Below are 49,521 nucleotides of genomic sequence, written 5' to 3' on the forward strand. Positions count from 1 at the left end.
GGCAGTTTGACCTCGGGAATGAGTCGAGAGACCAGGCCCATCATTGAGCGCAGCGAGTCGCGCACCCAGTGCTCGTACTGCGCTCGCGCCGTGTAGTTCTGGTACAGGTAGGCGTTGCCCTGCCCGTCCAGCTTCTCCGCCTCCACCATGCCGCTGGGCTTGGGGAGGTTGCGCTGATTGCTCTTGATGGCGCCCTCGCCCTCAAGCGCGTCGTCCATCATCCGCCACTCATCAATGTGAGCGTCGTAGTCTGGGTTGGTGGATTGAACAGGCATTACGCCAAACCTCCGATGCGGCGAGTGCCGGCCGACTGGCTCTTGATTGGGTACCGCTTGGCGATGAAGTAGCCGGCGGCGTCGTTCATGTGGTCGTGGCCCTTCTTGGGGTCTTTGTCCGGCTCGCCCTTGTCGGTGTACGTCTGCCGTTCGAGGCACTGCGTGAGCTGCGGGCACTGGTCAATGTTGACCTTGAGGCGCCGCTCGCCGTAAGTGTTCAGGAACATGGCGTTGACCGCGTTGACGCGATCCTTGACGCCCGGGTTCTGCGAGTCGACCACGACGGTGAAGCCCGCCTTCTTCAGCAAGGACAGATCCGACTCGCTGGCATTCTTGCTACTGGTGTTCTGGCCGCTGGCGTCCGGGTAGACCGAGATGCTGTGCCCCTGGAAACGCACTTTGATCTTCTCGATCATCTCCGGCGTGTCCCGTACCGCGTGGAACTCATCCAGCGCCAGCGGCAAGCCGTCACGCACGACGTACACCACTGCGCTCATCTTCATGACGTTGAAGTCCATGCCGATGTGCAGTGCCTCGCCGGGCTGAATTCGCTCAGTAGTTCGGCACTCGGTTCGGTCGAAGGTGTAGTAGACGACCCCAGCGTAGTTCTCGAACCCCGCCTCGTATTCCTGGCGGAACGTGCGCGGGTCCATCTTGCGCCGGGCCGCATCCAGCTCTTCCGCCGGGACGTTGCCACCCTGCAGTGAGGTGTATTGCCAGCTCTTGTGGTCAGGCTCACCGCCCGCCTGGCCATCGCGGTAGGTGTCATAGCAATGGTTGAACCCCTTCGGCGTGCCGATCCTCAGGGCGTGGCCACCTTTTCGGCTTTCACCAGTGCTCGCGATGGTGTACTGGCAGGTCGAGAGCATCGGCCTCAATACTTCTTCCCACGCCGCCCACGGGCAGTCGGCCCACTCATCCACTAGGACGAAGAACAGGCCAGAGCCGCGCAGGTTGTCATAGTTGTCCAGACCGACCACACGCATGATGTGGCCGGACTTCAGCGTGATCGAGCACTCGGTCTCGTTTGGCCGGGCCGCGCGCCATGCTTCGGGGATCGCCTGCTTCAGCCGACGCCAGAACACTCGCTTGGCCTGCTTGAAGGTTGGCGCGCCGTACCAGATCTCGTCCTCAACGCTCACGCCCCACTCAGCAGCCAGGCGGGCCGCACGGCGCATCTCAGCCTTGCCGAGGAAGGTCTTGCCAAAGCGTCGGCCGCACACCGCATCACGGAAGCGCGCCTCAGGCTGAAACCCCCAGCAGTAGATATTCGCCTGCTTCGGCGTCAGCTTTACCGGCGCGTCATAGGTGCGGGGTAGTCGGGACATTCTCGTCTGGCTCCAGCGTGTACTCAGCAACGGCGTGCTGCTGGTCCGCCTGGGAGCCCAGGGGCTTGTCGGGTTCAAGCTTGCGATTGACATACATGTCGCCGCATTCCTTGGCGGCCTGCTCATACAGCTGGGCGGTCAGCGCCAGGTTGCGCATGGTCTCGGCCTTTTCGGCCATCCGCCCAAGCCCGCGCAGCCGGAACGCTCGGTTGGCGATCGGGATATCCGCCGTCTCTTCACGAAAGCGCCTGCGGCTTTCATGAAACAGGTCCGCCCATTTCTGAGCCAGACCACGCCCAGCGTATTTTGTAGGGTCATGGCCCTCGCACACCTGGCGACTGACATCTACCCCAAATTCTTTCTTGACGGCCTCCACCACCTGGGACGGTGTATCGAAGCAGGCCAGAGCCTGAACAATGAAGGCTTTGACCTCGCTTCGTAGTGCTGCCATGTGAATGTCATCCGTCATGACCTGTCAGGATTCAGGCCGACTTGAGCAGGCAGGTTCCGCAGGCCCTCGAAATGTTGATCTTGGCCACCTCAGGCGGCCGGCTTGCAGCATCAATCAGCTGCTGTACGTCATGACTGGCGCCGTAGCGACGCACCACGCCGACAAACTCCTCGACGTCATGCCCACGCATCTCAAGTTTGGGCAGGCCGTCTTGGGTGAATGCCGGGGCGCCGTACTTATCGAGCTTGTGCGCTATGTGGTAGAGCTCGTGCTCGACCAGGGCGCAGAACTCAGCCTCGGTGCACTGGGCGCAGTAGTCAGCGGCAAGGGTGATCAGGAACTCAGGCTCTTCGCCGAACCAGTCACGCATCTGCTGCTCTTGTCGGGCCTTCTGCCAACCGCCCGCCCGGATCATCAGCTGCTCGGCCTGGCCCAGCACCGTCCTACCCTTCTTCGCGAACGCAGACGACGCCCACAGCACGCCGACATTCGCGTCGATGAGGTGAGCGTGCTCTTCGTTGTGGATGCTGCCTGTGTTGGCGAGGATCTCGGCCTGTATCCATTCCCAGACCTCAGGGGCGGGACGGAGCGTGAGCCATAGCGAATCGAGCAGATCGGCGGGTGGCATAGGTCTGATCACGATGCCCTCCCCGCTATCGGATTTTCAATCTCCTGCTTACAGGCAGGTGAAGAAAGCCAGCTTGCAGCGCGTGCCGCTGACCTGATGAAGCTTCGCGAGACCCATGGATACATGCGCCTGCACGCGAGGTGCGAAATCTTTGGTGCCTGGCGTCATGGCGTAGATGCCGTTACCAGCGCCATATTGCTCAAGGGCCTTTGCCGCCTTCATGCCGCCTTTGATGTCGCCGCTATCTGCGAGCGTGTAGGCCAGCATGCCGACACCCCACCCTCGGGCAGGTAATGCCATAACCTTGGCGGACAGTTTGGCATGGTCAGGAAATTCCTTGATGACATCCCCGTCGAAGAACCTGCCCAGGTAATTCACCTCGCGGCTCACGTCCAGGCTCTTGTCCACGTACTTCGAATAGTCCAGGTAGCCCTGCACCGTGAATGCTGCGTGAACACTGTCGTTCGGCCGCGTGATCGCGGAAGTGTAGGTCCAGTAGACATCATCACCAACGGTACGCCGGGAAGCATCGAGCTGCGACTTGGCCATCTCTGCCACCTCCAAGAATCGATTGTCCTGGGTGTAGTGGTACGCCCGGGCATATTGCCCCATGAGGACGCTGGAGATGTTGTAGACCTCTTTCTGGTCAGCCGGCTGGTCGGAATACCCGAAATACCCACCATCTTCCGTTTCGTGGAAATTCGGCAGGTAATCGTTCAGAGCCTGGACTGCGGCGTCCCGATAGGACTCTTCGCCTGTTTGGTCGTAGACGTCGAACAGACCTCTTACGGCCATTGCCACCGTGACACCGTAGACGGTGGTGATCGGGTTCACCGACTTGTCACCGAAGGCGTCCCAGGCAAATGGCAGGCCCCAGCCCATTTTTTCCTCGCTGGACGGGTTCTGGATCAGCCAGTCCGCCGCTTGGCGCGCCTCCTTGTCCATCCCAAGAAGTGCTGCGGAGGACGCATACAGGCCGTAAACGACGGCGTGCTCCACTACCTTTTTGGCATACAGATCAAGGCCGCGCCCAGGCGCCTCCGCATCAAATGGCGTCATCGCAAGGGAGGCAGACGGGTATGAATTTGCGACGGCGATACCGCCAGCCGTCATGACCGCGATCACTGCGCCGACAACCAGAACTGCTGAAGCGATCTTCCCTGTTTTCCCGAGCATCTGCCTGACTGACCTTCGAAAGTGATTAAGCCCCATCCAAGGGGAAGGCGGTGTCGAATCTTATCACTCTGGCGATGCAGTTGAGCGCCACGAAACGTCGCTTAGCTATTTTGTGGCGCGAATTACTCAGCAGGCTTGCAGCGCTCGCAATCCAGATGGCGGCAGATCCAGCGCTTCACCCGCGGCCAGTACGTCAGAACGAACATGTGCCGGAACCCTGCCAGCGCCAGCGCAACATGCATCGTCACGCCAGCAGTGTTCGGGGTGAAGAACATCCGATCAGACCGCGCCAGGATTGCGTAGCCGCTCATGGCGATGACCGCATACAGGATCTTTCCGATCACACCGTCCCGGACTTTCCCGCTCAGGATTGACCAGGTTGCCCAGAAGGCGATTCCGCCAGCGGCGAAAGCATTCACGTATTCGAGGATCATGGGTTAGGCCCTCCGAACTTGGACCTGATGACAGACCAGAGATCGGCGGCCTTGATCGCCCGGTTGATGGCGGCAATGAGTGAGCCGCCGAATGTGCCGAGAAGAAAGCCCACGCCTGCGACACTGCGCGGCTCGGTGATCCCGAAGTAGGCGCTGACCATACCGGTGAGGTAGTGGGCGCAGGCCATGCCGGTGAACAGGAAAAGCAACCAGGCCTTGCGGTCAGTCAGGTCGTCCTTGTGCCAGCGCGTGGCGACCAAGGCTCCCAACAGGCCCGCGATCATCCAGTCGAACTTCTCGAGCAGGCGGTGGAATAAATCCATGCTCGGCCTCTCGCTATGCATGAAGGATTGGCCCCGCCGAATAGCCATCGGCAGGATTTTCTATGTGGCGTAGTCGCCCTTCAATTACCCTTGTCGACTCTCATATCAGGCAAGGACATTGAGGCTAACGGATGCCCCAGGACACCCTCATAACAATCATCACTACAACGGTGGTCACCATCATCGCTACCGTCATTGCTAACCAAATCTGCAAATCCGCAGCTTTGGAACGAATGAGCCAGTTAACGGGGAAAATGATCGCGAACGTCGCGCAATTTATGGCTGAGTTTGGTGTAAATATTGGCTTCATTTTCTGGACTACCTACATCTGGACCGCTTTTGGCCTGAGTGACCAGCCAATTCAGAGGCTTGAGGTACTTCAGCTCATCTACTTCTCTGGCCTCGGAGGGTGGTTTGTTCAGGATCTACTTAAGGGCCTTGTGCGGAAGTGCCGTGAATGAATCCGTACCATGCCCGTTCCGCCCAGCCAGGTAGCTGTGCCTGGGCCAAGGTCGGTTGGGTCCATTTGTTCTCCAAACTATGATTCAAAGCACGTCTGTGGTCAGCGTGAGGCTACTATCCTTGCCGCGACTGCACTTAAGCGCTAAAAAGATTGATGGCCTGGACAGCCCTTATTGGATCTTAGAATGCTCAACAGCTCGCTGTACGGAATCGATTACCAGCTTCACGGCGAAGCCCGCACTTTCATCATCCGTGCGGAAAAGATGGACAATGCCGAAGCGTGGCACTGGGCCGCCTGTGACGCTGGGGTGGGGGTAATTCCCAAGTTCGGCGCTTCCAGCCTCAAGAAGATCTCGCGCCCTTTGGCCGAGGGGTATGGCATAACCGATACCAGATGGCGGAGGTCGGGGAGCGCATGAAATACCGAATCGACTACAACTTGAAGAGCCAACCGCGCTTCTGGATATGCGAATCCGATGTAGAGCTTCAGCAACATGACGCCCTGGCTGCAGTCTTGAGTCTGCATACCCATTCAGATCCCGTGACCGACATGCGCAAGCGCGCAACTCCCACGATTGATGAGCAACGGGTTGCTGTCTCGGATTTGGGTATCTCGGATGTGCGGCTTCAGCTGCTGGGATAATCGACCAATCGGTGCAGCATGCCTGCGGCACTTGACGGCTATCCGCGTCCAGGCATCCCTTGCGGGCCACCCTGGCAGTGGTTCCCTGCTACCACAGAAACGAAAAATCCCGGCTCAGTCGCCGGGACTCTTGAGGCCCTCTCAGGGCCAATAAAAAACCCGGCACTGAGGCCGGGCTTCTGGTTGTCATTCTTAACACGCAAGAAGGACAAGATAGAGGTAAATGTATGCCACTCTGCCACTAATCGTCAAGCTGCAATTTTTTCTATCAGTCCTTCTGCATCGAGAATCTCCTGAGCCTCTGTGAGGGCTTGGTCTACTCGGCGCCTCAGCTCCTTGCAAAGGCCTGCCTTCCAGCGGTACTGGGTGCGCTCGGCGACCGGCTCATCCAGCCAGTTATCCATGCAGTACCATGCAGCCGGCAGCACAGTGGTGGATCGCTTCCCATCCTGCCCGGGCAGCTTCGGCATTGCCCAGGTCACCACTGCGGCGTGACGGAAGCGCTCCGGCGCGGGCGAGCGGATGGCCTTGGCAATCGCGATGATCGCTTCATGCTTTCGCTCGGCATGGGTCGAGTACTGCGCCACCAGCACCAGCCAGTGCTCGATGGGAAGCTGGGTGCGCAGACGGGCGTGCACCATGCAGTCAATCAGGAATGCCGCCTCCTTCCCCACGATGGCGCCCTTCTGCTTGGCGGCCTGCACCTTGGGCTCAAAGTCGCATCCCCCCGCGCTGTTGATCGTCTCTGCCGCCAGGGCGCGGACTACCGCTGATACCACGTTCTGATAGTTCACTTTCCACCCCCTGCCCGCTTGGCCTTTCTCACGATGAATTCTTGGTAGTTGAGCCTGCGGCGGACCGCACCGGCCCACGACAGCGCCAGGCCGCTCACCACCATGAGTACGGCCAAAATCAGAAAACCCCATGCTGGTGTCATGCTGCCCCCTTGAGCGCTTTGAGCTTGGCCCGGTACAGGGCGGCGATTTCTTTCAGGTCGTCGATGGTGTACTTGCGTACTGATTGGTCCCGCTCCAGGGCCTCGACCTCGGACAGGCCGATGCGGCGGATCAGGCCGATCCGGTAGTCCGTCGCATTGCCGGACAGGTAGCGGTTGTCCTGCTTGCTCTGGGCGTGCACGTTGCGCTCGTCGAACCTGAGGTGAGGTGCAGCCCCGACGCTGCGGTAATGACCTGCATCTACCGCGTTGCCGTTCCAGTCCAGCGGGCGACCGCTCGAGATGCAGACGTGGCCGGCCAACTGGTCGCGCATGCGGATGAAGGCGTTGAACGCCTGCTGAGCCTCACGCAGGTAGTCACCGCGGCTCTTGAGCTTCTCCTTGCGGACCTTGATCTCCCGGCGCTCGCGCTGGGCGATGGCCTTGCGGGCCTTTTCCTGATTCGCAGGCGCATGAGCCTGGGCGCACTTGATGCTGCACACCACCTGCGTGCTGTTGAAGCTGGGGGTGAACTTCTCGCCACAGGCCTTGCAGGTCTTCTGCTTCACTTCCTTGAGTGCTGTCCTCATGCAGCCACCTCACCCAGCAGATCGCCGAACACCACGCCGCGGGAAGAGAAATCCGCCACCACCCGCTCGGTGTAGGCGATGCCCTGCGCGCGGTTGAACAGGCTGGTCACCGGCATGCCGTCCGGCCCGAACAGCTTGCAGTCGCCCATCATGTCCAGCTTCTCCTCGTAGGACAGGTGGCGCATGACTCGGTACCAGGCCGCTTGGAAGTCCTGGTCTTCGTTCAGCAGGATCTGCACGCCGTGGTGCAGCTTGCAGTACTTGCGGGCGTCCGATGGGTCGCCGATCTGGGTCATCTCGGAGATGCGCTTGTAAAACGCGAACCACAATGCGTTTTGATCCAGGGTGCGGTCCTTGCCCGGGCGCATGCTGACCACGACGAACTTCTTGTCGCGGTACAGGCTGGTGAGCATGGTCACGGCCTCGGAGAGCTTGGCCTGGCAGTTGACGCTGATCTTCTCGGTCATGGTGTTACCTTTGGCAGGACCTGGCGGCGGCCATCCGAGTCAATTGGGCTGACAACGCCGTCAGCAACCAGCCGATCCATAAGCCGGCACGCAGACCCATAGGCGATCTTGAAATGCCGCTGAAGGGCGGAGATCGAGGCACGCCCCGATTCGCGGACGAACACCTCAGCACGCAGCGCCTGCCCACGTTCCTCGTCATCGATACGCTGCATTAGCGCAGAGGCTTCCGGACTGATTGAGGAGACCTGTAAATCCTCGCGGGATGCCTGCCAGGCCTTCCAGCAGTGCTCGACCGTGAAGCCCTGGTATTCACCTGTAGTGAAACGGGCCAGCGACTGCTCAGGGAATTCCCGAAGGACCCAGGCCTCGAACTGCTCGCGCATCTTGTTGGTGTCCATCAGTGCTTCTCCTCGAGCTTGTTCATCAGCCAGGCGGTGGGGACGGCGGCCAGCAGGATCGAAGGCCCCGCCATGAGGGCCAGCTTCGCGGGCCACGAAAGATCCAGCTCCACGGCGAACTTGATCCACAGGGTGAAGGCCGCAGATGCCGCGATGATCACGGTCGGTGCCAGCACGATCATCAGCATGGCTTTGAGGTAGGTACTCATCACACCCCCTCCCCGGCCGGCTGCCCGGCGCGCTTGATGTTCAACTTGGCCATCAGCTGCGCACGGCAGGCTGCGGCTGTGGTTGGGATCTGCTGGATCTCCAGCAGGCGGGCCTGCTTCTGCTTGGCGTGCTCGTCTGCGAGCTCCAGCAGGCTTTTCTGGCTGTCGTGGCCGATGCCGGTAGCAATCCTCCCGTCGAGCGGTTCGCCTTCCTGAGCGCGGCGCAGGACGATCTGGTAGGCACGATCGAAGCGAGCCTGCAGCCCCTTGTCGTTCTGCCGGGCTGAGCGCAGGTCGAACAGGCCGGTGGCCACGGCGGCGATCTTCACGCCCTCGTGGCTGTACATGCCCATCAGCGCCTCGATCCACGCATCCGCAGGAGCAGGCATGCCGAAGTCCTCAGGCGTCGGCTGGCACATCGCAATGAACTCGCCCACGCTCGGCGCGAAAGGCTTCTTGAGCTTGCGGCACTTCTCGATGCCGAACTCGATCTGCTCAAGCGTGCGGATTCCCTCGGAGGCGAACTCCTTGATCCACTCCTCCTTGGCAGCGGCCAGGGCCTCAGTAGATGGCCACGCCTGGCGCCAGGCCGGGAAGATGCCGCGCAGGCGGCGGAACAGGTCGTTCACCACCTCGGCGGTTTCGATCGAGACCACCACCGGCCCGCCGTGAAGCTCCGGCGGACGGTTCTGCATGGCAGCCATCAGTTGGTTAGCTGATTTCATGTGCGCACCACCAGGTTTCGAGCCCACTCGGTGTCGTTGAAATCAGGCTCGCTGCGGCGCACTGGCAGCTGGTGGACGTTGGCCGCGACCTCAGGCACTTCGTCCTCCCAGCGCTTCCCGTTGAGCCAAGTCGACGCATGGGGAATGAACTGGCCGTTGTCCTTCGTCCAGCCCGGAGTGACAGAGTGCTTGGCCAGCGCGGCGATGATCTCGTCGAACAGTGTCTGGGTCAGCTTGATCTTCGCCCACGCCTTCTCGGCTTTGTCCTTGCCGACCTTGCGGGGGTACAGCTTCCAGAACCGCGAAAATAGATCGGCAGAGTCAGGAGCCGCAGGCGACGGAGTGAGGGAATCAGGAATCAGGAATCCGGAATCAAGAGAGAGGGAATCAGCCGGGAAAGAACCATGCGAGTCTGGTGCTTGCACCGTGCTTGTACCATGCTCACCCTGCGACCCTTCTAAACCGGGCATTTCAGGGATAGTGCTCTTCGCCTCTTTGACGTGTGGGTTCTGGTGCTTGGCCCAGTTGATCACCTGGATCGCTTTAACATCGCCCACGGTGTAACGCTTGATGAACCCCAAATGATCCAGGTCATCCAGCATCCGATTGATGTCGACGTTGTCAGCTGGGAACAGGGCCATCTTCAGGCGGCGTGGACGATCCTCTAGGCGCCCTTCCCGGTCAGCCTCGGTCCACATGCCGATGAACAGCAGGCGCGTGGCAAAGTCCAACTCTGCCAGGTGCTCGTTCGAGAAGAACCCTGGCTTGATGTTTCGGGATCTGGCCATCATTGGGCCTCCTTGGTGTTCTGGGCGGCATCAATCGCCTCGCGCAGGCTTGGTTGTGCTCCAGCGCGCTTGTGGAACCACATAACCTCTAGCGACTTCTTGGCCTCTCCCTTTACGATGCTCGCGCCGGTGTAGGAAGTGCGGGCAAGCGACTCCAGGAAGTCCAGGCGCTCGGCGTCCTTGCTCAGCTCTTGAGCCAGGCCCTCAATAGCGCTCCCGTCATCGTCCATGTCAGCGCCCAGCGCCTCGCCGATAGCGCCGAGGTCGCAGGCGGCAGCCAGGAGCATTCGCTTGTGCGATTCCAGTTCTTTTTTGAGTGATTCGATCTCAGAGCGCATGAACAGCATCTGCCCACCCGCCTCGGAGAGCCGGGTGGCAAGGCTGTCTCGCTGTGTCTTTACGGTCTGATAGGCGCCATGCAGCGAGCCTGAGCCTGAACACTCGCCGCAATCGACCTGGATCATGTGCGCGTCAGGGCTTGAGTCGGACATCGTCCAGCCTTCGCCAGATCCTTCGCACACCGGGCAAATAAGATCTTCATCTGGCTCGGCTGCTGGTGGTGCTGGTGGTGCTGGTGGTGCTGGTGGTGGAGTTTCCGGCCTCTTGAATGAATCCGGAGCATCGCTGATGTTGATTCCGTCCTTGCTCATGGCCGACTCTCCAGGGAGATGAAAGTGCATTTGTCCATGGAGGTGAGCCACCACTTGCCACTGTCGAATTTTTGCCACATGTTCTTGAGCTTCGGGTGGCGCTTGAACCAGTGCCATTTGCCCAGCCAGTGCCGCGCGTATTGCGCGTCTTGTGGGGCTTCATTCCAGTTCGGCATGCTCATGCTGCACCCCGCACGGCCTTGTCGTGGGTGTGCAGGCCGTCCCAGTTCTTCTTCATGGGCAGCTCGCCGGCCAGGTACAGCTCGTACAGGCGAACGGCGCCCTTGCGCAGCAGCATCGGCGTGAACGAGATGAATGGGTCTTTGCCGTGAGGGGTGATCTGCTGCTGATGCTCGGTCATGTATCGGTCGCGGGCGTACGCAGCAACGCGCCAGCGGGTGCCTGACTTGCTCTCGTTGTAGAGCCAGCTGCGGCCCTCAAGGAAATGGCCTACCTGCATCACGTTGACCCCATTCAGGCCCTTGCAGAACTGGGCCGGGGTCATGCCTTCCTTGAACAGGTTTTCGAGGTGCTCGATCTTGTTGGCCTGGGCCTTCACTTCGACGGTGAGCAGCAGGCGCGCTTGCTCGGCGACCTGCTTCTGCTCGACCTGGTCCGCCCATGCGCGCGCGGCGGCGGCAGGGTTGGTGAAGTCGGGCAGAGCCACGGCGACTTGGGATTCCAGCTCTTGCCAGCGGTCGATCACCTTGGCTCGGTGCTCATCGCTGTAGCCGGCAATGACCAGATGGGTGTCACGCTCAATCAAGTCGTAGACCTCGATCGGGCGCCCACCAGTTGCCTCTCGGCGGCTTTTACGACTTGATCGTAAAAGGTTTTTGGCGAAAAGCCGCTCGATGGTGGCGACCACGTCGTTGTGGCGAGCCTCCACCAATTCGGCAATCTCGCGGGACGACATGGTCCGCGCCACAAAATCGTGGCTCCCATTTTGTGGCGCGGGCCGGTTGAGGGCCTGTACACTTTGGGTCTGCATATGCATAATCCCCTTCACAAGTTGTGTATTGCAGAGAGCCGGGCCGCGAACCCGGCTTTTTTGTCTCTGCGATTTGGTGAGGCCCTCTAGAGGCCCCTTCTTGAGGCCCTCAACTATCCAGTCGAGGGCCTCTTGAGTCCCACCAACTCCAGAACCGGTGCCTTTCTCCTGCCAGCGAAGGCAGTCCCGCCAGAGGCAACTGCTTCGAGCAAGACCTCGTTTACGGCCTCCTCGAACGTCCAGCCTCGGGCTTCCATCAGGCGGTGAATCTTGGCCCTAGTCTCTGGTGGCACGTTTTCTTCAGAAAACTGCATCGTGCCCTCCTGAGGGCCTCTAGCCCGCGATATCCTTAACGTCTTCGGGCATAAGCGCTTCGATAGCTCCGTTGACAGCGGCCCACTCCAGCATCTCGAAGAGGTAGGTCGCATACTCGCGACGGCTTTTGTGGGCAGCGCGTTTCAGCTGGCGATCAAGCAGCGGGTAAAGCCGGACCTTCCGAGCAATGTCTCGGCGCTGGGTTTCGGGGTCCATGAAGCTCATGTAGGTACTGCTCCTTTTGGTTGAAGTGGTTTAAGCGGCGGACTTGCGAGCTGGGATCGGGCGAACTTCGTTCGCCTCGATGTGCCCGTTGTCGTGCAAGGTGATTCGGATGTCCCGCTTTGCTCGGAACATTTGGGAGACCGCGCTTTGCTGAATCCCCAGAGCCTTGGCGAGGTCGCTCTGGGTTCCATGCCCGGCCAGGTATTCCTCAAGGGAAACAGTGTTCATCTGGTCTGCCTCATAGGGGTTTTATCGGATATTAGCACTGCTGTTTTACACTTTTCAAGGACAAAGAGTAGCAGTGCTGTTTGCGAAAGAAGCAGCGGTGCTACTAAATCACGCGCATGAAGAAACCGATCAGAACCCCTCTATCTGTCGATCAGCTCGCGGATGCGAAGCGGCTTCACGACATCTACAAAAAGCGCGCCAAGGAATCTAGGCAAGACCCGTCAAAGCCTCCGCTTACTCAGGCAGAAGTTGGTGAGCGGTGCGAATGGAGGTCTCCCCAGAGCACAGTCAGCCAGTACATGACGGGCAAGGTGGCGCTCAACCTTGAGGCTCTGGTCAAGCTGTCGGAGGCGCTCGACTTCGAACCTTCTGAGGTCAGCCCAACCCTGGCCGCTGGTATCAGGCGCGCGTCTTCAGCTCAGCAGCATCTTCACGATTCTCCGTCAGCAAACTCCCCTCTCCCAGTATCCGCTGACGTCCCCGAGTCGGAGGATGATCGCTATGCATTCGTGCCTCAGTACGACGCGAAGGCAGCAGCAGGCCTAGGCAGCGAAAACCCGCATGTCGAGATTCGCTCTACCCTCGCCTTCAAGCGCGAATGGCTGAGGGCAAAAGGGGCCAAGGATGATCAACTGATAGTCATCTATGCCGAAGGGCAAAGCATGTGGCCGACCATCAATGACAGAGATGTGCTGCTCATCGATCGCTCTCGGCTTGAGCCTGTCGATGGCCAGGTATTCGTGCTGGCTGGCGGCGACGGCGCCATCGTGAAGAGGCTTGTTCAGGGCCCGCTTGGGCGGTGGCTACTGCGCAGCGACAATCAGGACAAGGACAAGCACCCGGATCGTTTCTTCTTCCGCAGCGAGGACAACGAACACCGGATCATCGGGCAGGTAATTTGGCGTGGGGGTGATTTATGAGCGGTAACAACAAGGAGTTGCAGGTGTCTGATGAAGAAGGCGCGGAGGTCGCGATTACGCCCGGGGCAAGACGGAAGCAAAAAATGGCCAAGGTCCCACTGCAGTCCTTGGAGGACTTCTTGGAGCGGATGCGACCTGGAAAATCTTGTGTTTTTTGTTCCGCCGGAGTTTACAAGCCAGCCCCGTCGCCGAAAGGTGGAACTGCGGGCGTGATAGCCACCCCGGCCGCCAACATCGCTAAAGTGGGCGTTTGGTTCTTCGCTGCCACTTGCAGCCAATGCGGAGATACTCGTTTTTTCCACGCACCTCAGACCTATGATGCCATGGCATCGGAACAAGGGTGGCCTGAGCTATGACGGCGTGCGCCTACTTTGAGGCTGCGGAGTATGAGAGCTACTGCTCGGATGATAATTACGCTGCCGTAGGCTTCTTCTCCTACCTCGACAACACAGAGACATCTGTAGTGGTCGGGGTGGATACCGAAGAGATCTTAGTGATGTACACTTCCTATATGCACAGGATTGCAGTTGATAAAAGGAGGAAAATCATGAAGGGCTACCTGCATTACGACCTAATGGACGTTCCCGTGATGATCGGAGCAGGATTCTTCTTCAATTCTATTTCCGGGGTCTCCTGGTCGCTCGTTTCCGAAGCCGCTGCTCCAGTTGGCTTGGGGCTGGCAGCGGCAGTGGCAGGTCTCGTCATTGGGGCGATTGTGTCGGTCAAAGCAAGGGAATCGCGATGACCATTTTTGAAGCTGCTGACATTTATTTCGCAAACCTCCAGCCCGCCAGCACCCTCGTCGGGGTTTTGTCAGGGATTGTGTGCTTCATCCGGTACAAGTTCGACTCTTCTCGAGTTTTTGAATGCTTGGTCAGGGGGTTTGCATTTTCAACGCTGCCCAATGGGCTGGCGTTCGTATTCTGCTCTGCCTATCCTGAGTACATTTCAAAAATTTCAGACTCTTCCGCAGCATTCCTTCTGGGTGGACTCGCCCTGATATTCATGCCGTTCGCTGTGACAAGGGTCGTGAATAAGTTTTTAGGTCACTCCAGCCCGGCCGTGGACTGACTCAAAACACCCCGCGGTGATCAAAAGCCCACCACAGAGTGGGTTTTTTCATGCCTGCGTGATGGCTGAAGCCAGAGTGGTAGGATGGCGGCTTAATTAACAGGGAGGTCGTCAATGATTCGCCAGATCCACCGATTCATTCTCGCAGCTGTCGTGGTCGTCCTGGCCGGTTGCGCGGGAACACCGTTCACGTTCGGGCAAGCCAGCCAGGTTAAGGTCGGCATGACCGAGGACCAGCTTTACGAGATCATGGGCAACCCCTACATGGTCACGTCCAGGGAAGAAGGCCAGATGTGGGTGTATACCCATGCCACGGCTTTCGGCGGGGCCAAGTCCGTTTCGTTCGAGATGAAGGACGGCAAGGTCGCCAAGGTGCCGCACATCCCGAAGGACTTCATCGCCAAGCCAAGCCCCGACGAGTGATTCATCCGAAATATCGAAGCCCGCCAATGAGCGGGCTTTTTTTGTGGGTGATTACAGGTCACCTGGTTTGATCCCGATGGCCCTCAGCGATTCAGCAAGCGTAGGGTCGATCACTGCCTCCCCTGTTGTTGAAGCCGCTTGATTGATGCCAACCGTCCGGTACTTCAAGGTCTGCCCCGCAAGCATCTGCTTCAGGATTTTCTTGGCCTTCTCACCACCAGTGACAGTGTATGGACTCATCAACTGAGTCATATTGAGCATTGCCTGATCCTGGGCCTGCTTGACCATAGCAGCCTGTTCGGGCGGAAGGTTTACAGCGTATTGGGGCGCCGAAGGTATCATGCTCACAGGGGTTTCCTGAGGCGTAATAGTCCAGGCCTCATTCTGGTCGATGCGCAGTTGAACTGTCCCAACTGGAATCTTGAACCGGCCTCCAGACATCAGCCCCACGTAGATCTCATCGCCCTCCTTTCGCACAACTGGATAGAAGTGAAGCGACCTGGTCACGATTGAGCCCGAGGCCGGGAACTCGCTCGTCGTAACCATCATCGTGGTCTTATCCGTGAACTCGTCAGTAGTGCCAGTGGCCTGCCACGTTGGCCCCGCTGCGCATCCGCCGAGCGCAACAGCTGCCGCTAACACCGCGATGATCCCTTTCATTCCAGTCTCCACGTATTTGGTCGGCGCATTGTAGCAGAGCGCCACCACCGTCCACGGTAGTCAGGTAAGGGGTTTTTCTTGGCTCACATAAAAAATAGCAGCACTGCTGTTGACTCGGTAATAACAGCAGTGCTACTTTTGTTTCACGCAGTCACCAAACAGGGACTGCAGAGGCCCTCACGGATCACCTGCTCTTTAACACTGATGGGAACCTCGCGGATCGATCCCGGCAACGGTACAGCGCGAGCAATAAATTCGATCCCCATGCCAGCTCTGGAACTGGCCAGCTCGAAGCCATGCGGCGCGCTCCCTCACTGAAAGCGTCAAGCGGGCCAAGGGTTGAGCTGCAAACGCTCCCTGCCAGGTAGCCCTCAGAACGGGCTGATGCACTGGTACAGCGGGCCACGCCGGGGAATTGGTGGAGGCTGCAGCAAGCAAGACAAAGATTTCACTGATGCAGCTTGGCGACAGGCTGCATTGGGAAATCAACCCGGAGAGCAACCATGTCGCATCCACAAGCTAATCGCCCATCCGCACGCTCGCTGATCCTCAAGCACAGCAAGGCCCGCTACATCGCGGTGAACGGTACCGCAGTCGGCAGCGCCGGAACCACCCGCCACAAAGACGGGGCATTCCACAGTCAAGCTCGCCTGCTGCTGGCCAACCAGCTGCGCTGACCGAGCGATTTACTGATGCCGCTTCGATGAGGCGGCATTGGAAATCAAGGGTAAAATGCGGACTTGAAACTGAGGAGTTCCAGCAGTGAATAACAGCGAGAAGCCGAGCAAGAAGGAAATACTGGACGCGCTGGAGAACTTCTACCGTGCCTATGAGCGGGACGCACAATTCAAATATGGCTCCCAGACCCCTTGGAGGCCAGAGGACTCGGGTGAAGCTGCTGTCATCGCGGCTCACGACATACTGAAGCGCGCAGGCCGGCTGTAGGCCTACGAATGCTTCCTGTAGCCCGCAAATCGCGGGCTTTTTTGTGCCTGACGATTCACTGAAGCACCTGGGCGACCGGGTGCTTTGGGAATCCACTGGAGGAAATGAAGATGCGACCAGTAATGACCATGGCGGCAGTGCACGATGACCGTGGCCGCCGGACGGGGATCGTAGACGCGGCCGAAGGCAAGTTCCACGGCTGGGGCGTCGAGTACGAAGAGTTCGAGAACGGCCCTGGCAACTACAGCGTCGCCATCGTCGAGATGGCAGATGGCACGGTCCAGACGCTGATGCCTTGGGCGATCCGCTTCTTGGATGGTGAGGACGCCAAGCAGCAGAACCTGAATGACTTCCTCGCTCGGCCAGCCATTGGCTGACTGATTCCCTGACAGCCGGAAAGACGGCCCGATGCCCTGTTCCCCATCGCAGGCTGCATCGGAGTGTGATCTGAATGCGCAGGCTGATGCGCGAGTGTAAGACCTGGTGGATCGCGGGAATCATGGCCGGCAAAGTGAGTAAGCGCCCAGATGGCCATGGCGAGTCCAACAATAAGCGGCTGAAACCTTCGCCCCGGTGAAACCCCGGTGTCACTGAGGCCGCTAATAGCCAAGCCGGAGATCAGCGCCGGCCAGATCACACCCCGATGCATCCCGCATCCCCTTCCCTTCACTTCGACCGCATTGGCAGGCGCCAGGCCACCTTTCACGGTGGGTTTGGTCACCTTCGCCTGGCTCCTGACCAATGCGGCCAGAGGACTTCGCAATGTGCGATTGCAGACAGAAATTCGAGCAAGCCGCAGTAGAGCGGTATCCGGGAATCACCGGTGCCAAGGCGACCCTGCAGGGTTACATGCTTATCCCAGCTGGGCGCCAGTATGCGGAATGTGAGGTCGTCGGAACCCGCACTACCGCCAAGGGCAAAGAGATCAAGGCCAAGGCAACCATCAACGTGCTTGGCAGCTACTGCATGTTCTGCGGTGAGAAGCACCCGGAGGCAGCATGAGCGGCTGGATCAAGTGCAGCGACAGGCTGCCCGAGCTACAGGATGACTCTGTTCTCGCTTACGCAGACGGCACATCAAAGCACGCCGGGCGCCATGCGTGGCCAAAGGGCGGCATCGACATGGTGCACATCCAAGACTACTTCGGCGATGTCACCGCCGGTCTGGATGAAGCCGGCAACCAGCTCTACACGAAGATGTACCTGAGCAACGGTGTCACCCACTGGCAGCCCCTCCCTTCCCCACCCACCGAGTAACCCACCACCAGGAGGCGACCATGTCCGCACTTCAAGCAGCACAATGGCAGTACGACAACCGGTTGCCTCCTGAGGTGAGTGAAACGCCGCAGGAGCGCGCAGAGCGCCACTGGATTGAGGAAGGCATCGACCAACTGATGCGGGGCTCGGACTACCTGTTCCAGCGCCGTATGCGACCTCAGCAAGGCGTGACCTACGAGCGCTTCGCTTTGGCCGTGGACGAGTTCGCAATGGATCAGCTTGCCCAGTCTCGCAGCAACTCCGCCCTGGGGCACCTGGTGCTGGACGGTCACCGCCGGAATGGGGCAGACGCTCAGATGAGCACGCACAAGCTGCTTTCGGTGGCCGATCCTGACGCAGCTTTGCGCCAAATCGCTGCAGAGCTGATCGCCCCCTTTGCTGAGCAAGGAGTTCTGGCTCAGGCCGAGGAGGCGCAGTGAGAAGCCCTCATGTCCTGATCGATCAGCAACTGGATGCCATGACCCACCCCGGCACGCCTACCAGCTACTCGATGATCATCTCTCATCAGCTGACGGCAATGCTGGGTGACGGGCGCATCACCATCGAAGAGTTCAACCACTACTGCGGGCGCCTCAACAGGATTGTTGATGGGCGCAAGGAGGTCGCGTGACTACACCAATCGTGAAGACGCTCATCGACGAGCAGATCGAGGAAGTTAAGGCCGCCCAAGTGCGCGGCACTCTGCGTTTCCCAGTGGGCATGCGTGTGGCAGACCTGCCCTACCCGATCAAGGCCGACTGGCTGAAGCGCCGTCCCATGGCGCGACCGAGGCCATGCCCGTGACCCGCTACCAACGCGCCCGCCGCCTGGTGATATGGCGCGGTTCCTTCTCTGCCATCTTCGCCTGCACCTTCTTCATGCTCGCCAGCGCACTGGCTGGCTCAATCACTTCCTGATCACACATCCGGCGCACGGCGGACCTTCGGGATAACCGTACCCCTTCGGGAGCGTAAGCGGCGAGAGCGCGCAACCATCCACCGCAGCCAGGGCCTGGAGCGTACCTCCGTGCCTGGGTGACCTGGCATTCCCCTATTCCAACTGACGGCGCCGGCCTGGCGCGAGGTTTTCCAATGTCCAATACCAATTTGCGCATCTGGGAGCAGGTGCAGACCACCGATACCCGATTCACCAAGGACGCCAAGGTCGGCGGCCAGCAGATCACCAGCCTGAACGGCACCGCGATGGTCATGAAGGCGACCGAGTTGTTCGGCCCGGTGGGCATCGGTTGGGGCTGGAAGATCATCGAAGAGCGCTTCGACGATGGCCACGAAATCTACGCTGGCGAAGGCGACAAGCGCGCCTGCATTGGCCGCGAGATCGGCCACACCGTGAAGATCTGCCTGTGGTTCGTGCAGGACGGCCAGCGAGGCGAGATCGAGCAGTACGGCTGCACCCGGTACCAGTACAAGACGAACTACGGCATGACCACCGATGGCGAGGCACCGAAGAAGTCGCTTACTGACGCCATCAAGAAAGCGCTTTCCATGCTCGGTTTCAGCGCCGACGTATTCCTCGGAATGTTCGACGACCAAAACTACGTCCAGCAGCTGCAGGCCGAGCAGGCCATCGAGCAAGCCGAAGATCGCGAAGCCGAGATGGAGAGGCAGAAACAGGAGCGCCTCGACTACATCAAATCCGTAGTCGAAACCATGCAGGGCGCCCAGTCGCTGCAAGAGCTGAAGAAGCTTCACGATCATGCCGTACGCCGCTTGAAGGCTCGAAATGACGACACTGCAATCAAGCGGGTTGCCAAGGAGCTGAGCGATCTCGCGCCGAAATTCACCCAGGAGGCCGCCGCATGAGCAGCCTCTACCCGCTTACCAAGCAGATGATGGAGTTGGCCGCCATGGCCGACACCGACGACGAGGGCCTCAAGCAGGCCATTCAAGACACCATGGACGGTATCGCGGGTGAGTTCGGCGACAAGGCCGACAACATCGTCATGCTGCGCCGCAACATTGACGGCGAGGTCTTAGCCATCGATGCCGAGATTGAGCGCCTCGCCGAACTCAAGCGCCTCAAGAAAAATGCGGTCACGCAGATCAGCGACTACCTGCGCCGCAACATGGAGGCCGCCAACATCAAATCGATTAAGCGCCCGCTGTTCACCATCACCCTGGCCGCGGCCCCCGAGAAAGTGATCGTGGACAAGCTGGATGAGATCCCCGATGAGCTAGTCCGGGTGCAGGTGACTGAGGACCCGGACAAGAAGGCGATTGCCGCCAAGCTCAAGGCCAACCGCGAGCACAACGAAGCAGTCCGCAAGCGCATGGCCGCCGGCGAGGACTGCGAACACGAACTGATCCCTGACGCGCCTTGGGCCCACCTTGAGCGCGGCGAAAGCTCGATTCGAATCAAGTGAGGCAGCATGAACCCATCAATCGACTTGGAGGCAGCGAAAGCTGCCTTCTTCTCCTCTGGCGGCCAGCTTGTCGTGCTGGAGGGATTCACCTACCAACCTTTTCGGCAGCGCAAGCACCCTGAGCCGAAGCCAAAGCGATCCAGCCCGCGGCACGAGAAGGCGCTGAACAAGCAGAAGGCTGTGGCCAGGGAGCGCGCCGCCAAGGTCGCAGAGCTGGCCAAGACCATGAGCTGCGGCGAGGTGGCAGAGCTGCTGGGCACGACCAAAGGCGCCATGTGGGGTATCGCCGCGAGGGAGGGCTTCAAGTTCTTCTCGCCTCCCAAGAAGGTCAAGCCAGAGAAGGCAGTGATTGACCAGGCCGAGGCCGACCGGCGAACCGCCGATCAGATCATCGCCCTTCGTGATACCGGCGCCTCCCGCTGCCGGGTCACTGCCCAGCTCGGAATCGGCGACCGAAAGCTGCAGCGGATCATCGCCGCTTTCGACATCGACTTTCCGCTCAAGCGATGACGGGGGGTAGCGAATGAGTGATCAAGGCGAACATCCCAGCGTTTACTACGATGGCCGCCAGTGCCGGCGCAACGGCGCAAGCAAGCTGGCAAGCCCCTTCAGCCCCACCACATTCCACGGCGCCTGGTTCTTGGCCGGCTGGAATGACATGGATCTCGAGATTGAGCAGAAAAATCCGAAGCGCGCTGCAAAGAACAAGGCGGCGTGAGCACCTGAGTATTCCCCCAAGTGGCCTGCAGGAGGTCGAGCATGGCAACCCCATTCGATGCGTCGGCGCGAAAGCCGGTGCGCAAGCTGTACATCACCCGCAGCGGCGGCCAGTACCGGCCTGATGATGTGGCCCTGGCCTTTGCGCTGAGCCTGAAGTTTCACGACAGCGCCGATGAGCTGCGCAAGCTGGCCCGGCGTCTCGTCGACAAGGTCTGCCTGGAGCATCAGCCGAACCTGAAACGCCTATCCCGCGAGCCTGACGACGCCAAGGTGTTCGACGCCGCGCTCAAGATCATCAACCGGGTGTGCGACCTGCTCGACATCGGGCCGGGCACCCGCTTTGTGCGTAATGGAGAAGATGATGGCTCTGACGCAGCAGCAGCGTGACGAGAAGCGCCGCGCCAAGGCCGAGCGCCTGCAGGAAGAAGACCTGCGCTTGAAGGTTCGACCAGGGACTAAACTGGCCCTGCTGGAACTGATGGAGTGGGCTGGGATAGAGGAACAGGGAGAGGCGATGACGCTGATGATCCACCACTTGCATGGGCTGGGCCCGGGCGGCGCGCTGCCGCTGCTGGAACCTCCGCGCCACGAAATCATAGTTTCACCTGCTGTGGCGCGAAAGCTTGCGAACTTTAGGGCGCGCGAGGCGCTGAGAATCGAGCTGGCAGACTAAATCTTGCCATCCTCAATAAGCTTCTCAACCGCTGCGATCACTCCTTCCTTGGCCTCGGCTTGCGATTCCCAAGGTCCTTCGACGGTATGCAGCACCTCAAGCGAACCAGGTTTTACTATGTGGAAATGCTTGATAGTGCCGTCTTGAGGTCCATACGGCGCAGCATGTACTAGCACACCGTTGTGACTGATTTCGATTGCCCCGTCATTCTGGCTCATTCACTTCTCCCTAACTCGGCCCCATGCCGGCCACCCGTAATACCCCATCCCAAACCAAATTGCCACCATGCCGCATCCGGCCACGGAGGGCGGCGCATGCATGGAGAAAGCCATGAGCTACTTCTACAAGACCGAATCCCCAAAGGTCCTGGCCGCGGTGCGCGCCTGGGACGAAAAGAAAGCAGCCTGGCACGCCCAGCGCGAGAAGCTAGGCCATGTATTCGGCGCGGCCTCTTCGCCGAGGTACAGCGGAACCCGCAACTACGTGGGCGGCATCAAGCTCAGCGCCAGCCGCGAGCTGGATGTGCACTGGTGCAGACCCGATGAGTACGGTTACCGGTCATTGCGCCGCGCCGCCAAGCACGTCAAGGGCAGCGACAAGGAAGTGCGCGCCGCCGAGAAGGCGGAACACCAGCGGCTGCTGGATCTCTGGAAAGAGCACTGCCCCGACTCCATCGACCAAGACGAAATGTGGGAAGCCATGGGCGTCGAGCGCGGCGGCATCTGGCTCAGCGGCGGCGTGTGCTTCGAGTACAACGGCATCGTGTACCTCAACCTCGGCTCTCTGACCTCCACAGATGGCGTGGATGGTCTGGTTGAGGTAGTGAGCAGCGAGTACGAAGCGGCCCGCCAGCGCGTGCTCAACGCACGGAAAGCCGCCTGACCCTCCCGCGCTGGCCGCCAGCGGATCAGCCTTTCCGGTGCACCTCTGGTGACCAAGCGCTGCTGAAGACGATGACCCCGAAGATCACCAGGTAAAGCCAGTGCTGGCTCGGGTACGAGAAAGATCCTACCTGGGCGACCACAAACACTGTTCCACCCACAACTAGACGCTGCCGGCGCGTGAATCGCTGTCTCAACGCTACCAGCTTACTTTTCCATCCCATTACCACTCTCCCTGTTTGGTAAGCGGCGAAGCATATCACCAGAAGCGCTGCCCGCCAGCGCCTTCCCCTATTCAACGATAACGCCTCCCCGGCGAGTACTCAGCGCGCCTGGCAAAGGCCGGTCAGAGCGCTCGACACTAGAAGGTCGCCGTAACCCCATACGATTGTGCCGACGACAGAAAGGACGAAGGCGCTAACAGTTGCGATCGTGAACGGCAATTTGACTCTCTTGAATACTTCAATCCCGTAGAGATCACCCATAAATTTTCCTTCAAGGTGGTCTCTCATACGCGTCGCATAGATTCCGACGATGACGGCCCCTATCGTCGTCAGAGAGCCACTTCTCTGGAACCAACTGGGAAGGGTTTGGCCGCTCGGAATAAGGCCTGGGATGAGTGCAAGCACCAGAACAGCGACTGATATAGCCAAGCTGATCCAGATCTTTACGAAGCACTTCCGCGCTTCGTCGTTGAAGGGCTTCAGCTTTTCGGCTGGGTATTCCTGATCAGTCACATTCAACTCTCCCTGAAAACGGCGAATCATAGCCGCGAGATTTCCCCATGCCCACAGAAAACGCGGAGGCCGCATGAAGCCCATCCCCCGCTCCTACTCCCGGCCCCGAGTCGGCATGCCCCGGTTCCAGCTCACAAATACGTGCGACGAGTGTGGCGGTAGTCGCGCCCACGGTAACCACAAGGCCTGCTCGAAGAAGCGACAGGCAAGGTATCAATCGGAGAATCGAGCATGAGTAGTAACCAGATGGTCAGCGTGCCGCGCGATGAGCTTGAAGCTGCATGTCAGCGCTTCGCCAAGGCCCAAATCTTTGATTTCTCCCGCAGGATGCGCGCCCTCCTTGCTCAGCCAGCCGATCAGCATCAGGGCGAGCCGGTGGGTGAGGTTGTAGCGTTCGGGAAAGGGCTGCACGAGATAGCTTGGGCAGCCGGGCGGATGCCGAAGCTCGGCGCCAAGCTCTACACCAGCGCCGATCCTGCCGAGGTCGAGCGACTGCGCGACGAAAACCGGAGACTGCGCGAAGTGATCAAGCACTCTGACGCGCAGATAATGCGGCAGAGTATGCGCATATCGAATCAGCGCGCCCAGCTGGCCAAGCGGGATGCGCCGCACCCTATCCGAGTGCTTGGGCAGGAGGCCTATTCAACGTTGGTAGGCATGGTCGAATTCTGCCTGAATAAGCGTGCCTGCCTGGGGATGGATGAGGGCTACAAGAACTTCCTCGACGAAGAAGACGAGCACGACTTCGTGAAAGAGCTGCGCACCTTTGTCGCCCTATCCGCCAGCGCAGAGCCGAGCGCACCGATCGCCTGGCATGTCGGCGGCAATGGCTATGACCGGATCTGCTTCGAGAAGCCAGACGATCTACCGGGACGCCCTTGCATCCAGGCCATCCACGACCAGCGCCAGCTGATTGACCTGCTCAAGCGCTACGACCTGCGCGACGAAGATGTGCCGCCCGATGAGCGGGGACACGGCATCCCGGGCACATCACTTCAGCGCCTGAACGCCCTGGCCAACGAGGGCGAGTAAGCGACGCGCCGCAAAGAGCACATCTGTACTCCACCCAGCTGTAACCCCTCTCCCCCTCTATTTCGATGCGGCGAGGCGGTCAGCTGCAGGAACACCTTCAGTTGCTATTCGGCGAGCAAGCCCCACGCCCCAGGCCAGTGCTCTGGTCATCGACTCGCCTGGACGGGAGTCGAAAGCCTCTTCGTGAAGGGCCATCCCGCTAGGTGCATAAATACCGATGAACATTTGCGTTTGTCCAGTCCGGGAGAGTCGGACTTGAACATCTACGTGCGTCCCATCGTCGAGCGTCTCGTCGTGGGTGCGGTGGTGAAGTGTAGGGTCGGCCCATTTCCAGAAAATGTCTCCACGAACTCTCATCTCACCGTCCTTCGGTTATTGTCCTGTTGAAAGGTAAAAGATAACGCACAAAAGTTTGCAATCAAGTCATTCGGCGCACTGGATCTGTGCAACTGACGACCGGGACGATAAGTTGTACAAGTTTATTATCTTGTATAGTAATTAACCGAAAGCTGTGCTTAAGAGCGACCTTTATCCGCTTCGGTTTTTTGCTCCAGTGACTCGGCGAATTCGATCCATTGTTCGAACGCCGCGCGGTGCGCAGCGCAGGCGGCGCGCCACTCTGGGCCACCCAGGCGACCATAAGCGACCTGGTTCATAGTGGTGCTAGTGAGCGAATCTAGTTCTCGCAACAGCTTATAAGCTCGGTAGCGCCTTTCGATATCCGGCATGTTCCGTCTCCCCAACTTTTGCACTGCAAGACAGAGCCTTTTTCCAGGCTTCTGCCCGATGGACCTGCCGGAATAGCACTTATCCCATCCTAATTTTGATTGTCCGCTGAATGGCGGCTAAGGAATCGTCATGCCTGAAGAAATCAAGCTGATCCAATGGGCGCCGGTGGTGCGCGACGAAAATGGGATGTTTCAACACCCCGACCTTCCCGACTTCGACGAGGGTGACGGCGACAACTGCAAGGCCTGGATTGCCGAGCAGGGCCTGCAGGTTTGCATGGTCAGCCTGGAATACGCCGATGAGGCGATTGCCAGCCGGTACTTCGAAAGCCATGACCCAAATTGCAGCTATTGGGAGCCAGAGCGACCTACTGGCGGCGACTGGTTCTGTCTGGCCATCCACGACACCGACGACGGCCCTGTCTGCTGGTGGGCTCGCCGCGAGGCGAAGCCATGAAGCGCCACCTGGTCTTTATGGGCGCCATGATTGGCGCCTTCGCCTTGGTTCAGGTCTTCTGCGTGGGCATGTTCGTCGGTCGCGAAACCAAGGTCTGCCAGCTGCAGGCCGGCAACGAGCGCCAGCTCTCCCCGCACGAAAAAGATTCAGGACCTACACCCGCACTTGCGCCTGGGCGCTGGATTGATGAGAGGTATGAGCTGTGAGCAGACAACGCGATACGCCGGTGCCAGACGCAGGCACTGGAATGCTGCACAGGCAGAAATGGGGATTGCCATCGGAGATTTACCCCTGCCCTTCACATACAGGTGACAACTGCAGCATGTGTGCCGGGACGGGCTATCGATCAGTGTGCACCTCGACAGCCTGCCACGAGCACGGTTGCCAAGGTGGTGGATGCTCGAGCAGCGCTGAAAGGTATCGCTCTCAGCAGGCCCACAAGGAGGAACCATGACCGACCTGATCGTACCGAAGACCTGCACCTGCCCATCCGGCGACGGCTCACTGCGCTGGCCGTGCCCGGTTCATCAGCCAGATGAGAGCCAGCCATGAGTGCTGCCGCCAAGGTGCTCGACCCCTGCAGCGCCAGCCGCATGATGTGGTTCGACAAGCAAGACCAGCGCGCTTTGTTCGGCGACATCCGCGATGAGGAACACCTGCTCTGCGACGGCCGCGTGCTAAAGGTGGAGCCCGACGTGCTGATGGACTTTCGCCAGCTGCCCTTCGAGGACTCGACCTTTCGGCTGGTCGTGTTCGATCCGCCGCACCTCACCCGGGCCGGCGTCGATAGCTGGATGCGCGCCAAGTATGGGGTGCTCACCAGCGACTGGCGGGAGGACATCCGGCAGGGCTTCGCTGAGTGCTTCCGCGTGCTTGAGCCCGAAGGCATCCTAATTTTCAAGTGGGCCGAAGCCCAGGTGCTGGTCAGTGAGCTGCTTGCCCTGACCAGTGAGAAACCTCTATTTGGCCACAAGTCCGGAAAGCGCGAGAAGACGCACTGGATCACGTTCATGAAACGCCCCGCCTAACCCCTCCCCCTACTACTCAAGCCCGCCGACATGCGCGGGCGAGGATAACCTGTGCCTGAGAATACTGAATACAGCATGTCGCCGGATGATGCGCTGATCATCGCCGGCATTGGCCAGCACGGCCTGAGCATGCGCCGAACGATGATTCAAGCCGTAGTGGATCAGCACGGAACCGCGAGGCTGGCAGAGATGTTCGCCCAGTTCATCGGCATGGCCAATTCTGTCGCAGCTAACTGCGCCGAGATGAGCGACACCGTGCTCATCAATGAATGCGGCGTCCACCCCGACAAGTTCGACAGCGTGAACCTGCCGACCATCTTCGGGGCCTGCCAAGGCGTGCAGATCGCTGGTAAGTGCGATCCCGCTGGGGCGTGTCATGGCTGCGCTTACCGGCTTGGCTCCATCGCAAATCAGTCGCCCATCACCACCAGCGATGCCGAGTTCATGGCGCATGACCGCAAGGGTTTCATGTGCCACGCCGACCTCGATGAGCGCGGCGAGCCTCTTCGCGTATGCGTGGGGCACGCGAAAGCAGCTCGCGCATCCAGCTGACCACCAACCTGCCGCCACCGGCGGCGTGGAGACCTACATGGCAAACGCCAGCGCGGCACCGGCCGCACGCATTCTGCCGCGCGTCATTCGCGCCGGCGAAGCCCCCAACTACCTCGGCATGTGCCGTGCGGAGTTCAACAAAACCGTCCGGCCTTACGTGAGCGAGTTCCCGATCGGTGAGCGCGGCATCGGCTTTGATCGTGAGGAGCTCGACGCCTGGGTCAACGACTACATCCAGTCCATGGCAATTGCGAAAGAAGGCGCTCAGGGACGACAATCGCCCGGCAGCGAGCGCCCATCAGGAGATAAGGGATGGCGCGAAAGACAATCACAGGCCTCTCCCAGCGTAACGGGATCTGGCACATCGACAAGAAGGTCAACGGAGAAAGAATTTACGAGAGCACTGGAGTTGGTGACCGGGCGGAAGCGGAAAAGTACCTGATCCACCGGTTGGAGCAGATCCGCCAGCGCAAGGTGTATGGCATACGGCAGGTCAGGACATTTCGCGAGGCGGCGACACGGTATCTGCTCGAGCACAAGGATCAGCCATCGATAAAGCTGACCGCATTGTGCCTACAGCAGCTTGACCCTTACCTGGGCCACCTACCGTTGACGCACATCGACGACCAGGCTCTCGCAGGGTTCATTAGGGATAGGCAAACCGACAGGACGCTGCCTGACGGCAGGATCAGCAAGGCTGTCAGCAACAGAACCGTGAATATCGCCATTGAGCGCGTGATTCGCGTCCTGTCGCTGGCTTGCCGTAAGTGGCGGGATGAGGAGCGCAGGCCCTGGCTCGACAGCATTCCGCTGCTGGCCAAGCTGGAGGAGAAGAGATCAAGCCGAAAGCCCTACCCGTTGTCATGGGATGAGCAATCGATCCTCTTCGGGGAGTTGCCGGACCACTTGCACAAGATGGCCCTGTTCAAGGTGAACACTGGCTGCCGTGAGCAGGAGGTCTGCAAGTTGAGGTGGGACTGGGAGATTCTGGTGCCGGAGCTTGGCACCAGTGTTTTTCTGATCCCGGCCGACTTTGGCGGCCGACATGAGAACTCAGGCGTAAAGAACAGGGATGAGCGCCTGGTGGTGCTGAACAGCGTGGCGAAGTCGATCATCGACAGGCAGCGCGGGATCAGCCGGGAGTGGGTATTCCCGTACAACGACACAGGGATGCACCGGATGAACGATTCGGCCTGGAAGAAAGCGAGGGTGCGCGCGGCGAAGCTCTGGCAGGAGCAACACTTGCGGCCGGCCCACCCTGGATTCGCTTCCATCAGGATTCACGACCTGAAGCATACCTTTGGCAGGCGCTTAAAGGCAGCGGGTGTAACAGAGGAGGATCGGAAGTCCCTACTTGGCCACAAGAACGGGAGCGTGACCAGTCACTACTCAGGCGCTGAGCTTGGGCAGTTGATAGAGGCGGCAAACAAGGTTTCAGCAACGGACTCGCGTGGGCCGGTGCTCACGATTCTGAAAAGGAGGCAGGCTTGAAAATGGAGAAGTCACGCAAAAGTCACGCAAATGAAAAAGGCCACTCCTTGCGGAAATGGCCTAAGTCATTGGGATTATTGGTCGGGACGGAGTGATTCGAACACTCGACCCCTTGCACCCCATGCAAGTGCGCTACCGGGCTGCGCTACGCCCCGAACTGCTCTCGATACTGCTGAGAACGTTACAAAATCTACCCTAACCTTTTGATTAATGAAAGCTTTTTTTCGAAAAACTTTCCACTCGTCGGATCAGGTTATTTCTTCAACACCACCAGCACATCTTCCAACTCGACAATCATCTGCCGAATCATCTGCTTGTACTGCGTCGTGTCTTCCTTGGCTTCATCACTAGACATGCGCAATCGCGCACCGCCGATGGTGAAGCCTTGGTCGTACAGCAGCGCGCGGATCTGGCGGATCATCAGCACGTCTTGGCGCTGATAATACCGGCGGTTGCCGCGGCGTTTGACGGGGTTGAGCTGGGGGAACTCCTGCTCCCAGTAGCGCAGCACGTGCGGTTTTACCGCACAGAGCTCGCTGACTTCACCAATGGTGAAGTAGCGTTTGCCCGGGATGGGGGGCAGCTCGTCGTTATGACTTGGTTCCAGCATAGGCCTCAACCCGGGCTTTCAATTTCTGCCCTGGACGAAAGGTGACGACGCGGCGTGCGGTGATCGGGATTTCTTCCCCGGTTTTGGGGTTGCGGCCCGGCCGTTGGCGTTTGTCGCGAAGGTCAAAGTTGCCGAATCCGGACAACTTGACCTGCTCGTTATCTTCAAGCGCGTGGCGGATCTCTTCGAAAAACAACTCGACGAGTTCCTTCGCCTCTCGCTTGTTAAGCCCAAGCTCCTCGTACAGCCTCTCGGCCATCTCAGCTTTCGTCAGAGCACCCATGCCGTTATTTCCTTAACGTGGTGTTCAACCTTTGTTCGAGCGAGGTGAGGATCAATTGCAGGGTGGCGTTCACCTCATCGTCATTAAGAGTGCGCGATGGATGCTGCCAGGTCAAGCCGACCGCGAGGCTTTTTCTATCAGGATCAATGCCTTTACCCTGGTAGACGTCAAACAGCCTGAGGTCTGTGAGCCATTCGCCTGCATTGTCACGAATTGCTTCAAGGACGTCGCTGGCGGCCACATCACGGCCGGCAATCAGGGCCAGGTCGCGGCGGGTTTCAGGGAACTTGGACAGTTCGCTGAATTTCGGCAGGCAACCTTCGACCACTTCTTCCAGGATCAGCTCGAAGACGAACACCGGGCGGTCCAGGTCGAGGGTCTTGGCCAGCTCTGGGTGCAGAGCACCGAGGTAGCCGACTTCCTTGCCGTCGCGTTCGATACGGGCGGTCTGGCCTGGGTGAAGGGCTGGGTGCTTGCCCGCGACGAACTTGAACTCGCCGAGCGCGCCGGAGTAACCCAGCACCGCTTCAACGTCGGCTTTGACGTCGAAGAAGTCGATGCCATCGCGTGGGTTGGCCCAGCCTTCTGGCAAGCGGGTACCGGTGACGACGCCGGCGAGCATCGGCTGCTGCTTGAGGTCGCCGAGCTGGCCGACAAAGCGTTGGCCGCTCTCGAACAGGCGCACGCGGTCTTGCTGGCGGTTAAGGTTGTGCTGCAGTGCTTTGACCAGGCCAGGCCACAACGAGGCGCGCATAGCGGCCATGTCGTTGGAAATCGGGTTGGCCAGCAGCAGCGGCTCGACGCCAGGACTGAACAGCTCGAACAGTTTCGGGTCGATGAAGCTGTAAGTGATTGCTTCCTGATAACCGCGTGCTACCAGCAGACGGCGCAGGGTTGGCAACTCACCGCGGGCTTCCGGCGCGCCTTTGGGGGCGAGACGGGCTTGCGGATAGCGCACTGGCAGGTGGTTGTAGCCATACAGACGGGCCAGTTCTTCGATCAGGTCGACTTCAAGACTTATATCGAAGCGGTGGCTTGGCACTTGTACCGTCCACTGCCCTGCCCCATCGGCGCTGGTGGTCAGCTCGAGGGCGTTGAGCAGTTGCTCGACCTGGGCTGGGTCCATGTCCATGCCGAGCATCTGGCTGATGCGTTCGGCGCGCAGGGTGATCGGCGCAACTTTCGGTAGGTGCTGCTCGCTGACTGCTTCGACGATCGGGCCGGCTTCGCCACCGACAATTTCCAGCAGCAGCGCGGTCGCGCGCTCCATGGCTTCGCGGGCCAGTTGCGAGTCGACGCCGCGCTCGTAGCGGTGCGAGGCATCGGTGTGCAGACCGTAGGAACGGGCCTTGCCAGCGACGGAAATCGGCTCGAAGAAGGCGCTCTCAAGGAACAAATCGCGGGTCTTCTCGGTATTCACGCCGCTGTGCTCGCCACCCATGACGCCGGCAATGGCCAGGGCCCGGGTGTGGTCGGCGATGACCAGGGTGTCGCTACGCAGGGCGACTTCCTGACCGTCGAGCAGGACCAGCTTCTCGCCTTCCTCAGCCATCCGCACGCGGATGCCACCGTTGATTTCGGCGAGGTCGAAGGCGTGCATCGGCTGGCCGAGCTCGAGCATCACGTAGTTGGTGATGTCGACTGCAGCGTCGATGCTGCGCACGTCGCTGCGGCGCAGGCGTTCTACCAGCCACAGCGGGCTTGGCTTGGCCAGGTCGACGTTGCGGATCACGCGGCCGAGGTAGCGCGGGCACGCGGCCGGGGCCGAGACTTCGACCGAGCGCACTTCGTCGTGGCTGGGGGCAACGGCCGGCACGTCGATGCGGGTAACCGGCACGTCGTACAGGGCGCTGACATCGCGCGCCATACCGGCCACCGAGAGGCAGTCGCCACGGTTCGGGGTCAGGCCGATTTCGATGCTGGCGTCGTCGAGGTTGAGGTATTCACGGATGTCCTGACCAACCGGCGCATCGGCGGCCAGTTCAAGCAAGCCGTCGTTTTCTTCACTGATCTGCAACTCGGCAGCCGAGCACAGCATGCCGTTGGATTCAACGCCACGCAGTTTGGCCTTCTTGATCTTGAAGTCGCCTGGCAGCTCGGCTCCGATCATGGCGAAGGGGATCTTCAGGCCCGGGCGCACGTTAGGCGCGCCGCAGACGACCTGGAAGGCCTCCTGGCCGTTGCTGACCTGGCACACGCGCAGCTTGTCGGCATCCGGGTGCTGCTCGGTGCTGAGCACTTCGCCGACGATGATACCGCTGAACTGGCCAGCCGCCGGCGTGACGCTGTCGACTTCGAGGCCGGCCATGGACAGACGAGCAACCAGCTCGTCGCGGGAGACTTGCGGGTTTACCCAACCGCGCAGCCACTGTTCACTGAATTTCATGCTGTTCTCCTGAATATGGTCGAGGTGTGGCCTAGCGGAATTGCGCCAGGAACCGCAGGTCGTTGTCGAAGAACAGACGCAAATCGTTGACGCCATAACGCAGCATGGCCAGACGCTCGGCGCCCATGCCGAAGGCAAAGCCCTGGAACTCTTCCGGGTCGATGCCAGACATGCGCAGCACGTTCGGATGGACCATGCCGCAGCCCATCACTTCCAGCCAGCCGGTCTGCTTGCACACGCGGCAGCCTTTGCCGGAACACATCACGCACTGAATGTCGACTTCAGCGGACGGTTCGGTGAAGGGGAAGAACGACGGACGGAAACGTACATCCAGCTGCTTCTCGAAGAACACCCGCAGGAATTCTTCGATGGTGCCCTTGAGGTCGGCGAAGTTGATGTCGCGATCGATCAACAAGCCTTCCACCTGGTGGAACATCGGCGAATGGGTGATATCCGAATCGCAGCGATAGACGCGGCCAGGGCAGACAATGCGAATCGGCGGCTGGGTCGATTCCATGGTACGTACCTGCACTGGCGAGGTGTGGGTGCGCAGCAGCATGTTGGCATTGAAGTAGAAGGTGTCGTGCATCGCCCGGGCCGGGTGGTGACCGGGGATGTTGAGCGCTTCGAAGTTGTGATAGTCGTCTTCGACCTCAGGGCCTTCAGCGATGCCGTAGCCAATGTGGGTGAAGAACTGTTCGATGCGTTCGAGGGTACGGGTGATCGGGTGCAGGCCGCCGGTGGTCTGGCCACGGCCCGGCAGGGTCACGTCAATGCATTCGGCAGCCAGGCGAGCGCTGAGCTCGGCCTCTTCAAAGCCAGCCTTGCGCGCATTGAGCACTTCGGTGACGCGTTCCTTGGCGTCGTTGATCAGCGCTCCAACCTTGGGGCGCTCTTCGGCTGGCAGGTTGCCCAGGGTCTTCATCACCTGGGTCAGCTCGCCTTTCTTGCCGAGAAATTGAACCCGGATCTGTTCCAGGGCATTGATGTCTTCAGCGCGCTCCACAGCTTCCAGGGCTTGGGAGACCAGCGCGTCCAGGTTTTCCATGTACAGACTCCAGATACAAAAATAGGGGAAGAGCTTTGAAGGCTCTTCCCCTATCGATGACGTTCAACACCCGACGGCGCATGCGCCGCCGGATGATTGTCGTGGGTACTTAAGCCAGAACGGCTTTAGCTTTCTCGACAATCGCAGCAAACGCCGCTTTTTCGTTCACTGCCAGGTCAGCCAGAACTTTACGGTCGATTTCGATCGACGCTTTTTTCAGGCCAGCGATCAGGCGGCTGTAAGACAGACCGTTGACGCGAGCACCAGCGTTGATACGAGCGATCCACAGAGCGCGGAACTGACGCTTTTTCTGGCGACGGTCACGGTAGGCGTATTGACCAGCCTTGATGACAGCCTGCTTGGCAACACGGAATACGCGCGAACGTGCACCGTAGTAACCTTTAGCCAGTTTCAGAATTTTTTTGTGACGCTTACGAGCAATTACGCCGCGCTTTACACGAGCCATGAGTAACTTCCTCTATCTAGACCAGAATTAACGAACGCGCAGCATGCGCGCGACTTTTGCCACGTCAGACGGGTGCAGCATGCTGCTACCACGCAGTTGACGCTTACGCTTGGTCGACATTTTGGTCAGGATGTGGCTCTTGAAAGCGTGCTTGTGCTTGAAGCCGGTCGCCGTTTTCAGGAAACGCTTCGCTGCACCGCTCTTGGTTTTCATTTTTGGCATGTTCGTAACTCCGCATTGGGGTGGATAAACATAACCGCAAGGCCTGCCGTGCCCTGGTGGTTATTTCTTTTTCTTGGGGGCGATGACCATCAAAAGTTGGCGTCCTTCCATCTTCGGATGCTGTTCGACGGTCCCGTATTCGGCGAGATCAGCTTCGATCCGCTTCAGCAGTTCCATACCCAGCTCCTGGTGGGCCATCTCACGACCACGGAATCTCAGAGAGATCTTGGTCTTGTCCCCATCACTTAGGAAACGTACCAGGTTGCGTAGTTTTACCTGGTAATCCCCTTCCTCCGTCCCTGGACGAAACTTGATTTCTTTGATCTGGATGATCTTCTGGTTTTTCTTGGCTGCAGCCTGTTGCTTCTTCTTCTCGAACAGGCTTTTGCCGTAGTCCATGACTTTACAGACAGGAGGTACGGCGTCAGCAGAAATCTCTACCAGATCCAGCTTCGCTTCTTCAGCGATACGAAGCGCTTCTTCGATCGAGACGATGCCCAACTGTTCACCGTCAGCACCAATTAACCGAACCTCGCGTGCAGAGATATTCTCGTTGATCGGGGCCTTCGGTGCAGCTCGTTTATCGTTTCTCATATCACGCTTAATAATCATTACTCCGATTCTTGGCGACCACGCCGGGAAACCGCATGCGCAAGGAACTCGGCGAATTGGGCGACGGGCATGGAGCCCAGGTCTGCGCCTTCGCGAGTACGCACAGCGACGGTTTGCGTTTCGACTTCACGATCCCCTATAACCAAAAGGTACGGGACCTTGAGCAAAGTATGCTCGCGGATTTTAAAGCCGATCTTCTCATTTCTCAAGTCAGACTTGGCACGAAAACCGCTATCGGTCAGATTTTTTTCAACCTGAAGGGCAAAATCGGCCTGCTTGTCAGTGATGTTCATGATCACTGCCTGGGTTGGCGCCAGCCAAGCCGGGAATACGCCAGCGTAGTGTTCGATCAGCATACCGATGAAGCGTTCGAACGAACCGAGGATGGCGCGGTGCAGCATTACCGGGCGCTTGCGCGCGTTATCTTCGGCAATGTAGCTGGCGTCCAGACGCTCAGGCAGGTTCGGATCGTACTGCAGGGTACCACACTGCCAGTTACGGCCGAGGCAGTCACGCAGGGTGAACTCGATTTTCGGGCCGTAGAAGGCGCCCTCGCCCGGCTGATATTCCCACTCCAGGCCGGATTCATTGAGTGCATCAGCCAGGGCGCCTTCGGCGCGATCCCACAGCTCGTCCGAACCGACACGTTTGGCCGGACGGGTCGAAAGCTTCATGGCGACGTCGACGAAACCGAAGTCTTTATAGACATCGAGGGTCAGCTTGATGAAGTCGGCCGCTTCTTTCTTGACCTGATCTTCGGTGCAGAAGATGTGCGCATCATCCTGAACGAAACCACGCACACGCATGATGCCGTGCAACGCACCGGATGGCTCGTTACGGTGGCATGCACCGAACTCGGCCAAACGCAGTGGCAGGTCGCGGTACGACTTCAGACCCTGATTGAACACCTGCACGTGGCACGGGCAGTTCATCGGCTTGACCGCGTAATCACGACTTTCCGACGATGTGGTGAACATGTTTTCGGCGTAGTTGGACCAGTGACCGGAACGCTCCCAAAGGATTCGATCGACCACTTGCGGGGTCTTGATCTCAAGGTAACCGTTCTGACGCTGCACAGTACGCATGTACTGCTCGAGCACCTGATAAACAGTCCAGCCGTTCGGATGCCAGAAGACCATGCCCGGCGCTTCTTCCTGCAGGTGGAACAGGTCGAGTTGCTTGCCGATCTTGCGGTGATCGCGTTTCTCGGCTTCTTCGATGCGCTGAATGTAGGCAGCCAGCTGCTTCTTGTCAGCCCAGGCGGTGCCGTACACGCGCTGCAGCTGCTCGTTCTTTGCGTCGCCGCGCCAGTAGGCACCGGACAGCTTGGTCAGCTTGAACGATTTGAGGAAGCGGGTATTGGGCACGTGCGGACCGCGGCACATGTCGACGTATTCTTCGTGATGGTACAGACCCATGGCCTGTTCATCCGGCATGTCCTCAACAAGGCGCAGCTTGTAGTCTTCGCCACGGGCCTGGAACACGTCGATGACTTCGGCGCGCGGGGTGACCTTCTTGATGACGTCGTAGTCTTTCTCGATCAGCTGCTGCATGCGCTTTTCGATGGCAGCGAGGTCATCAGGGGTGAAGGGGCGCTCGTAGGCGATATCGTAATAGAAGCCGTCATCGATGACCGGGCCGATTACCATCTTGGCGGTCGGGTACAGCTGCTTGACTGCGTGGCCGACCAGGTGGGCGCACGAGTGACGGATGATTTCCAGCCCCTCTTCATCTTTGGGGGTGATGATCTGCAGGGTGGCGTCGTGTTCGATCAGGTCGCAGGCATCGACCAGCTTGCCGTCGACTTTACCGGCCAGGGTGGCCTTGGCCAGGCCAGCGCCAATCGAGGCGGCGACTTCGGCTACGGATACAGCGTGATCGAACGAACGTTGACTGCCATCGGGAAGAGTAATGGTGGGCATGGCGCCTCCTCTCCTAGTGGTGACCCCTACCAAAGGTCACGTGGGTTGGGATGAGCCAGTACAAGATCCGACCTGCCTTCCTTAATAGAGGAAGCCTGCCTCACAGTGGCAGAAGCCTTTCGGCTTGTCAGGGGCGAACCAGAGTGACTGGAAATAGAAAGATAGCTGCTGGCTGCCTCTGGGCAACTGCAAGCCGAGCATGCTAGCACGCAGGTTAGCGGCCAGGCACGAATATTTGGTAAATGCGTAAATCCGGTGAACTGTGAGTAAAAATGCCTATCAGATTTGCTGATGCATCCGATTTTCATCAGACCTATATCAAGGGAGTGTCTGGTTATGCGACTTCAGTCTCTTCTGGCCCTGACCGCCGCGGGGGCACTGCTGCTGCCCATGGCGGCCCAAGCCGACTGGCCAGCCGGCAAGAAAGACGCCTACATGCAGCAATGCGTGCAGGTGGCCACCCAGCAAGGCGTCAGCGCCAAGGATGCCGACACCCACTGCAAGTGTGGTGCCCAGGCAATCGAGAAGAATTTCAGCAAGGCTGAGATCGAAGACCTCGACAGCAAGGACGGTGTTGACGCGAAATTGATGCAAAAGGCTCAAACTGTGGTAAAACAGGCGTGCACGACGAAAGGTTGACCGCGTAACAGCGGGCTTCCGAGCCTTTATTTGCGCTGTATCAGTTTTCTTCGCAGTTAAAAGGCGCGACACGCGCAGAATTAGACTATGATGTACCTGGCGCACGCAGCTTCGGCTACATCTGCACCGATAAAAAATTACGTTTCTGGAGATTCACCCCATGTCCAATCGCCAAACCGGCACCGTCAAGTGGTTCAACGATGAAAAAGGCTTCGGCTTCATCACTCCTCAAGGCGGCGGCGACGACCTGTTCGTACACTTCAAAGCCATCGAATCCGACGGCTTCAAGAGCCTGAAAGAAGGCCAGACTGTTTCCTTCGTTGCCGAAAAAGGCCAGAAGGGTATGCAGGCTGCACAGGTTCGTCCGGAGTAATTCGGATGCTGTAAAAAAACCCGCCCTCGTGGCGGGTTTTTTTATGCCTGAATTCTACAGATTGGTCGCCGCCGCCCATGGCGCCAGCGACCATTAAAGAGCAAATCAGCCACAGTTGACGCGGACGACGTTACCCTGCTCGTCAACATTGAGGTTGAGCCGCTCGGAGCGGTACTCCAGGGTGACCATATCGTGCGGCTTGAGGATGCGGGCCATTTGCGAGCCGCTGGCTTTACGCGCCTGCTCAAGCAGCTGGGGCGTGCCCGGTTTGCCTACGGTGAAGTCAGCGCCGCTGGCGTTACAGCGGCCATCGGTGCCAGCCGAGGCTGCCGGTGCACTGCTGTCACCGTCCGGCGCGCTGCCAGTGCTGCAACCAGCCAGCGCAACAGCTACCAGCACGGTTGCCAGAGAAGCACGGGTACGGAACATGAATCCTCCTAATCATCATGGGAACTGCTATATGCGACAGTAGTGCGCAATATTCGTTGCAAAACGCCCAAGTGTGCCTGACTCGCGCCCGCGAGGGGAAACAGCAATCGTCACCAGGTTTTGCACCGAATAAATAGTTTGTCGCGCACGGACTGTTATGCCTAAGTCGCAGGGCTCTTGACGCAAAGGCATGATTTACTGCAATAAGTGGAGTGCAGCATGCCTCCCTACGAACGCCAGGGCCCGGTGTTCGACCTATAGTCCGAACCAACGAGAAATTTCCAATGCGCAGCCTCAGCATCGATGCCGACATCCAGGTCCACTTACCCGCGGGCCATCGCTCGTACGCACCAGGCACCGCCGAGGAGCTTATGCTGATTGCCGTGGACCTGCTGGTACACGAACTCGGCAACGAAGGCTCCCGCAGCTTTATAGAGCAAGTGCTGGAGCGCTACGCGCCCCAGGCGGCAGCTATGGCAATCGAGCCAGCCGCTCGCTGAGCAGATCGAACAAGCCCTGGGCATCGCCCTGCTCTACCCACATGACATTGGCGGGCTGCTTGAGCACGCCATACCAGTCGGCAACGGTCTGACCGAAGGTCGGGCCTTCGCGACTATCAACACTCATGTGGATCTGCCGCCCGCTGAACATCTCTGGCTTGAGCAGATAAGCAATGACGCTCGCATCATGCACCGGCCCGCCGGGCAAGCCGTAGAGCTGCATGTCATGCTGAATGTAGGCATTAAGGATGTCCACGACCTGCTTGCTGGCGCGGTTGTTGACCGCGCTCAACTGCTTGAGCCGAGTATCGCTGGTCAGCAGCTTGTGGGTGACATCCAGAGGCAGGTAGGTGAGCTTGACGCCACTGGCCAACACCACCTCAGCGGCATGCGGGTCCGCGTACAGATTGAATTCAGCGACTGGCGTGATGTTTCCGCCATTGAAGTGGGCGCCGCCCATGACCACGACTTCCTTGATGCCTTGGGCGATTCCTGGCTGCTGGATCAGCGCCAAGGCCAGGTTGGTCTGCGGCCCAAGCATGGCGATGGTGATGCTGTGCGGCTTGGCTGCGCTCAGGGTATCGACCAGATACTGCACCGCATTGCCCGCGGCCAAGCCTTGCTTTGGCTCATGCACCTGCACGCCGGTAATGCCCTCCTCGCCGTGAACCTCAGCGGCGTAGATGGGCACGCGCACCAAAGGTCGCCCAGCACCGGCGTAGACCGGTATGTCTTCGCGCCCAGCCCATTCACGGGCCAGACGCGCGTTGCGGGCGGTTTTCTCTAGGCGCACGTTGCCGGCAACCGTGGTGATCGCGCGAATGTTCAGCTCCCCGGGTGAAGCCATAGCCAAAAACAGCGCCACCAGGTCATCGGCACCAGGGTCGGTGTCGATGATCAACTCGTGCGGGGCGGCGTGCAGCATCGAGGTGGTTACAGCGGCCATGAGGGCGGCTCCTTGCAGCAGTTTCTTCAACATAAGGCACTCCTGCGCCAACAGTTTGCAAATTCAGGGCCCGCCACGGCGGATCGAAGCCAACAGGTCAAAACGTGACGCCAGCGACCAATGCGATATTGCTGAATGGCTTGCACTCCCCGGTGCGCACAATGACCTTGGCCTGACGACTCAGCAGCTTGAACTCACTGTGCGGCATCTGCTGGCGAACGCCGAGCAAGCCCAGCGCGCTGAGCTGCTGGATTTCAGCCAACGCCGGTGGCGCGACCTCGAACAGCTCGGCCGCCAAGACATGCCGTTCGACCTGCATTTCGCTCAGCACCACCCGCAGTACACTGGCGAAGTCCGGCAAGCCCGAGGTAATGGCCAGGTCGATCAATTCCACGCCAGCCGGCACCGGCAAGCCGGCATCACCGATCACCACGATGTCGCCATGACCCAGGCCGGCAATCGTGCGCGACAGAGCAATATTGAGCAGTGCGGTCTTTTTCATGGCTGCAGCTCCGTCAGATAGGGAATCGAGGGCTGCGCTCCCGCACGAGTGACCGATATGGCGGCCGCGCGCTGACCGAGGATGATCGCCTCAGCCTCACTCAGCCCACGCGCCAAGCCAGCGGCAAAGCCACCGATAAAGGTGTCACCGGCCGCAGTGGTGTCGAGCGCTTTGACCGGCGTTGCCGGATAGTGCTGGCAGCCTTGCGCGCTCACTAGCAAAGCGCCCACGCTACCGAGGGTCACGATCACTTTGCCGACCCCGAACGCGAGCAACTGCTCGGCAGCGCGGCGGGCGCTGTCCTGGTCGCTCACCGTAATGCCGGTCAAAGCCTGGGCCTCGCTTTCGTTGGGCGCGAGGTAGTCGATGTTGGTAAACCAGTCTGCCGGCAGCGGGCCGGTAGCGGGGGCAGGATTGAGAATCACCGTCTTGCCCAACTCACGGGCTCGGACCAAGGTCCAGGCGACCGTTGCCTGGGGCACTTCCAGTTGGCAGATTACGATATCAGCGGCCTGCAACAAGCTGTCAGCGCGCTGCACCGACTCGGCGCTGAGCAGGCCGTTGGCACCGGGGATCACCACAATTGCGTTCTGGCTGGCAGCGTCCACCACTATCAGCGCCACTCCGCTGGAAACACCCGCGCAGCTAGCCACTGCCTGGCAATCAACGCCTTCGACCTGCAGCGCTTGTAGCAGCTGCGGGCCATAGGCGTCATCACCGACATTGCCGATCATGGCCACGCTGGCGCCAAGGCGCGCCACGGCCACCGTCTGGTTGGCACCCTTGCCGCCGGGCACCGTGAAAAAACCGTCGCCGGTCAGCGTCTCGCCGGCTCGCGGCAAGCGCTCGGCGCGGGCCACCAAGTCCATGTTGAGGCTGCCGACCACTACTACCTTGGCATGCATGGGACGTCCTTAGCGGTAATCATTGAACAGGTCCGGGCGTGGCCCGGTAGATTCGCGCATGATGATGCGCGGGGCGATGATGCGCTGCTCGGCCGGGGCGTCGTGCCGCGGCCTGGCGATGCGCGACAGCAGCAATTCGGCAGCACTCTCGCCCAGCTCGCGAATCGACTGGCCTACGGTGGTCAGCGGCGGGTATACGTAGCGGCTGAGCTCGATGTCATCGAAACCGATCACCGATAGCTCGGCCGGCACGCTGATATTGCGCTCGGCGGCCGCGCGCAGGACGCCAAAGCCGATCATGTCGTTGCCGGCAAAAATCGCCGTGGGCCGCTGGCCGTCGAGCAACTGCGCCGCAGCAGCGTGGCCGCCTGGGCTGGTGAAATCACAGTGCAACACACGTGCTGCGCTGATCTCAGCCTGCGCCTCGGCCATCGCCCGGTGAAAACCGGCCACGCGCAACTGGCTGACCCCGGTCTCGGCTGGCCCGCCAATACAAGCGATGTCGCGGTGGCCGAGCTCGAGCAGGTGACGGGTGGCGAGGTAAGCGCCTTGTTCGTGGTCGATCCGCACCAGGTCGGCATCAACGCCCTCCAGCGCGCGATCGACGATGACCATCGGCGTGCGCACACAGGCCAGGCTTTGCAGCAAGTCACTGTCTTCACCGACTGACGCTACCACCAGGCCATCAATGCGCTTTTCCAGCAGTACGCGCAGGTAGCTGCGCTGCTTTTGCGGATTGTCGTCGGAGTTGCACAGGATCACGCAGTAGCCATTACGCTCGCAGCCATCCTCAATGCCCCGGGCCAGCTCGGCAAAGTACGGGTTGACGCTGCTAGGCACCAACAGGCCGATAGTGGCAGTACTGCGGGCCTTGAGCGAGCGGGCTACAGCACTGGGCACATAGTCGAGTTCGGCGATGGCCGCCTCGACCTTCAGGCGCACCTGCTCGCTGACCGGACGGGTCTTGTTCAGCACATGGGAAACGGTGGTGTAGGAAATCCCCGCCATTGCCGCGACATCTTTGATGGTTGCCATGGTTTCAGTTCCGCCGGCTCGCGCGCCGGCTGCGATAAGTGTCGAGCACCACGGCAATCACAATGACCGCCCCGGTGATAATGCGTTTGGTTGGTTCGGAAGCGCCGATCTGAGCCAGCCCGGCGGCCAGCACCGAAATGATCAGCACCCCGAAGAATGTACTGATAACTGAGCCACGCCCGCCCATCAGGCTGGTACCGCCGATCACCACGGCGGCAATTACCTGCAGTTCAAGGCCAGCACCGGCGTTCGGGTCGGCGGCCTCCAGACGAGAAATCTGGAACAGCGCGGCGAGGCCGGCGAGTAGGCCCATCAGGGTGAACACCATGATCTTGTACGGCCGCGGGTCGATCCCGGCCAAGCGTACAGCTTCTTCATTGGTACCAATGCCGATCAGGTAGCGGCCGAACACCGTGCGTGTCAGTACAAGGTGGGCAACGACGATGACCAGCAAGGCAATGATGAAGGCTGGCGAGATGCCAAATGCTACTGGATTGGAAAACCAGGCGTAGGCATCGCCGATATAGGCCGTGCGCGAATCAGTGAACTGATAGGCCAGGCCACGGGCCATTTCCAGCACACCGAGCGAGACGATAAAGGATGGAATGCGCCAGGCCACGGTAATGCAGCCAGTGACGCTGCCAGCCAGGGCGGCGACTGCCATGCCCAACAGCGCAGCGGGCAACACGCTCCAGCCCCACCCCAGGATTGCCACGCTGACTGCCGAGGCTGCCAAGGCCAGCACCGAGCCCACCGACAGGTCGATGCCACCGATGATCAACACCAGCGTCATGCCTACTGCCAGCACCATCAGATCGGGGATCTGGTTGGCCAGGGTACTGAAGGTTGCGTACGACCAGAAATGGCTGCTCATAAACGAGAACAGCACAATCATTGCCAGCAATGCGCCGGCCAGCCCCAGATAAGTACCAAGGCCCAGATAGGTGCCGCTGCGGCGAGCGGGAGTGTCGACGGGAGAGCTGTTCATGGGTCCATCCTGGGAGCTGCTTCATGCAGCAGAGCATCACGTTGTTGATAACCGGCAAACGCCGCGGCAAGCAGTTGATCCTGGCTCCAGGTATCGCGCTCGAAGGTGTCGATCAGGCGCCCCGCAGAGAGCACACCGATGCGATCGCAGATCAGCATCAGCTCGCGCAGGTCACTTGAAACAACCACCAGTGCCTTGCCCTGGCGCGCCAATTCGGCAAGCAGGCCATAGATGTCGAACTTGGCGCCAACGTCGATACCGCGGGTCGGCTCGTCGAACAGCAGTACCTGGCAGTCGCGCTCGAGCCAGCGGCCAATCACCACCTTTTGCTGATTGCCACCGGACAACTCACTGACAGCCTGCGCCGGGCTTGCGCTGCGAATGCGCATGGCGCTGATCTGGCGCTCGGCCAAGGCGGTTTCGGCAGCGCTGTTGATGACCCCAGCACGGGACACGGCGCCCAGGTTACCGAGGGCAATATTGGCGCTGATCGACTGCGTCAGCAGCAGCCCCTCACCTTTGCGATCCTCGGTAATCAATGCAATGCCAGCACGCACAGCGGCCTTGGGCGAGTCGACAGTGATCGGCTGCGGCGGCTGACCAAGGGCAACGCTGCCGCTGTCGGCGCGGTCGGCGCCGTAGATCAGCCGCAGCAGTTCGGTACGGCCGGCGCCGATCAGGCCGGAGATACCAAAGATCTCCCCTGCCCTCACCTCGAATGAAACCTCGCACACCTTGCCGGCACGGCTGAGCTTGTCGACCTTGAGCAGCGGCGCGCCGATCTGGCGCCTGCCCAGGTCGATATGCTCGCCCACGTCACGCCCGACCATCAGGTTGACCAGCTCGGCACTGTTGTAACGTTGGATCGGCTCGGCGCACACCAGCTTGCCATCGCGCAGCACCGCAATGCGCTGGGCCACACGCTGCAGCTCTTCAAGGCGATGAGATATGTACACGATAGCCACGCCGCGCTGACGCAGGCGCTCGATCTGAACAAACAGCAGCTCGACCTCGCGGGCAGTGAGCATCGCCGTAGGCTCGTCGAAGATCAGCACCCGGCAATCACCAATCAGATTGCGGGCGATCTCGACCATCTGCTGATGGCCGATACCCAACTCACCGACCAGGGTATCCGGGTCAATCGCGTCCAGGCCCACCTGCGCCATAGCGGCGACCGCCAACTGGCGCAGACGCTTGTGATTGATCCAGCCGAAACGGCTGGGCAAGTTGTCGAGAAACAGGTTCTCGGCAACCGTCAGGGTGGGCAGCAGGTTCAGCTCCTGCATCACCATACGCACCCCAAGCCCCTCTGCCGCACTGCGGCTGGCAGGGCTGTAAGGTTGGCCGAGGTAGCTCATGTGCCCAACGGTGGGAATTTCCAGGCCGCTGATCAACTTCGATAGCGTGCTTTTGCCGGCGCCGTTCTCACCGGTCAGCGCCAGCACTTCGCCGGCGTACAGCTCCAGCTCGACGTCAGCCAGCACAGGCTGGGCGTAGCTCTTGCCCAGCCCGCTGACCGCGAGCACCGTTTGCGTGGCCGATGCAGACATGGCCGGGTCTCCTGCCTGGATCACGGCTTGGTGATCAATTCAACCGGGGTTTGGATGACATTGTCGGCATCGACAGCGGTTTTTTCGCCCTTGATCATCTGCAGCGCAGCCTGGATACCATATACGGCTTGCTTCTTGGCATCCTGATCGAGCGTGGCGAGCACGCGACCATCTTTGAGCATCGGCTTGATGGCGTTGATGTTGTCATAGCCAACTACCTGAACCTGATCTTTCTTGCCTGCAGCACGCACAGCCGAGACAGCCCCAAGCGCCATGCTGTCGTTGCCGGCCAACAGCGCTTTGATCTCTGGATACTCGTTGAGCATGGCCGCCGCCACCGCATTGCCCTTGTCGATTTCCCAGTTACCAGACTGCACCGAAACGACCTTGATCTGTGCCGCCTGCATGGCGTCCTGGAAACCAGCCGTGCGCTGTTGGGCGTTGGTAGTGGTGGAGACGCCTTCGATAATACCCACCTGATCACCTGGCTTGAGCTTTTGCTGGGCCAGATAGTCACCGACCAGCCTGGCACCCTTGCGGTTGTCAGGGCCAACGAAGGGCACGCTGAGATTTTTGCTCTTGAGCACTTCGGGGTCGAGACGGTTATCGATGTTGATGACGGTGATGCCGGCATCCATAGCTTTCTTGATCACCGGCACCAGCGCCTTGGAGTCAGCCGGCGCGATCACCAGCGCGTTGGCGCCAGTGGCAATCATTTGCTCGACGATGCGGATCTGGTTGCTGGTGTCGGACTCGTCCTTGATGCCGTTGGCTACCAGGTCGAAGTCGTTAGGGTGCTCTTTCTGGTAGGCCTTGGCGCCGTCTTCCATGGTGCGGAAGAACTCGTTGGCCAATGACTTCATGACCAGAGCGACTTTGGGTTTTTCCTCAGCCTGACCTGGCAGGGGGAGTGCGAGCGCCAACGAGGAGACGATAGCGAGGGACAGCAGACGACCGGGGAACGGCAGTTTCATGAGATGACTCCGAATCTTGTGTTTTTTATCGGATCGCAATCGTTTGCGTTAAGCCACTATGGAAACAAGCCCTGATTTTGTCAATTGCCTGAGACGCTGTTTTGGCAAACCGGGGCGAGCGGCAGGTTACGCGGATTAGCCACGGAAAACCGAACAAATTTACCTGTATCCGTTCGGTAAGCCGAATACATCCCATCGCTGGATTTGTCTCGGCATATGAGCGAACTCCCGCCTGGAGCGGCTCAACCCAGATACGCCGCTGCGTTGGTATGAAACCTGCGTGCTCAGCTGCGCGACATATAAATCTCACCAGGAAGATCGAGAGAACAATAACGATGAAAACCGCACTGAAGACATTTGCCCCGGGCGCCCTCGCCCTGCTGCTTATCCTGCCAACTGCAGTTTCTGCCAAAGAAGCCGAGCAGCAACAAAAGCTCGCCAATGTGGTGATTCTCGCCACCGGCGGCACCATTGCCGGCGCCGGCGCCAGCGCCGCCAACAGCGCTACCTATCAGGCTGCCAAGGTAGGCATCGACAAATTGATCGCCGGCGTACCGGAGCTGGCTCAACTGGCCAATGTGCGCGGCGAGCAGGTCATGCAGATCGCATCCGAAAGCATCAGCAACGACGACCTGCTCAAGCTGGGCAAACGCGTCGCCGAGCTGGCTGACAGCAACGACGTCGACGGTATCGTTATCACCCACGGCACCGACACCCTGGAAGAAACCGCCTACTTCCTCAACCTGGTAGAAAAGACCGACAAGCCAATCGTAGTGGTCGGTTCGATGCGCCCGGGCACCGCAATGTCGGCTGACGGCATGCTCAACCTTTACAACGCCGTAGCCGTCGCCAGCGACAAGCAATCGCGCGGCAAAGGCGTACTGGTGACCATGAACGACGAAATCCAGTCCGGCCGTGACGTCAGCAAGTCGATCAACATCAAGACCGAAGCGTTCAAGAGCGCCTGGGGCCCGATGGGCATGGTCGTGGAAGGCAAATCGTACTGGTTCCGCCTGCCAGCCAAGCGTCACACCTCCAACTCCGAGTTCGACATCAAGCAAATCAGTAGCCTGCCTGCCGTAGACATCGCCTACGGCTACGGCAACGTCACCGACACCGCCTACAAGGCTCTGGCGCAAAATGGCGCCAAGGCGCTGATCCATGCCGGTACCGGTAACGGCTCGGTATCGTCCCGCGTGGTACCAGCCCTGCAAGAGCTGCGTAAGAACGGCGTGCAGATCATTCGCTCTTCCCACGTAAACCAGGGCGGTTTCGTACTGCGCAACGCCGAGCAGCCGGATGACAAGAACGACTGGGTGGTTGCCCATGACCTGAACCCGCAAAAGGCACGAATTCTGGCGATGGTCGCAATGACCAAGACCCAGGACAGCAAAGAGCTGCAGCGGATCTTCTGGGAATATTGATCTGTTGATTGCCTGAGCCGAGCAACGCTTTGCTCACCGCTGTCGCGGGCTGTATGGCCCGCGACAGTCACTGGGCCAAGGCTCACGAGGTTGTTGCGAAATTGCCTGCAGTGAAATACTGTACGCACATACAGCACAACAAGGAACACCCCCGATGGCCGCTGCCTCTCAAGCCACCCCAAGCCCATACCAACAACTGGGCGAGCGCATTCAGAAAATCATAAACAGCCCTACCGCCCAGCGCAGCAAGTCTGCGTTGATCTTTCGGCTGGAGCACGAGTTGCCGGACGACTGGGCAACACTACTCGAAGAGATCGCTGAAAACGACAACGTCACCCTTGCCTACCGGGATGATGGCGGCGTGCAGATATTCTGGACTGTACCCAAGGAAGACTGAGCAGGAACTCAAGCCTTGGCGGTAGCATCGTCCGCTTGCGGCCTGAGCAAAGCATTGACCTGCGAGGTCAGTGCCTCGAGGGTAAATGGCTTGGTCAGTATCGCCGTGGTCGACTCCAGCGGCTGGCGATCGAGCACTTCAGGTTGCGCATAGCCCGTCATCAGCAACACCGGCAGGTCAGGCCGCGACTGCCTTCCGGCCTCCGCCATCTGCCGCCCGTCAAGCCCACCGGGTAAACCGATGTCGGTCACCAGCAGATCAATGCGGATGTCCGAACGCAGCAGTTGCAACCCTGCCAGGCTGTCCGCCGCCTCGATCACCACATAGCCGTAACTGCCCAGGGTTTCGCTGACAAACATGCGCACGGAGGACTCGTCATCGACCACTAAAACCGTTTCGCCAGCTGCGGCCGTGGGCTCGGCACACCCGCCAGGTTGCGCCTGCGGGGCGTCCAGCGCAGCGGCGTGGCCCGGCAACTGCAGCAGCACCCGCGTGCCTTTGCCCGGTTCTGACTCGATCCTCACCTGACCACCGGATTGCTTGGCAAAACCATAGATCATCGACAAGCCAAGCCCGGTACCGGCGCCAACCGGTTTGGTCGTGAAGAACGGCTCGAAGGCCTTGCCGAGCACTTCGGCGCTCATGCCGCTACCACTGTCCGCCACGCAAATGCTCAGGTAGTTGCCGGGGCTCAACTCTGGATCAAGCTCGGGCCCAGTCGTCAGCCGCTGGTCGCGAGTGCTTATCAGAATCCTGCCGCCACCCGGCATGGCATCGCGCGAATTGATACACAGATTGAGCAAGGCGTTTTCAACCTGCGCCGGGTCGACCAGACAAGCACTGGCCTGGGCTGCCAACTCCACCTTCAGGCTGATTGCCGGCCCGACCGTACGCCGGATCAGCTCCTCCATGCCGCCAATCAAGGCATGCACATCCGTCTCGACCGGCACCAGCGTCTGCCGACGGGAGAATGCGAGCAGGCGATGGGTAAGGGCAGCGGCGCGCTGAGCGGCACCATGAGCAACGCCCAGATAACGCTCCAGGTCGGCCGTGCGCCCCTGATTCAAACGCAGCCTGATCAAGTCGAGGCTACCGCTGATGCCGGCCAGGAGATTGTTGAAATCGTGAGCGATGCCCCCGGTCAGTTGGCCCACAGCCTCCATCTTCTGTGCCTGACGCAGCGCAGCCTGAGCTGCCTCGCGCTCGGCAACGGCGACGCTGATGCGGACTTCCAACGTACGATTTAGCTCGAGCAAGGCGGATTCGGCGTTCTTTCGCGCGGTGACATCCATTGAGGAGCCGATCAAACCGATCACCTCACCGGCGTCGCTCAGCAACGGCGCCTTCACCGACAGCCAAACGGCTACAGAACCGTCCGGCATGTCGACCCGCTCTTCGATCTGCTCAGCCTGACCGCTGTCCATGATGCGCTGGTCGTTCGCCATGACCTGGCGCGCCTGCGCTTCGTCTTCAAGGAATTCCAGGTCGGTCTTGCCCAGGTAAACCTCGGGCGGCTTGCCGATCAGCTGCGTAGTGCCGTGGTTGGCGACCAGCATCCGTCCCTGGCGGTCCTTGGCATACACCACGCCAGGAACTGCCGCCGTGAACGTGCGCAACAAGGCGTTTGCGCGATCGCGCTCAGTTTCGGCAACACGCCGTCCCTCAATGTCCATCAGCACGCCTGGAAAGCGCACAGCCATGCCCTGTTCATCGAGCTCGGCGCGACCATTGGCCTCTACCCAGCGATAGCAGCCGTCCTCATGGAGAACACGATATTCACAGCGAAAGCGCCCACCGCGAGCCATGGCCTGTTCGATGTCACGGCCAACCCGTTCGCGGTCTTGCTCGTGGATGGAGGCAAACGCCTCGGAGATCGGAATACCACTGGTGCAGCGTTCTGCACACAGCCCGAATGAGCGGGCGAAGCGCTCATCCGCCGTCACGCAGTCATTACGAATATCCCAAAGCCAGGTACCAATGATGGCGCCAGCATCGAGAGCCAGTTGCAGACGCTCCGAGGCATCAGTCGGGAAAACCTGAAGACGGTCGGGCCTGACCATCGCTTCGACCCGCTCCGCAGGGCCTTCTCGATCCATTGCTACCTCTTGAGTTACCGAGCTTCAAGGTCGGGCATATTACCGACCAAGCGGGTAAATGTGCTATAGGGTAGACAGCGCAACCGAGGCGAGCGTTCAAGTCAAGGCTTGCAGATAGGCACTGGCATGTTGATAGCGGCTGAGCCGGGCAAGGTCAGCGGGACCTGGGCAGGCGATGCGACTGAGGTCACTGTTATCGGCCAGATCAGCCAACTTGACCTCTCGTGCCAGAGGGTCAGCGCCGGCCCGAATCACAAACGCCTCATAGCTCTCGCCAGGACGTCGACTCAGCGAGAGCAAGGCGGCGAGGATTTTCAGCGGGAAACCCTCAAGAGCGAGGTCCGATACCGTCAGGGGCGTGTCTTCGAGTACATCGTGGAGCACGGCGACAATCCGCTGCTCAGGTGTGGACACTCGCATCATTACCCGCAGCGGATGAAGAATGTAGGCGGCCCCACCCTTGTCGTACTGCCCCTCGTGGGCTTTTGCGGCTACAGCGATGGCCCGTTCCAATGTAGACATGCGACCTCTCCCTGTTCAGCGCCCGCTTAGCCAAGCATAGCCAACGATCGCGCTCAGGCACAGCCCGCCTGCCTCATCAGTCACTTATCAGCGCTGGGCGCCATGCTGGATCACCACAGAGTCAGTGCCTTGACGCGCCATCACATCGGCCTTGCGCGCCTGCGCCTCTTCTTTGGTCGGGAATGGACCCAGCAGCACCACCGGCTTGCCATCACGGTACTCGACTGAAGAGGGAATACCCTTTTCTATAAGGCGCGCAGTCATGTCGCTCAGAGCCCCCATGTTCGGCCCCTGCACCACCTCGACATCCCAGCCCTCTGGCGCCGGCTGATCGGCCAGGGCTTCGGCGCGACGCTGCAGCTCGGCCCCTCCACAGATCTCGCGGATGCGCAGGTCGTCGCCGGTTTCGTCGACGATGATCCGGTACTGGCCATCCCGCTTGATAGCAACGTAGCTGCGGTAAGCCTCGAATTTGCCGTCAGCGTCCTTGCCACG

At 59.8% G+C, this 49,521-nt stretch carries 77 protein-coding genes and 1 tRNA gene (2 of these 78 running past the window's edge); 34 read left to right on the forward strand and 44 right to left on the reverse strand.

The window, feature by feature from the left end:
* The 7 genes from HU736_RS06945 to HU736_RS06975 all read right to left on the reverse strand — a co-directional run.
* Positions 1-275, reverse strand: partial view of a DUF4055 domain-containing protein gene (locus HU736_RS06945; protein ID WP_186699138.1) — the beginning only. Its footprint begins 1,198 nt before the window's first position; only the first 275 of its 1,473 coding nucleotides appear in the window; it begins with the start codon at positions 273-275; the stop codon falls past the left edge of the window.
* Entirely contained in the window at positions 275-1,603 is a 1,329-nt protein-coding gene (locus tag HU736_RS06950; protein ID WP_186699136.1) for a phage terminase large subunit family protein, read from the reverse strand. Before HU736_RS06950 ends, HU736_RS06945 begins: the two co-directional genes overlap by 1 nt.
* Positions 1,578-2,054, reverse strand: coding sequence for a DUF2280 domain-containing protein (locus HU736_RS06955; RefSeq protein ID WP_186699317.1), 477 nt, complete (start codon positions 2,052-2,054; stop codon positions 1,578-1,580). Before HU736_RS06955 ends, HU736_RS06950 begins: the two co-directional genes overlap by 26 nt.
* A 31-nt stretch (positions 2,055-2,085) precedes the next feature.
* A complete protein-coding gene (locus HU736_RS06960) occupies positions 2,086-2,682 on the reverse strand; it encodes a putative metallopeptidase (RefSeq protein ID WP_186699134.1) in 597 nt (198 codons plus the stop codon).
* 48 nt (positions 2,683-2,730) lie between these two features.
* Positions 2,731-3,858: a hypothetical protein gene (locus tag HU736_RS06965; protein ID WP_186699132.1), complete on the reverse strand. Its 1,128-nt coding sequence runs from the start codon at positions 3,856-3,858 to the stop codon at positions 2,731-2,733.
* A gap of 122 nt (positions 3,859-3,980) precedes the next feature.
* The gene (locus HU736_RS06970; RefSeq protein WP_186699130.1) at positions 3,981-4,292 is read right to left on the reverse strand and encodes a hypothetical protein; all 312 of its coding nucleotides are present in this window, start codon (positions 4,290-4,292) and stop codon (positions 3,981-3,983) included.
* Positions 4,289-4,615: an MFS transporter gene (locus tag HU736_RS06975; protein WP_186699128.1), complete on the reverse strand. Its 327-nt coding sequence runs from the start codon at positions 4,613-4,615 to the stop codon at positions 4,289-4,291. Before HU736_RS06975 ends, HU736_RS06970 begins: the two co-directional genes overlap by 4 nt.
* Positions 4,616-4,746: 131 nt before the next feature.
* On the opposite strand from HU736_RS06975, the gene HU736_RS06980 reads away from it, so the two are divergent.
* From HU736_RS06980 to HU736_RS06990, 3 genes are all read left to right on the forward strand, one after another.
* Complete coding sequence (locus HU736_RS06980) at positions 4,747-5,076, forward strand: hypothetical protein (RefSeq protein WP_186699126.1); 330 nt, start codon at positions 4,747-4,749, stop codon at positions 5,074-5,076.
* A 186-nt stretch (positions 5,077-5,262) separates the two neighbouring features.
* Positions 5,263-5,496, forward strand: a complete 234-nt coding sequence (locus HU736_RS06985; protein ID WP_186699124.1) for a DUF6555 family protein — start codon at positions 5,263-5,265, stop codon at positions 5,494-5,496.
* On the forward strand, positions 5,493-5,720 hold the full coding sequence (locus HU736_RS06990) for a hypothetical protein (RefSeq protein WP_186699122.1): 228 nt from the start codon (positions 5,493-5,495) through the stop codon (positions 5,718-5,720). The genes HU736_RS06985 and HU736_RS06990 overlap by 4 nt, the downstream gene beginning before the upstream one ends.
* Before the next feature lie 248 nt (positions 5,721-5,968).
* Here the strand turns inward: HU736_RS06990 and HU736_RS06995 are convergent, their stop codons facing one another.
* The 12 genes from HU736_RS06995 to HU736_RS07050 form a co-directional block, all read right to left on the reverse strand.
* On the reverse strand, positions 5,969-6,514 hold the full coding sequence (locus tag HU736_RS06995; protein WP_186699120.1) for a hypothetical protein: 546 nt from the start codon (positions 6,512-6,514) through the stop codon (positions 5,969-5,971).
* A 139-nt stretch (positions 6,515-6,653) separates the two neighbouring features.
* On the reverse strand, positions 6,654-7,244 hold the full coding sequence (locus HU736_RS07000) for a recombination protein NinG (RefSeq protein ID WP_186699118.1): 591 nt from the start codon (positions 7,242-7,244) through the stop codon (positions 6,654-6,656).
* Complete coding sequence (locus tag HU736_RS07005; RefSeq protein ID WP_186699116.1) at positions 7,241-7,711, reverse strand: hypothetical protein; 471 nt, start codon at positions 7,709-7,711, stop codon at positions 7,241-7,243. Before HU736_RS07005 ends, HU736_RS07000 begins: the two co-directional genes overlap by 4 nt.
* Complete coding sequence (locus HU736_RS07010) at positions 7,708-8,109, reverse strand: phiTE_015 family protein (RefSeq protein WP_202883890.1); 402 nt, start codon at positions 8,107-8,109, stop codon at positions 7,708-7,710. Before HU736_RS07010 ends, HU736_RS07005 begins: the two co-directional genes overlap by 4 nt.
* On the reverse strand, positions 8,109-8,318 hold the full coding sequence (locus HU736_RS07015; RefSeq protein ID WP_186699114.1) for a hypothetical protein: 210 nt from the start codon (positions 8,316-8,318) through the stop codon (positions 8,109-8,111). Before HU736_RS07015 ends, HU736_RS07010 begins: the two co-directional genes overlap by 1 nt.
* Complete coding sequence (locus HU736_RS07020) at positions 8,318-9,043, reverse strand: replication protein P (RefSeq protein WP_186699112.1); 726 nt, start codon at positions 9,041-9,043, stop codon at positions 8,318-8,320. The genes HU736_RS07015 and HU736_RS07020 overlap by 1 nt, the downstream gene beginning before the upstream one ends.
* The gene (locus tag HU736_RS07025; protein WP_225912987.1) at positions 9,040-9,834 is read right to left on the reverse strand and encodes an LvrA C-terminal domain-related protein; all 795 of its coding nucleotides are present in this window, start codon (positions 9,832-9,834) and stop codon (positions 9,040-9,042) included. Before HU736_RS07025 ends, HU736_RS07020 begins: the two co-directional genes overlap by 4 nt.
* Positions 9,831-10,481, reverse strand: coding sequence for a DnaJ-like cysteine-rich domain-containing protein (locus tag HU736_RS07030; protein WP_186699110.1), 651 nt, complete (start codon positions 10,479-10,481; stop codon positions 9,831-9,833). Before HU736_RS07030 ends, HU736_RS07025 begins: the two co-directional genes overlap by 4 nt.
* A complete protein-coding gene (locus HU736_RS07035) occupies positions 10,478-10,663 on the reverse strand; it encodes a hypothetical protein (protein ID WP_186699108.1) in 186 nt (61 codons plus the stop codon). The genes HU736_RS07030 and HU736_RS07035 overlap by 4 nt, the downstream gene beginning before the upstream one ends.
* Positions 10,660-11,472: a Rha family transcriptional regulator gene (locus HU736_RS07040; RefSeq protein ID WP_186699106.1), complete on the reverse strand. Its 813-nt coding sequence runs from the start codon at positions 11,470-11,472 to the stop codon at positions 10,660-10,662. Before HU736_RS07040 ends, HU736_RS07035 begins: the two co-directional genes overlap by 4 nt.
* Positions 11,473-11,805: 333 nt before the next feature.
* The gene (locus HU736_RS07045) at positions 11,806-12,012 is read right to left on the reverse strand and encodes a hypothetical protein (RefSeq protein WP_186699103.1); all 207 of its coding nucleotides are present in this window, start codon (positions 12,010-12,012) and stop codon (positions 11,806-11,808) included.
* A 30-nt stretch (positions 12,013-12,042) separates the two neighbouring features.
* Positions 12,043-12,240, reverse strand: coding sequence for a Cro/CI family transcriptional regulator (locus tag HU736_RS07050; RefSeq protein ID WP_186699101.1), 198 nt, complete (start codon positions 12,238-12,240; stop codon positions 12,043-12,045).
* A 116-nt stretch (positions 12,241-12,356) separates the two neighbouring features.
* Here HU736_RS07050 and HU736_RS07055 point away from each other — a divergent pair, with 116 nt between their 5' ends.
* The 5 genes from HU736_RS07055 (at position 12,357) to bamE (ending at position 14,654) form a co-directional block, all read left to right on the forward strand.
* On the forward strand, positions 12,357-13,160 hold the full coding sequence (locus HU736_RS07055) for an XRE family transcriptional regulator (protein ID WP_186699099.1): 804 nt from the start codon (positions 12,357-12,359) through the stop codon (positions 13,158-13,160).
* Positions 13,157-13,516, forward strand: coding sequence for a hypothetical protein (locus tag HU736_RS07060; RefSeq protein WP_186699097.1), 360 nt, complete (start codon positions 13,157-13,159; stop codon positions 13,514-13,516). The genes HU736_RS07055 and HU736_RS07060 overlap by 4 nt, the downstream gene beginning before the upstream one ends.
* Complete coding sequence (locus tag HU736_RS07065) at positions 13,513-13,905, forward strand: hypothetical protein (protein ID WP_186699095.1); 393 nt, start codon at positions 13,513-13,515, stop codon at positions 13,903-13,905. The genes HU736_RS07060 and HU736_RS07065 overlap by 4 nt, the downstream gene beginning before the upstream one ends.
* The gene (locus HU736_RS07070; protein WP_186699093.1) at positions 13,902-14,231 is read left to right on the forward strand and encodes a hypothetical protein; all 330 of its coding nucleotides are present in this window, start codon (positions 13,902-13,904) and stop codon (positions 14,229-14,231) included. The genes HU736_RS07065 and HU736_RS07070 overlap by 4 nt, the downstream gene beginning before the upstream one ends.
* A 114-nt stretch (positions 14,232-14,345) precedes the next feature.
* Entirely contained in the window at positions 14,346-14,654 is a 309-nt protein-coding gene (bamE, locus tag HU736_RS07075) for an outer membrane protein assembly factor BamE domain-containing protein (protein WP_186699090.1), read from the forward strand.
* 51 nt (positions 14,655-14,705) lie between these two features.
* Here bamE and HU736_RS07080 read toward each other — a convergent pair whose 3' ends face one another.
* Complete coding sequence (locus HU736_RS07080) at positions 14,706-15,314, reverse strand: hypothetical protein (RefSeq protein ID WP_186699088.1); 609 nt, start codon at positions 15,312-15,314, stop codon at positions 14,706-14,708.
* Positions 15,315-15,817: 503 nt separating this feature from the next.
* Here HU736_RS07080 and HU736_RS07085 point away from each other — a divergent pair.
* From HU736_RS07085 to HU736_RS07145, 13 genes are all read left to right on the forward strand, one after another.
* The gene (locus HU736_RS07085; protein WP_186699086.1) at positions 15,818-15,991 is read left to right on the forward strand and encodes a hypothetical protein; all 174 of its coding nucleotides are present in this window, start codon (positions 15,818-15,820) and stop codon (positions 15,989-15,991) included.
* Between the two features lie 378 nt (positions 15,992-16,369).
* Positions 16,370-16,636 (forward strand): hypothetical protein, encoded by a 267-nt coding sequence (locus HU736_RS07090; RefSeq protein ID WP_186699084.1) that lies wholly within the window; start codon positions 16,370-16,372, stop codon positions 16,634-16,636.
* Positions 16,637-17,021: 385 nt separating this feature from the next.
* The gene (locus HU736_RS22155; protein ID WP_264081767.1) at positions 17,022-17,261 is read left to right on the forward strand and encodes a hypothetical protein; all 240 of its coding nucleotides are present in this window, start codon (positions 17,022-17,024) and stop codon (positions 17,259-17,261) included.
* Positions 17,258-17,515 (forward strand): DUF551 domain-containing protein, encoded by a 258-nt coding sequence (locus tag HU736_RS07100; protein WP_186699082.1) that lies wholly within the window; start codon positions 17,258-17,260, stop codon positions 17,513-17,515. Before HU736_RS22155 ends, HU736_RS07100 begins: the two co-directional genes overlap by 4 nt.
* Before the next feature lie 20 nt (positions 17,516-17,535).
* Positions 17,536-17,955, forward strand: a complete 420-nt coding sequence (locus HU736_RS07105) for a hypothetical protein (RefSeq protein ID WP_186699079.1) — start codon at positions 17,536-17,538, stop codon at positions 17,953-17,955.
* On the forward strand, positions 17,952-18,146 hold the full coding sequence (locus HU736_RS07110) for a hypothetical protein (RefSeq protein ID WP_186699077.1): 195 nt from the start codon (positions 17,952-17,954) through the stop codon (positions 18,144-18,146). Before HU736_RS07105 ends, HU736_RS07110 begins: the two co-directional genes overlap by 4 nt.
* The gene (locus HU736_RS07115; protein ID WP_186699075.1) at positions 18,143-18,319 is read left to right on the forward strand and encodes a hypothetical protein; all 177 of its coding nucleotides are present in this window, start codon (positions 18,143-18,145) and stop codon (positions 18,317-18,319) included. Before HU736_RS07110 ends, HU736_RS07115 begins: the two co-directional genes overlap by 4 nt.
* 287 nt (positions 18,320-18,606) lie before the next feature.
* The gene (locus HU736_RS07120; protein ID WP_186699073.1) at positions 18,607-19,338 is read left to right on the forward strand and encodes a hypothetical protein; all 732 of its coding nucleotides are present in this window, start codon (positions 18,607-18,609) and stop codon (positions 19,336-19,338) included.
* Positions 19,335-19,898, forward strand: coding sequence for a siphovirus Gp157 family protein (locus HU736_RS07125; protein ID WP_186699071.1), 564 nt, complete (start codon positions 19,335-19,337; stop codon positions 19,896-19,898). Before HU736_RS07120 ends, HU736_RS07125 begins: the two co-directional genes overlap by 4 nt.
* Positions 19,899-19,904: 6 nt before the next feature.
* Positions 19,905-20,408: a hypothetical protein gene (locus HU736_RS07130; RefSeq protein ID WP_186699069.1), complete on the forward strand. Its 504-nt coding sequence runs from the start codon at positions 19,905-19,907 to the stop codon at positions 20,406-20,408.
* A 13-nt stretch (positions 20,409-20,421) separates the two neighbouring features.
* Positions 20,422-20,616 (forward strand): hypothetical protein, encoded by a 195-nt coding sequence (locus tag HU736_RS07135; protein WP_186699067.1) that lies wholly within the window; start codon positions 20,422-20,424, stop codon positions 20,614-20,616.
* 41 nt (positions 20,617-20,657) lie between these two features.
* Entirely contained in the window at positions 20,658-21,005 is a 348-nt protein-coding gene (locus HU736_RS07140; protein ID WP_186699065.1) for a DUF7740 domain-containing protein, read from the forward strand.
* The gene (locus HU736_RS07145) at positions 20,980-21,291 is read left to right on the forward strand and encodes a hypothetical protein (protein WP_186699063.1); all 312 of its coding nucleotides are present in this window, start codon (positions 20,980-20,982) and stop codon (positions 21,289-21,291) included. Before HU736_RS07140 ends, HU736_RS07145 begins: the two co-directional genes overlap by 26 nt.
* Here the strand turns inward: HU736_RS07145 and HU736_RS07150 are convergent.
* Entirely contained in the window at positions 21,288-21,509 is a 222-nt protein-coding gene (locus HU736_RS07150) for a hypothetical protein (protein ID WP_186699061.1), read from the reverse strand. The genes HU736_RS07145 and HU736_RS07150 overlap by 4 nt on opposite strands.
* 112 nt (positions 21,510-21,621) lie before the next feature.
* Here HU736_RS07150 and HU736_RS07155 point away from each other — a divergent pair, with 112 nt between their 5' ends.
* Positions 21,622-22,173 (forward strand): Mu-Gp12 family protein, encoded by a 552-nt coding sequence (locus HU736_RS07155; protein ID WP_225912989.1) that lies wholly within the window; start codon positions 21,622-21,624, stop codon positions 22,171-22,173.
* A 322-nt stretch (positions 22,174-22,495) separates the two neighbouring features.
* On the opposite strand, the gene HU736_RS07160 is transcribed toward HU736_RS07155, so the two are convergent.
* Complete coding sequence (locus HU736_RS07160) at positions 22,496-22,993, reverse strand: hypothetical protein (RefSeq protein ID WP_186699056.1); 498 nt, start codon at positions 22,991-22,993, stop codon at positions 22,496-22,498.
* A gap of 147 nt (positions 22,994-23,140) precedes the next feature.
* Here HU736_RS07160 and HU736_RS07165 point away from each other — a divergent pair, with 147 nt between their 5' ends.
* Positions 23,141-23,941, forward strand: coding sequence for a hypothetical protein (locus HU736_RS07165; RefSeq protein ID WP_186699054.1), 801 nt, complete (start codon positions 23,141-23,143; stop codon positions 23,939-23,941).
* 57 nt (positions 23,942-23,998) lie between these two features.
* Here HU736_RS07165 and HU736_RS21825 read toward each other — a convergent pair whose 3' ends face one another.
* Positions 23,999-24,298: a hypothetical protein gene (locus HU736_RS21825; protein WP_103437459.1), complete on the reverse strand. Its 300-nt coding sequence runs from the start codon at positions 24,296-24,298 to the stop codon at positions 23,999-24,001.
* 158 nt (positions 24,299-24,456) lie between these two features.
* On the reverse strand, positions 24,457-24,669 hold the full coding sequence (locus HU736_RS07170; protein ID WP_182336586.1) for a hypothetical protein: 213 nt from the start codon (positions 24,667-24,669) through the stop codon (positions 24,457-24,459).
* A 130-nt stretch (positions 24,670-24,799) separates the two neighbouring features.
* Between HU736_RS07170 and HU736_RS07175 the strand changes: the two genes are divergently transcribed.
* The 6 genes from HU736_RS07175 (at position 24,800) to HU736_RS07195 (ending at position 28,197) form a co-directional block, all read left to right on the forward strand.
* Positions 24,800-25,126, forward strand: a complete 327-nt coding sequence (locus tag HU736_RS07175; RefSeq protein ID WP_103437460.1) for a hypothetical protein — start codon at positions 24,800-24,802, stop codon at positions 25,124-25,126.
* A complete protein-coding gene (locus tag HU736_RS07180) occupies positions 25,123-25,332 on the forward strand; it encodes a hypothetical protein (protein WP_186699329.1) in 210 nt (69 codons plus the stop codon). Before HU736_RS07175 ends, HU736_RS07180 begins: the two co-directional genes overlap by 4 nt.
* 342 nt (positions 25,333-25,674) lie before the next feature.
* The gene (locus tag HU736_RS07185) at positions 25,675-26,154 is read left to right on the forward strand and encodes a class I SAM-dependent methyltransferase (protein ID WP_186699052.1); all 480 of its coding nucleotides are present in this window, start codon (positions 25,675-25,677) and stop codon (positions 26,152-26,154) included.
* A gap of 51 nt (positions 26,155-26,205) precedes the next feature.
* The gene (locus HU736_RS07190) at positions 26,206-26,706 is read left to right on the forward strand and encodes a hypothetical protein (RefSeq protein WP_186699050.1); all 501 of its coding nucleotides are present in this window, start codon (positions 26,206-26,208) and stop codon (positions 26,704-26,706) included.
* A gap of 37 nt (positions 26,707-26,743) precedes the next feature.
* Positions 26,744-27,148 carry a hypothetical protein gene (locus HU736_RS22035; RefSeq protein ID WP_367615284.1) on the forward strand — a complete coding sequence of 135 codons (405 nt, stop codon included), beginning with the start codon at positions 26,744-26,746 and terminating at the stop codon, positions 27,146-27,148.
* Complete coding sequence (locus tag HU736_RS07195; RefSeq protein ID WP_367615293.1) at positions 27,034-28,197, forward strand: tyrosine-type recombinase/integrase; 1,164 nt, start codon at positions 27,034-27,036, stop codon at positions 28,195-28,197. The genes HU736_RS22035 and HU736_RS07195 overlap by 115 nt, the downstream gene beginning before the upstream one ends.
* Before the next feature lie 78 nt (positions 28,198-28,275).
* Here HU736_RS07195 and HU736_RS07200 read toward each other — a convergent pair.
* From HU736_RS07200 to thrS, 9 genes are all read right to left on the reverse strand, one after another.
* Positions 28,276-28,352: transfer RNA gene (locus tag HU736_RS07200), tRNA-Pro, on the reverse strand.
* A 98-nt stretch (positions 28,353-28,450) separates the two neighbouring features.
* Positions 28,451-28,807 (reverse strand): MerR family transcriptional regulator, encoded by a 357-nt coding sequence (locus HU736_RS07205; protein WP_186699046.1) that lies wholly within the window; start codon positions 28,805-28,807, stop codon positions 28,451-28,453.
* Positions 28,788-29,090, reverse strand: coding sequence for an integration host factor subunit alpha (ihfA, locus tag HU736_RS07210; RefSeq protein ID WP_002553164.1), 303 nt, complete (start codon positions 29,088-29,090; stop codon positions 28,788-28,790). Before ihfA ends, HU736_RS07205 begins: the two co-directional genes overlap by 20 nt.
* Positions 29,091-29,094: 4 nt before the next feature.
* Positions 29,095-31,476, reverse strand: a complete 2,382-nt coding sequence (pheT, locus tag HU736_RS07215) for a phenylalanine--tRNA ligase subunit beta (RefSeq protein ID WP_103437795.1) — start codon at positions 31,474-31,476, stop codon at positions 29,095-29,097.
* Positions 31,477-31,507: 31 nt separating this feature from the next.
* Entirely contained in the window at positions 31,508-32,524 is a 1,017-nt protein-coding gene (gene pheS / locus HU736_RS07220; protein WP_101320618.1) for a phenylalanine--tRNA ligase subunit alpha, read from the reverse strand.
* Positions 32,525-32,633: 109 nt separating this feature from the next.
* On the reverse strand, positions 32,634-32,990 hold the full coding sequence (gene rplT / locus HU736_RS07225; protein WP_043860801.1) for a 50S ribosomal protein L20: 357 nt from the start codon (positions 32,988-32,990) through the stop codon (positions 32,634-32,636).
* 27 nt (positions 32,991-33,017) lie between these two features.
* Positions 33,018-33,212, reverse strand: coding sequence for a 50S ribosomal protein L35 (rpmI, locus tag HU736_RS07230; RefSeq protein ID WP_028696462.1), 195 nt, complete (start codon positions 33,210-33,212; stop codon positions 33,018-33,020).
* 60 nt (positions 33,213-33,272) lie between these two features.
* The gene (gene infC, locus HU736_RS07235; RefSeq protein ID WP_178080772.1) at positions 33,273-33,824 is read right to left on the reverse strand and encodes a translation initiation factor IF-3; all 552 of its coding nucleotides are present in this window, start codon (positions 33,822-33,824) and stop codon (positions 33,273-33,275) included.
* Positions 33,824-35,746, reverse strand: a complete 1,923-nt coding sequence (gene thrS / locus HU736_RS07240; protein WP_103437796.1) for a threonine--tRNA ligase — start codon at positions 35,744-35,746, stop codon at positions 33,824-33,826. Before thrS ends, infC begins: the two co-directional genes overlap by 1 nt.
* Positions 35,747-36,082: 336 nt before the next feature.
* Here thrS and HU736_RS07245 point away from each other — a divergent pair, with 336 nt between their 5' ends.
* Positions 36,083-36,385, forward strand: a complete 303-nt coding sequence (locus HU736_RS07245) for a hypothetical protein (protein ID WP_101320622.1) — start codon at positions 36,083-36,085, stop codon at positions 36,383-36,385.
* Positions 36,386-36,545: 160 nt separating this feature from the next.
* On the forward strand, positions 36,546-36,758 hold the full coding sequence (locus tag HU736_RS07250) for a cold-shock protein (protein ID WP_003179963.1): 213 nt from the start codon (positions 36,546-36,548) through the stop codon (positions 36,756-36,758).
* Between the two features lie 105 nt (positions 36,759-36,863).
* Here the strand turns inward: HU736_RS07250 and HU736_RS07255 are convergent, their stop codons facing one another.
* Positions 36,864-37,187, reverse strand: a complete 324-nt coding sequence (locus HU736_RS07255) for an I78 family peptidase inhibitor (RefSeq protein WP_186699044.1) — start codon at positions 37,185-37,187, stop codon at positions 36,864-36,866.
* 284 nt (positions 37,188-37,471) lie between these two features.
* Between HU736_RS07255 and HU736_RS07260 the strand changes: the two genes are divergently transcribed.
* Positions 37,472-37,687 carry a hypothetical protein gene (locus tag HU736_RS07260; RefSeq protein WP_101320626.1) on the forward strand — a complete coding sequence of 72 codons (216 nt, stop codon included), beginning with the start codon at positions 37,472-37,474 and terminating at the stop codon, positions 37,685-37,687.
* On the opposite strand, the gene HU736_RS07265 is transcribed toward HU736_RS07260, so the two are convergent.
* The 7 genes from HU736_RS07265 to HU736_RS07295 form a co-directional block, all read right to left on the reverse strand.
* Positions 37,659-38,666, reverse strand: coding sequence for a nucleoside hydrolase (locus HU736_RS07265; protein ID WP_186699042.1), 1,008 nt, complete (start codon positions 38,664-38,666; stop codon positions 37,659-37,661). The genes HU736_RS07260 and HU736_RS07265 overlap by 29 nt on opposite strands.
* Positions 38,667-38,730: 64 nt before the next feature.
* Positions 38,731-39,135 (reverse strand): D-ribose pyranase, encoded by a 405-nt coding sequence (gene rbsD / locus HU736_RS07270; protein WP_186699040.1) that lies wholly within the window; start codon positions 39,133-39,135, stop codon positions 38,731-38,733.
* Positions 39,132-40,040 carry a ribokinase gene (gene rbsK / locus HU736_RS07275; protein WP_186699037.1) on the reverse strand — a complete coding sequence of 303 codons (909 nt, stop codon included), beginning with the start codon at positions 40,038-40,040 and terminating at the stop codon, positions 39,132-39,134. The genes rbsD and rbsK overlap by 4 nt, the downstream gene beginning before the upstream one ends.
* A 9-nt stretch (positions 40,041-40,049) precedes the next feature.
* On the reverse strand, positions 40,050-41,075 hold the full coding sequence (locus HU736_RS07280) for a LacI family DNA-binding transcriptional regulator (RefSeq protein ID WP_103437801.1): 1,026 nt from the start codon (positions 41,073-41,075) through the stop codon (positions 40,050-40,052).
* A gap of 4 nt (positions 41,076-41,079) precedes the next feature.
* The gene (locus tag HU736_RS07285; protein WP_101320636.1) at positions 41,080-42,063 is read right to left on the reverse strand and encodes an ABC transporter permease; all 984 of its coding nucleotides are present in this window, start codon (positions 42,061-42,063) and stop codon (positions 41,080-41,082) included.
* Positions 42,060-43,613, reverse strand: a complete 1,554-nt coding sequence (locus tag HU736_RS07290) for a sugar ABC transporter ATP-binding protein (RefSeq protein ID WP_186699035.1) — start codon at positions 43,611-43,613, stop codon at positions 42,060-42,062. Before HU736_RS07290 ends, HU736_RS07285 begins: the two co-directional genes overlap by 4 nt.
* 20 nt (positions 43,614-43,633) lie before the next feature.
* On the reverse strand, positions 43,634-44,587 hold the full coding sequence (locus HU736_RS07295; protein ID WP_103437803.1) for a sugar ABC transporter substrate-binding protein: 954 nt from the start codon (positions 44,585-44,587) through the stop codon (positions 43,634-43,636).
* Between the two features lie 335 nt (positions 44,588-44,922).
* On the opposite strand from HU736_RS07295, the gene HU736_RS07300 reads away from it, so the two are divergent.
* Both HU736_RS07300 and HU736_RS07305 read left to right on the forward strand, forming a co-directional pair.
* The gene (locus HU736_RS07300; protein ID WP_101320642.1) at positions 44,923-46,011 is read left to right on the forward strand and encodes an asparaginase; all 1,089 of its coding nucleotides are present in this window, start codon (positions 44,923-44,925) and stop codon (positions 46,009-46,011) included.
* A gap of 154 nt (positions 46,012-46,165) precedes the next feature.
* Positions 46,166-46,408, forward strand: a complete 243-nt coding sequence (locus HU736_RS07305) for a DUF1654 domain-containing protein (protein WP_101320644.1) — start codon at positions 46,166-46,168, stop codon at positions 46,406-46,408.
* Between the two features lie 8 nt (positions 46,409-46,416).
* Here the strand turns inward: HU736_RS07305 and HU736_RS07310 are convergent, their stop codons facing one another.
* The 3 genes from HU736_RS07310 to HU736_RS07320 all read right to left on the reverse strand — a co-directional run.
* Complete coding sequence (locus HU736_RS07310; RefSeq protein WP_225913026.1) at positions 46,417-48,468, reverse strand: hybrid sensor histidine kinase/response regulator; 2,052 nt, start codon at positions 48,466-48,468, stop codon at positions 46,417-46,419.
* Positions 48,469-48,600: 132 nt separating this feature from the next.
* The gene (locus HU736_RS07315) at positions 48,601-49,026 is read right to left on the reverse strand and encodes a GTP pyrophosphokinase (RefSeq protein WP_103437805.1); all 426 of its coding nucleotides are present in this window, start codon (positions 49,024-49,026) and stop codon (positions 48,601-48,603) included.
* Positions 49,027-49,113: 87 nt separating this feature from the next.
* Positions 49,114-49,521: the 3' portion of an SPOR domain-containing protein gene (locus tag HU736_RS07320; protein ID WP_186699030.1), read on the reverse strand. 162 nt of this gene lie beyond the right edge of the window; 408 of the gene's 570 nt are visible here — the last part of the coding sequence; its start codon lies beyond the right edge, outside the window; the stop codon is at positions 49,114-49,116.

Source organism: Pseudomonas shirazensis (assembly GCF_014268785.2).
Lineage (GTDB): Bacteria > Pseudomonadota > Gammaproteobacteria > Pseudomonadales > Pseudomonadaceae > Aquipseudomonas > Aquipseudomonas shirazensis.

What these genes read in the sequence shown, in the direction of transcription:
- HU736_RS07060 (WP_186699097.1), top strand. Translation starts at nt 13,157, where the DNA reads ATGAGCGGTAACAACAAGGAGTTGCAGGTGTCTGATGAAGAAGGCGCG.
- HU736_RS07155 (WP_225912989.1), top strand. Translation starts at nt 21,622, where the DNA reads ATGAGCTACTTCTACAAGACCGAATCCCCAAAGGTCCTGGCCGCGGTG.
- pheT (WP_103437795.1), bottom strand. Translation starts at nt 31,476, where the DNA reads ATGAAATTCAGTGAACAGTGGCTGCGCGGTTGGGTAAACCCGCAAGTC.
- HU736_RS21825 (WP_103437459.1), bottom strand. Translation starts at nt 24,298, where the DNA reads ATGAGAGTTCGTGGAGACATTTTCTGGAAATGGGCCGACCCTACACTT.
- HU736_RS07315 (WP_103437805.1), bottom strand. Translation starts at nt 49,026, where the DNA reads ATGTCTACATTGGAACGGGCCATCGCTGTAGCCGCAAAAGCCCACGAG.
- bamE (WP_186699090.1), top strand. Translation starts at nt 14,346, where the DNA reads ATGATTCGCCAGATCCACCGATTCATTCTCGCAGCTGTCGTGGTCGTC.
- HU736_RS07055 (WP_186699099.1), top strand. Translation starts at nt 12,357, where the DNA reads ATGAAGAAACCGATCAGAACCCCTCTATCTGTCGATCAGCTCGCGGAT.
- HU736_RS07295 (WP_103437803.1), bottom strand. Translation starts at nt 44,587, where the DNA reads ATGAAACTGCCGTTCCCCGGTCGTCTGCTGTCCCTCGCTATCGTCTCC.
- HU736_RS06965 (WP_186699132.1), bottom strand. Translation starts at nt 3,858, where the DNA reads ATGCTCGGGAAAACAGGGAAGATCGCTTCAGCAGTTCTGGTTGTCGGC.
- HU736_RS07285 (WP_101320636.1), bottom strand. Translation starts at nt 42,063, where the DNA reads ATGAACAGCTCTCCCGTCGACACTCCCGCTCGCCGCAGCGGCACCTAT.
- HU736_RS07140 (WP_186699065.1), top strand. Translation starts at nt 20,658, where the DNA reads ATGGCAACCCCATTCGATGCGTCGGCGCGAAAGCCGGTGCGCAAGCTG.
- pheS (WP_101320618.1), bottom strand. Translation starts at nt 32,524, where the DNA reads ATGGAAAACCTGGACGCGCTGGTCTCCCAAGCCCTGGAAGCTGTGGAG.
- HU736_RS07160 (WP_186699056.1), bottom strand. Translation starts at nt 22,993, where the DNA reads ATGGGCTTCATGCGGCCTCCGCGTTTTCTGTGGGCATGGGGAAATCTC.
- HU736_RS22035 (WP_367615284.1), top strand. Translation starts at nt 26,744, where the DNA reads ATGGCAAACGCCAGCGCGGCACCGGCCGCACGCATTCTGCCGCGCGTC.
- HU736_RS07165 (WP_186699054.1), top strand. Translation starts at nt 23,141, where the DNA reads ATGAGTAGTAACCAGATGGTCAGCGTGCCGCGCGATGAGCTTGAAGCT.
- HU736_RS22155 (WP_264081767.1), top strand. Translation starts at nt 17,022, where the DNA reads ATGTGCGATTGCAGACAGAAATTCGAGCAAGCCGCAGTAGAGCGGTAT.
- HU736_RS07010 (WP_202883890.1), bottom strand. Translation starts at nt 8,109, where the DNA reads ATGGACACCAACAAGATGCGCGAGCAGTTCGAGGCCTGGGTCCTTCGG.
- infC (WP_178080772.1), bottom strand. Translation starts at nt 33,824, where the DNA reads ATGATTATTAAGCGTGATATGAGAAACGATAAACGAGCTGCACCGAAG.
- rbsK (WP_186699037.1), bottom strand. Translation starts at nt 40,040, where the DNA reads ATGCATGCCAAGGTAGTAGTGGTCGGCAGCCTCAACATGGACTTGGTG.
- HU736_RS07135 (WP_186699067.1), top strand. Translation starts at nt 20,422, where the DNA reads ATGAGTGATCAAGGCGAACATCCCAGCGTTTACTACGATGGCCGCCAG.
- HU736_RS07070 (WP_186699093.1), top strand. Translation starts at nt 13,902, where the DNA reads ATGACCATTTTTGAAGCTGCTGACATTTATTTCGCAAACCTCCAGCCC.
- HU736_RS07065 (WP_186699095.1), top strand. Translation starts at nt 13,513, where the DNA reads ATGACGGCGTGCGCCTACTTTGAGGCTGCGGAGTATGAGAGCTACTGC.
- rbsD (WP_186699040.1), bottom strand. Translation starts at nt 39,135, where the DNA reads ATGAAAAAGACCGCACTGCTCAATATTGCTCTGTCGCGCACGATTGCC.
- HU736_RS07105 (WP_186699079.1), top strand. Translation starts at nt 17,536, where the DNA reads ATGTCCGCACTTCAAGCAGCACAATGGCAGTACGACAACCGGTTGCCT.
- HU736_RS07000 (WP_186699118.1), bottom strand. Translation starts at nt 7,244, where the DNA reads ATGAGGACAGCACTCAAGGAAGTGAAGCAGAAGACCTGCAAGGCCTGT.
- HU736_RS07305 (WP_101320644.1), top strand. Translation starts at nt 46,166, where the DNA reads ATGGCCGCTGCCTCTCAAGCCACCCCAAGCCCATACCAACAACTGGGC.
- HU736_RS06975 (WP_186699128.1), bottom strand. Translation starts at nt 4,615, where the DNA reads ATGGATTTATTCCACCGCCTGCTCGAGAAGTTCGACTGGATGATCGCG.
- HU736_RS06955 (WP_186699317.1), bottom strand. Translation starts at nt 2,054, where the DNA reads ATGGCAGCACTACGAAGCGAGGTCAAAGCCTTCATTGTTCAGGCTCTG.
- HU736_RS07265 (WP_186699042.1), bottom strand. Translation starts at nt 38,666, where the DNA reads ATGTTGAAGAAACTGCTGCAAGGAGCCGCCCTCATGGCCGCTGTAACC.
- HU736_RS07100 (WP_186699082.1), top strand. Translation starts at nt 17,258, where the DNA reads ATGAGCGGCTGGATCAAGTGCAGCGACAGGCTGCCCGAGCTACAGGAT.
- HU736_RS06985 (WP_186699124.1), top strand. Translation starts at nt 5,263, where the DNA reads ATGCTCAACAGCTCGCTGTACGGAATCGATTACCAGCTTCACGGCGAA.
- HU736_RS07245 (WP_101320622.1), top strand. Translation starts at nt 36,083, where the DNA reads ATGCGACTTCAGTCTCTTCTGGCCCTGACCGCCGCGGGGGCACTGCTG.
- HU736_RS07040 (WP_186699106.1), bottom strand. Translation starts at nt 11,472, where the DNA reads ATGCAGACCCAAAGTGTACAGGCCCTCAACCGGCCCGCGCCACAAAAT.
- HU736_RS07045 (WP_186699103.1), bottom strand. Translation starts at nt 12,012, where the DNA reads ATGAGCTTCATGGACCCCGAAACCCAGCGCCGAGACATTGCTCGGAAG.
- HU736_RS06970 (WP_186699130.1), bottom strand. Translation starts at nt 4,292, where the DNA reads ATGATCCTCGAATACGTGAATGCTTTCGCCGCTGGCGGAATCGCCTTC.
- HU736_RS07080 (WP_186699088.1), bottom strand. Translation starts at nt 15,314, where the DNA reads ATGAAAGGGATCATCGCGGTGTTAGCGGCAGCTGTTGCGCTCGGCGGA.
- HU736_RS07120 (WP_186699073.1), top strand. Translation starts at nt 18,607, where the DNA reads ATGTCCAATACCAATTTGCGCATCTGGGAGCAGGTGCAGACCACCGAT.
- HU736_RS07025 (WP_225912987.1), bottom strand. Translation starts at nt 9,834, where the DNA reads ATGATGGCCAGATCCCGAAACATCAAGCCAGGGTTCTTCTCGAACGAG.
- HU736_RS07150 (WP_186699061.1), bottom strand. Translation starts at nt 21,509, where the DNA reads ATGAGCCAGAATGACGGGGCAATCGAAATCAGTCACAACGGTGTGCTA.
- HU736_RS07050 (WP_186699101.1), bottom strand. Translation starts at nt 12,240, where the DNA reads ATGAACACTGTTTCCCTTGAGGAATACCTGGCCGGGCATGGAACCCAG.
- HU736_RS07185 (WP_186699052.1), top strand. Translation starts at nt 25,675, where the DNA reads ATGAGTGCTGCCGCCAAGGTGCTCGACCCCTGCAGCGCCAGCCGCATG.
- HU736_RS06990 (WP_186699122.1), top strand. Translation starts at nt 5,493, where the DNA reads ATGAAATACCGAATCGACTACAACTTGAAGAGCCAACCGCGCTTCTGG.
- ihfA (WP_002553164.1), bottom strand. Translation starts at nt 29,090, where the DNA reads ATGGGTGCTCTGACGAAAGCTGAGATGGCCGAGAGGCTGTACGAGGAG.
- HU736_RS07090 (WP_186699084.1), top strand. Translation starts at nt 16,370, where the DNA reads ATGCGACCAGTAATGACCATGGCGGCAGTGCACGATGACCGTGGCCGC.
- HU736_RS07030 (WP_186699110.1), bottom strand. Translation starts at nt 10,481, where the DNA reads ATGAGCAAGGACGGAATCAACATCAGCGATGCTCCGGATTCATTCAAG.
- HU736_RS06950 (WP_186699136.1), bottom strand. Translation starts at nt 1,603, where the DNA reads ATGTCCCGACTACCCCGCACCTATGACGCGCCGGTAAAGCTGACGCCG.
- HU736_RS07300 (WP_101320642.1), top strand. Translation starts at nt 44,923, where the DNA reads ATGAAAACCGCACTGAAGACATTTGCCCCGGGCGCCCTCGCCCTGCTG.
- rplT (WP_043860801.1), bottom strand. Translation starts at nt 32,990, where the DNA reads ATGGCTCGTGTAAAGCGCGGCGTAATTGCTCGTAAGCGTCACAAAAAA.
- HU736_RS07005 (WP_186699116.1), bottom strand. Translation starts at nt 7,711, where the DNA reads ATGACCGAGAAGATCAGCGTCAACTGCCAGGCCAAGCTCTCCGAGGCC.
- HU736_RS07175 (WP_103437460.1), top strand. Translation starts at nt 24,800, where the DNA reads ATGCCTGAAGAAATCAAGCTGATCCAATGGGCGCCGGTGGTGCGCGAC.
- HU736_RS07015 (WP_186699114.1), bottom strand. Translation starts at nt 8,318, where the DNA reads ATGAGTACCTACCTCAAAGCCATGCTGATGATCGTGCTGGCACCGACC.
- HU736_RS07250 (WP_003179963.1), top strand. Translation starts at nt 36,546, where the DNA reads ATGTCCAATCGCCAAACCGGCACCGTCAAGTGGTTCAACGATGAAAAA.
- HU736_RS07280 (WP_103437801.1), bottom strand. Translation starts at nt 41,075, where the DNA reads ATGGCAACCATCAAAGATGTCGCGGCAATGGCGGGGATTTCCTACACC.
- HU736_RS07310 (WP_225913026.1), bottom strand. Translation starts at nt 48,468, where the DNA reads ATGGTCAGGCCCGACCGTCTTCAGGTTTTCCCGACTGATGCCTCGGAG.
- HU736_RS06960 (WP_186699134.1), bottom strand. Translation starts at nt 2,682, where the DNA reads ATGCCACCCGCCGATCTGCTCGATTCGCTATGGCTCACGCTCCGTCCC.
- HU736_RS07085 (WP_186699086.1), top strand. Translation starts at nt 15,818, where the DNA reads ATGTCGCATCCACAAGCTAATCGCCCATCCGCACGCTCGCTGATCCTC.
- rpmI (WP_028696462.1), bottom strand. Translation starts at nt 33,212, where the DNA reads ATGCCAAAAATGAAAACCAAGAGCGGTGCAGCGAAGCGTTTCCTGAAA.
- HU736_RS07145 (WP_186699063.1), top strand. Translation starts at nt 20,980, where the DNA reads ATGGCTCTGACGCAGCAGCAGCGTGACGAGAAGCGCCGCGCCAAGGCC.
- HU736_RS06980 (WP_186699126.1), top strand. Translation starts at nt 4,747, where the DNA reads ATGCCCCAGGACACCCTCATAACAATCATCACTACAACGGTGGTCACC.
- HU736_RS07290 (WP_186699035.1), bottom strand. Translation starts at nt 43,613, where the DNA reads ATGTCTGCATCGGCCACGCAAACGGTGCTCGCGGTCAGCGGGCTGGGC.
- HU736_RS07035 (WP_186699108.1), bottom strand. Translation starts at nt 10,663, where the DNA reads ATGAGCATGCCGAACTGGAATGAAGCCCCACAAGACGCGCAATACGCG.
- HU736_RS07125 (WP_186699071.1), top strand. Translation starts at nt 19,335, where the DNA reads ATGAGCAGCCTCTACCCGCTTACCAAGCAGATGATGGAGTTGGCCGCC.
- HU736_RS07180 (WP_186699329.1), top strand. Translation starts at nt 25,123, where the DNA reads ATGAAGCGCCACCTGGTCTTTATGGGCGCCATGATTGGCGCCTTCGCC.
- thrS (WP_103437796.1), bottom strand. Translation starts at nt 35,746, where the DNA reads ATGCCCACCATTACTCTTCCCGATGGCAGTCAACGTTCGTTCGATCAC.
- HU736_RS07170 (WP_182336586.1), bottom strand. Translation starts at nt 24,669, where the DNA reads ATGCCGGATATCGAAAGGCGCTACCGAGCTTATAAGCTGTTGCGAGAA.
- HU736_RS07130 (WP_186699069.1), top strand. Translation starts at nt 19,905, where the DNA reads ATGAACCCATCAATCGACTTGGAGGCAGCGAAAGCTGCCTTCTTCTCC.
- HU736_RS07020 (WP_186699112.1), bottom strand. Translation starts at nt 9,043, where the DNA reads ATGAAATCAGCTAACCAACTGATGGCTGCCATGCAGAACCGTCCGCCG.
- HU736_RS07260 (WP_101320626.1), top strand. Translation starts at nt 37,472, where the DNA reads ATGCGCAGCCTCAGCATCGATGCCGACATCCAGGTCCACTTACCCGCG.
- HU736_RS07205 (WP_186699046.1), bottom strand. Translation starts at nt 28,807, where the DNA reads ATGCTGGAACCAAGTCATAACGACGAGCTGCCCCCCATCCCGGGCAAA.
- HU736_RS07255 (WP_186699044.1), bottom strand. Translation starts at nt 37,187, where the DNA reads ATGTTCCGTACCCGTGCTTCTCTGGCAACCGTGCTGGTAGCTGTTGCG.